A 57,671-nucleotide genomic window follows, 5' to 3' on the forward strand; every position below is an offset into this window, starting at 1 on the left:
CGACTGGGTGAGATCGCCCTCGGCCAGCGCCGAGATGACCCGTCGGGTTTCGGCGACGCCGCGGTCGACCGAGGTCACCAGTTCGTTGACCTGGGCGGCGAAGCGGTTGAGGTCGGCATTGTCATAGTCCTTGCTGATGCGCCGGGTGAAGTCGCCGGCGACCGCCGCCTGGACCACCTCGCCGATGCTCGACTGCAGGTCGGCGCTTTTTGCCTGCAGCGCCGCTTCCTGGGCGTTGAGCTCGCGCACCTTGATGCCGTTCTGCTTGAACACCTCGACGGCCCGGGCCATCTCGCCGATCTCGTTCGTCCGCTCGGTGAACGGGATCTCGACCGCGAGATCGCCGTCGGCGAGCCGGCGCATGACCTCGGTCGTCCGGTTGATCGGCCGCGACACGCCAACGATCGCAAAGGCTATGGCGCCGAGGCCCGCGACGCAGGCGATCCCGAGCAGCGCGAAGGTGGTGATCCGGGCGCTCGCGTAATCGGCCGAGCTATCCGCATAGCTCTGCTTGGCGCCGGCGATATTGAGGTCTCGGAAGGCGTCAGCGAGATTGTCCATTTCGTTGTAGGACTGACGCATGGCGCCTGTCAGGAAATCGGCGGCCTCGTCCTTCTTGCCGGCACGGGAGAGCGCGATCAGGTCGTCGTGCTGCTTCATATAGGTGGCGAGCACATCCTTGAATTTGCCGTAGAGAGCGCGTTCCTCGGAGCTGGAGATAAGTCCGTCGTAAGTCTTCATTCGTTCGGCGAGCTTATCGAGATCGGCGGCGATGGCTTCATCGGCCCGCTTCATGCCCGCTTCGGTGCGATTGACGATGTGCCGGTTTTCAGAGCCTCTGAAATCGGCGAGGGCCGTATTGATCTTGTTGGTGACGTCGACGCTCGGCACCCAGGCGGTGGCCAAGGTCTCGACATCCTGATAGATCCCGCCCATCAGGGAGAGAGCAAAAATCCCCTGGCCGGCGAGCAGCACCAGCAGCAAGCCGAAGGCGCCGATCAGCGAAGCCTTCAAGGAAAGAGAAATGCGTTTCAATTGACACTCCTGTGCAAGGGGGTTGTACAGGACGTCGTCATGGCTCCTGTTCGGTCGCTTCTTGAAAATGAACCGATCGAGTCATTCTTTCGGTAATGGCCGCGCAGCCGCGGGTGAGCGCCACCCGTCGAGAGGTGCAACCATCAGATGTGCACAGAAGCACTTATCTGTCGTAAAGGTTACTAATTTATTCTCTGCTGTTACAATGACGACAGCTTCTGCGGAAATCGGATAACGGCTGCGGTTATCGGATCGCCGCCGCCCCGTTTTGGCACCGCATCGTCAATGCGTCACCTGCGAGGCCGCCGACATGACCTCTTCCGGCGCCGGTGCGCGGAACATGTTGCTGCCGTCCGGTGTCGCCTCGGTGAAGCACCAGCGTACGACCCCGTCGCGATCGAGCAGGAACTGGCCGACGAGCTGGCCCATGCCGGTGGCGGCCATGCGGCTGTCGTCATCCGTCATCTCGTAGCCATCCGTCTTGTCCAGATATTCGGAGGCGGCGATCGGATTCATCGGCTCCGGCAGTTCCCCGGGCAGGTCGACGCGCATCGACATCATCGTCCGCATGCTCAGCCGATGCGGCCACTCGTCCTCGTCCTCGGTGAATTCGGGATTCGGCAGGCCGAAGGCGCGGTGCGATATCCGTTCCGGATCGGCGGCGGCGAGAAGGTTCGGCAAGGGGTGGTAGCGGAAATAGAGACGCGCCCGCTCGATCGGCGTATTGACCACCGTCAGGCTTTCGACGCCCTTCTCGTTGAGAGCACCCTTGAGTTGCGCCATGGCGGCGATATGCCGGCGGCAGAACGGGCAATGCAGGCCCCTGAACAGGCCGACGAGAAGCGCCTTGCGCCCGCGAAAATCGTCGATGGCGATCTTGCCCTCGCGGGTGATCGCGTCGAGCACGACATTCGGCGCTCGGTCACCCGGCTGCAACGGCCCGGGGCTGCGATATTCCGCCATGGCTGTCTCCTTCCCTCACGTTCGGCGCTCCGCGATTGCTTCCTTCAGTCGAGGAACGGCAATATCACCAGGGCTTCCGGGTCGAGCTCGAAACGGGCGCAGACGTCGCGGGCCAGGCCGAAATAGCGCTCGGCCTCGGCAAGATCGCCTTCGTCGAGGCTGAGTGTCGCCAGGCCATCATAGCACGGAAACAGCACCTGCGCCTCGCCCGTTTCGCCTGCGAGATCGAGCGATTCGCGGTAAAGCCGGCGGGCTTCCTCCGCATGTTCATGGCATTGATAGATCTGGCCGAGCACCAGCAGCGACACCGGCAGATGTTCGCGCTGGTCGAGCGCCCGATCGAGCTCGACCGCTTCTTGCGCTGCCGGGACACCGTCTGCGGCGCAACGGTCGGTGAAGGTGCAATGGGCGACGGCGAGGTTTGAGAGCAGCCGCGCCTGAAAGCCGAGATCGCCGATGCGCCGGGCCATGTCGAGGCCGCGCTGGCAGACGTCGACGGCGAGCTTCGGGTCGACGATCGAGTAGAGCACGCCGAGATTGGTGTATCCGCGGCAGGCCGCATGCAGGAGGCCGGCCGCCTCGGCGACCTTGACGCTCTCTTCCACCGCGTCGATCGCGGCCCGCGTGCTGCCGCGGCGGGCAAGCGCCACGCCCTTGGTGTTCAGCGCCTCGGCGGTGACCTGCGCCGCCTCGCGCCGCATTTCCTCGCTTGCCGAGGGAGCGAGCGCCTCGACCCGGGCAAGCGCCTCGTCCGCCCATTCGGAGGCGGCGGGATAATCGCCCATGCGGAAGGCGAGATGCCCCCGCTCCTGCAGCAGCGACGCGCTCTCGACGGGTGCATCCGCGCGTTCGAGCCGCGCCCGCCTCGGTGAAGGTTGCCTGCGCCTCGCTGCGATTGCCGGCTTCCCAGAGGACATGGCCGAGCTTGCGCAGGATCCGGGCGGAAGCGACCGGATCCGTCGCAAGGCGCTCGCTTGCAAGCAGGGCGCGGTAATGCTCCTCCGCCTCCGCCCGTTGGCCGCTCGGCACCAGGAGATCAGCGATGCGCTCGCGCGCCATGAACCATTCCGGGGTCTCCTCGCCGAGGGCGGCGAGGGCCGCCATGGCCTGCCGGTAGAAGCGGATCGCGTCCTCGTTGGCGTAGAGCTGGCGCGCCCGGTCCCCGGCCGCCGTCAGGTAGCGCGCGCCCCGGGCCCGATCCGCCGATTGGCTGAAATGATGGCCGAGAAGCGCCAGTTCCTCGAACCGTTCCGGATTGTCGCCATAGCGCCGCTCGAGCGCCTCGGCGATCGCCGCATGGATCTCGGTACGGCGCCTGACGAGAAGGTTGTTGTAGACCACCTCGTGGAGCAACGATTGCACGAAGCGGTAGGCCTGGGACGGCCGCGCGCCGCCCGCCGCCGTCTCCTCGATGATCTCCGCGTCGCAAAGTCGCTCGAGGCCGGCTTCGACCCCGGCCGGATCGGCGGAAATGGCGGCAAGCAGGTCCGCATCGAAACGCGGCCCGATGACGGCGGCGCGATGGACGAGGCGCCGCACCTCCTGCGGCAGCCGATCGATGCGCGCGAGCACCATCGCCTCGATGCCGACGGGAATGTCGACGCTCGCCTCGCCCTCGCCCACCTGCCAGCGCGCCTCCTCGCGCCTGAGGATATCGAGATCGATGAGGCCGCGGATGATCTCCTCGATGAAGAGCGGATTGCCGCCGGCGCGTGCGAGGATCCGGTCGCAGAGGTGCTTCGGCAGGCATCCCTCGCCGAAGAGGGCAGAAAGGAGGCGCTCGCCATCGGCGGAAGAGAGCGGCCCGAGCCGAAGCGCGGTGATGCTGGTGCGCGCCGGTGCCAGGCGCTCGGGGCCGCTATCGGGGCGCTGCGTGGTGACGAGCATCAACGGCGTCCGCTCCAGCCGGTCGAGCACGAAGCGCAATGCCTCGAGCGAGGCCGAGTCCGCCCAATGCAGATCCTCGATGACAAGGAGGAGCGGCGCCCGCTCGAGGCGGCGCTCGAATATGATGCGGATGAGCGAGAAGAGCTGGCGGCGGAGCTGCTCGGGCTCGATGTGCCGCAACGCCCCTTCGCGATCGCCGAGGCCGAGGATGTGGAACAGGAGCGGCATCCGTTCCTCCACCTCGGGCGCAGCAAAGCCGATCTCCACAAGACCCGCCGCGAGACATTCCTGCGTCGTCTCCGCCGTGTCGCTCGTCGATATGCCGTAGGCGCTGCGCAGCACGGTGGCGAGCGTCCCATAGGACGGCTCGCCGAGCGGAGAGCAGGCGGCGCGCCGTACGGCCACGTGCTGGAAGCGCGGATCCTCGGCGATAGCGGCGAGGAATTCGCCGACGAGGCGCGACTTGCCGATGCCGGCATCGCCGATGAGCTTGATGAGCTGCGCCGCGCCGCCGCAGGCGAGCGCCAGGCAGTCCCGCATGCGGCCGATTTCCCTGTCGCGTCCGATCAGCGGCGCGCTGAGGCCGAGGGCGTCGAGCCCCCTGGCGGTCCGCGGCGCTTCCAGCGCTCCCACCATGCGATGAACCTGCAGGCTGCCGGCCTTGCCGCGGAGCGTGATGGCGCCGAGCGTCTCATAGGCGAAGGCATGCCGCGTGAGCTTATGGGTGACCGGCCCGACGAGTATCTCCTCCGGACCGGCCATCGACTGCAACCGTTGCGCCGTGTTCACGGTATCGCCGGTGACCGAATAGGATTTGGTGTCGCCGGCGCCGAAGGCCCCAGCCACCACCGTACCGGTATTGACGCCGATATGGAGGCTCAGCGGCAGGCCGATCCGCTGGCGCCAGCGCTCGCTCACCCGTCCCGCCCGGCCGACCATCTCCAGCGATGCGCGAAGCGCCCTTTCCGGGGCGTCCTCATGGGCGACCGGCGCGCCGAAAAGGGCGAGCAGCGCGTCGCCGATGAACTTGTCGACGAAGCCGCCGAAGGCCTCGACGGCTTCGGTCAGTTCCTCGAAGAGCTCGTTCTGCAGCGCCTGCAGGATTTCCGGGTCGACCCGCTCGCTGAGGCCGGTGAAGCCGCAGAGGTCCGCGAAGACGACGGTGACCGTGCGGCGGTCGGCGCCGGAGTCGGCGCCCGGTAGGCCCGATGCGGCGGGGGCCGGTGCGGGCGGCGCCGGCGACGCCGACGGTCTGGGCACGGATGGCTGGCCCACCTGCGTGCCGCATTGCGGGCAGAAGGCGAAGTGCTGGGGACAGGGATAGCCGCAGGCAGGGCATGGAACGGGCTGTTTCGCACCGCATCGCGGGCAAAAGGCAAAGCCGCTTTCGATCTCGAACCCGCATTCGTGACAGTTCATCCCGGATGAACCTCGAAATGCGCCTGCGGGCCGGAAGGCCCGGCTCGCGGGCGTGAATGCCAACGAAAACAATGGACGTGTTGCATCGGCTTGGCAAGCATGGGAAGCCCGGGGCACGGCTGCCGACCCATGCCCGCGCCTGAAATTATCTGGCGCAGAAGATGACGTGCGCGCAATTTTGCGCTACTACCCTGCGCTGGCGCTCGAGGAGAGCGCTATCCGTCTAGTGACATTTCGTTCGTGAAGGACCGCTTTCATGCCTGCCTATCGCTCCCGCACCACCACCCACGGCCGCAACATGGCCGGCGCCCGCGGCCTCTGGCGCGCGACGGGCATGAAGGACAGCGACTTCGGCAAGCCGATCATCGCGGTGGTGAACTCCTTCACGCAGTTCGTGCCGGGGCACGTGCACCTCAAGGACCTCGGCCAGCTCGTCGCCCGCGAGATCGAGGCGGCCGGCGGCGTCGCCAAGGAATTCAACACGATCGCCGTCGACGACGGCATCGCCATGGGCCATGACGGCATGCTCTACTCGCTGCCCTCGCGCGAGATCATCGCCGACAGCGTCGAATACATGGTCAACGCCCATTGCGCCGACGCGATGGTCTGCATTTCCAACTGCGACAAGATCACCCCCGGCATGCTGATGGCGGCGCTGCGCCTCAACATCCCGGCCGTCTTCGTCTCCGGCGGCCCGATGGAGGCCGGCAAGGTCGTGCTGCACGGCAAAAAGCACGCGCTCGACCTCGTCGACGCCATGGTCGCCGCCGCCGACGACAATGTCTCCGACGAGGACGTCAAGGTGATCGAGCGCTCCGCCTGCCCGACCTGCGGCTCCTGCTCCGGCATGTTCACGGCCAATTCGATGAACTGTCTGACCGAGGCGCTGGGCCTGTCGCTGCCCGGCAACGGCTCGACGCTCGCCACCCATGCCGACCGCAAGCGCCTCTTCGTCGAGGCCGGCCATCTCGTCGTCGACCTGGCGCGCCGCTATTACGAGCAGGGGGACGAGCGCGTCCTGCCGCGCTCGGTCGCGTCGAAGAAGGCCTTCGAGAACGCCATGGCGCTCGACATCGCCATGGGCGGCTCGACCAATACGGTGCTGCACATCCTCGCCGCCGCCTATGAAGGCGAGGTCGACTTCACCATGGACGATATCGACCGGCTGTCGCGCAAGGTGCCGTGCCTGTCGAAGGTGGCGCCGGCCAAGGCCGACGTGCACATGGAAGACGTGCACCGCGCCGGCGGCATCATGTCGATCCTCGGCGAACTCGACAAGGGCGGCCTCATCAACCGCGACTGCCCGACCGTGCACAGCGAAACGATCGGCGACGCCATAGACCGCTGGGACATCACCCGCACGTCGAGCGAGACGGTGCGCAACTTCTACCGCGCCGCCCCCGGCGGCATCCCGACCCAGGTCGCCTTCAGCCAGGAGGCGCGCTGGGAGGACCTCGACACCGACCGCGAAAAGGGCGTGATCCGCTCGGTCGAGCATCCCTTCTCCAAGGACGGCGGCCTCGCCGTATTGAAGGGCAACGTCGCGCTCGACGGCTGCATCGTGAAGACCGCCGGCGTCGACGAGAGCATTTTGAAATTCTCCGGTCCCGCCCGGGTCTTCGAGAGCCAGGACGCTGCCGTCAAGGCGATCCTCGGCAACGAGATCAAGGCCGGCGACGTGGTCGTCATCCGCTATGAGGGACCGAAGGGCGGACCGGGCATGCAGGAAATGCTCTATCCGACCAGCTATCTGAAGTCGAAGGGCCTCGGCAAGGCCTGTGCGCTCATCACCGACGGCCGCTTCTCCGGCGGCACCTCCGGCCTCTCGATCGGCCACGTCTCGCCCGAGGCGGCCAATGGCGGGGCGATCGGACTGGTGCGCGACGGCGACATGATCGACATCGACATCCCCAACCGCACCATCGGCCTCCGGGTCGACGAGGCGGAACTGTCCTCCCGCCGCAGCGAGCAGGACGCCAAGGGCTGGAAGCCGGTCGAGCCGCGCAAGCGCCGGGTGACGACCGCGCTGAAGGCCTATGCCGCCTTCGCGACCTCCGCCGACCGCGGCGCCGTCCGCGACCTGGGCGACAAGTAGAAACGGGCCTCGATCGTCATGCGGAGGGGGACCGCCAGGCACCCTCTGCCCTGCCGGGCAGAGGGTGGTTTTACAACACCCGCTTCCAACGCTCCCGGCGCGCCGTGAATCACATGTATCGCGTCTCCGCCGGCGCGTTCCACCAGTTGTTGTGCAGCCCGTCCATGTACTGGATCGGCAGGGCCGCAAGGACGGCAGGGTCGACATCGTCAAGGCAGGCGATGTTGACCGAGACGAAGGCGCCGCCGATCTCCTCTATATAACCGTGGCCGTAGGGCGAGGCACCGCAGGTCGTGCAGAACCGGTGATGGCCGCTCTTCGTGGCGAACTGATAGTCGCCGATGCCTTCCTCCTCGCACATCAGCCGGAAATCCTCCGGCTTCACGGTCGCGCCCCAGTAGCGCAGCTTCGAGCAGTACGAGCAATTGCAGCGGCTCGTGCCCGCCTCGAGGTCGACATCGACCTCGTAGCGGATCCGTCCGCAATGGCAGCTGCCCCTGTAGGTCATCTTCATCGTCTCTCCTCCCTCGTAAAAGTCGGCCGCGCTCACCTCATGACGCAACGGCACCGCGAGATCAGCACGATCTTCGGCGTGACGCCATCCTGATTATCAATGGTTTGCGCGGGGGGAAGGGACGATACCTCGCCGAGGTTCACGTAAGCGCGAGGAGATCGGCGCGCAGGCGGTCGGCACCGCTCTCGCCGAGGCGGCTGTCGAGCGCTTCGTGCGTCGCCTTCCAGATCGGCACCGCTCTGGCGAGCAGCCGCCCGCCATCGGCCGTCAGCCGCAGGCGCCGCAATCGCCTGTCGGCGGGATCGACGAAGACCTCGACGAGACCGCGGCGCTCGAGCGGCTTCAGCGCCGCCGTCAGCGTGGTGCGGTCCATGGCAAGCACGGACGCCACCGCGCTCATGCCCGGCGGTTCCGGCCGGTTGAGCGACATCATCAGCGAGAACTGGCCGTTCGTGACGTCGAGCGGCCTCAGCGCCTCGTCGAAACGACGCGCCAGTGCCCGGGCGGCACGCTGGACATGCAGGCACAGGCAGGTATCCCGCACGAAAAGAGTGGTCGAAAAGGGTATCGGCGGCGACTTTGACATGTTACAGTAATGTTGATATCAACATAATTAGTCAAGCGCTACATTGCCGCGCTACCTTTGCGCGAAAAGCGCGAAAGCCCGCTGGAATACTTTTAGTTGCTGCATCGTGTCCGTGAAGTCCTGCGATTTCGCGGATCCCTGCAGCAGGAAGGAGTACCGGCATGACACCGAACCACGCAGTCGTATCGCCGAAAGAGTGGCTCGAGGCGCGCAAGAAGCTGCTCGCGCTGGAGAAGGAACTCACGCATCTCCGCGACAGGATCAATGCGGAGCGCAAGGCCCTGCCGTGGGTGAAGGTCGAGAAGGACTACGTCTTCGACACCACGGGCGGCAAGAAGACCCTGGCCGACCTCTTCGACGGGCGCAGCCAGCTTCTCCTCTATCATTTCATGCTCGGCGCCAATTGGGAGGCCGGCTGCAAGAGCTGCTCCTTCCTCGTCGATCATTTCGACGGCGCGCTCGTCCATCTCAACCATCACGACGTTACGCTGATTGCCGCCTCCAACGCGCCGCTCGCGAAGATCGAGGCCTATCGCAAGCGCATGGGGTGGCGCTTCCCCTGGGTCTCGGCCTTCGGCAGCGATTTCAACGGCGACTTCCACGTTTCCTTCTCGCCTGCCGAGCTCGGCGGCAAGGTCGTCTACAACTTCACCGAGATCGACGGCAGTGACGCCTATGACGAACTTCCGGGCCTCAGCGCCTTCTACAAGGACGAGGACGGTACCGTCTATCACACCTATTCCACCTACGCCCGCGGGCTCGAGGAACTGGTCGGTACCTTGATGCTGCTCGACCGCGCACCCAAGGGGCGCAACGAGGGTACGACCATGGATTTCGTCCGCCGGCACGACGAATACGAGGACGCGCCGCGGCGGCGGGCGTAAGGAGAATTCGCAACCGGCAGACGTCCCGGCCGGGGAACCATCGACCGCTCCGCACGTTGTCGGTTGCGCGCGGCGGTTCCGCCGATCGCGCGTTTCAGCATGGGAGGGAACCAGTGAAGGCAGAGCCACAGGAAGAGCACCGCTGGCTGGAACAGCTGCTCGGGGAATGGACGGTCACGTCCGAAGATCCGACGGCGAGCCAGCCGTCAAGTGCGCCATGGGTGGAGAAAGTCCGCTCGATGCAGGGCCTCTGGGTCGTCTGCGAGGCACAGGGCACGATGCCGGACGGCAATTTCGGCCAGAGCATGATGACGCTCGGCTTCAATCCTCAGACGAAGCGCTATGTCGGCACATGGGTCGGCTCCATGATGACCCACATGTGGGTCTATGACGGCGTCATCGAAGACGACGGCAGGACGCTCGCGCTCAATTGCGAAGGCCCGGACTTCGAGAATCCGGGCAGGTCGGCCCGGTATCAGGACAGGATGACGTTCATCGATCAGAACCATCGGCGGCTGACCGCCCGCGTCCAGACCGAAAGCGGAGCCTGGAAAGACCTCATGACCGCGGACTACCGCCGCCAGTGAGCCGTCGCCCGACGGCTCGCCTCAGAGCATTTTGCAGTCAGGTGGGTTCACCTGACGTCGCGCAAATGCGGCAAAAACAAACCGATAGAGCGGTGCGCGAACGAAATGTGAACGCATCCAGCTACAGCAGCTTCCACCGCGGCAACCGCAGCACGCAAACAAGAGACGGGAGGACCGGCAATGCACGGAAAATTCGTGTGGTACGAACTGATGACGACGGACACGAAGGCGGCGGAAGCCTTCTACAAGGACGTGGTGGGCTGGAGCGTCCGCGACGCCGGCATGCCCGGCATGGACTACACCCTTTTTTCCGCCGGCGAGCACCAGGTGGCCGGCCTGATGACCATGCCCGAGGGTGCGCTCGAGATGAAGGTGCCGCCGGCATGGCTCGGCTATGTGGGGGTCGACGACGTCGATGCCGCGGCAGAGAAGCTCAGAGCCGGGGGCGGCACGGTTCACCGCTCGCCCGAGGACATACCGAACATCGGCCGCTTCGCGATCGTCACCGACCCGCACGGTGCGGCCTTCGCCCTCTTCAAGGGCCAGGGCGAACCGCCGCCGCCCATGGACCAGATGGCTCCGGGCAATGTCGGCTGGCACGAACTGATGGCCGGCGACCTCGACACCGCCTTCGACTTCTATTCGAGCCTCTTCGGCTGGACCAAGGACCAGGCGATGGATATGGGCGAGATGGGCGTCTATCAGATCTTCGCCCATAACGGCCAGCCGATCGGCGGCATGATGACGAGGCCGGCCGAGGTCCCCAATCCCTACTGGCTCTATTACTTCAACGTCGAGGCGCTCGACGCGGCGATCGACCGCGCAAAATCAGGCGGCGCAAAGATGCTGATGGAGCCGATGGAAGTACCCGGCGGCGCCTGGATCGTCCAGGCCACCGACCCCCAGGGCGCCCTCTTCGCGCTGGTCGCGCCGAAGCGCTGAGCTTTTCCGAGGCGTCGCTTTCGCCCCTCATCCCGCTGCCGCGACCTTCTCCCCGTTCTGACGGGGAGAAGGGGTATGCCGCGCGTTCAGTCCTCGGGTTAACCCAAGGAGAGGGGAAAATCTCGCGCCTCGGCGACACACGAGACCCGGAGGACCATCCGCTTCCGCCCGAACGCTCCATGCTTGCTTTCTGTCTTCGCATTGCACAAAGTCCTCCCGAATGGCGGGCGACGGACCCGTCGTCGAGGGGAACAACGCTGCATGTCGATCAAGGCCAGTATCTATCACCTGACCCACTACAAATATGACCGGCCGGTAAGGCTCTCACCGCAGATCATCAGGTTGAAACCGGCCGCGCACTCGAAGACAAAGGTCATCAGCCACGCGCTGAAGGTCTCGCCGGAAAATCAATTCGTCAACCTGCAGCAGGATCCCTACGGCAACTACCTCGCCCGCTACGTCTTTCCCGATCCGGTGACGGAACTGAAGATCGAGGTCGATCTCGTCGCCGACATGACGGTCTACAATCCCTTCGACTTCTTCGTCGAGGAAGAGGCCGAGCACTGGCCGTTCCGCTACCCGGAGGACTTGAGCGAAGACCTGAAGATCTACATGACGCCGGAGCCGATGGAGCCGAGGCTCGCGGCCTTCATGGAGACGATCGACCGCTCGCGTCAGCGTACCGTCGACATGATCGTCGGCCTCAATGCGCGGCTGCAGAAGGAGATCGGCTATGTGATCCGCATGGAGCCGGGCGTGCAGGCGCCGGAAGAGACGCTCGGTCTCGCCCGCGGCTCGTGCCGCGATTCGAGCTGGCTGCTCGTGCAGGTCCTGCGCAATCTCGGCTTCGCCGCCCGCTTCGTCTCAGGCTACCTCATCCAGCTGACGCCGGACCTGAAGGCGCTCGACGGCCCCTCGGGCACCGATCACGATTTCACCGACCTGCACGCCTGGGCGGAGGTCTATATTCCGGGCGCCGGCTGGATCGGGCTCGACCCGACCTCCGGGCTCCTGACCGGCGAAAGCCACATCCCGCTCGCCGCCACCCCGCATTACCGCAATGCCGCGCCGATCTCCGGCGGCTTCTTCGGCGACCCGGACACGAGAACGGACTTCGCCTTCGACATGAAGGTCGCCCGCGTCGCCGAACATCCGCGCATCACCAAGCCCTTTTCCGACGAAAGCTGGGAGGCGCTGAACGCGCTTGGCGACGAGGTCGACCGGGTGCTTGAGGAAAGCGACGTGCGCCTGACGATGGGCGGCGAGCCGACCTTCGTCTCGATCGACGATTTCGAATCGGACGAATGGAACACCGCGGCCGTCGGCCCGACCAAGCGCGAGAAGGCCGACACGCTCATTCGGCGGCTGCGCGAGCGCTTCGCGCCCGGCGGCTTCCTGCATTACGGCCAGGGCAAATGGTATCCGGGCGAGAGCCTGCCGCGCTGGACCTTCTCGCTCTACTGGCGCCGCGACGGCCTGCCGATCTGGCAGCGGCCCGACCTCATCGCCGAGGAGCGCGGCAGGCAGGACGTAACCGAGCGAGACGCAGAGCGGCTGCTCGTCGCCGTCGCCGGCGAACTCGGCATCGCGGCCGACATGGTCGTTCCGGCCTATGAGGACCCGGCCGAATGGATCGTCAAGGAAGCGAACCTCCCGGACAATGTCGACCCGTCGAACTCGAAGCTCAAGGACCCGGAGGAGCGCAGCCGCATCGCCCGCGTCTTCGAACGCGGCCTGACCGAGCCGACCGGCCACGTGCTGCCGGTGCAGGCCTGGAATTCGCGCGCCTCCGGCCGGAAATGGATGAGCGAGAAATGGAACACCCGGCGCGGCCGCATCTTCCTCGTGCCGGGCGACAGTCCGGTCGGCTATCGCCTGCCGCTCGGCTCGCTGCCCTATATAGCCCCCTCGTCCTATCCCTATATCAATCCCGTCGACCCGACCGTTGCGCGTGCGGACCTGCCTGATTTCACGGAGGCGAAGGGCCGCGCCCAGCACGCGCGCTTCCAGCCGTCAGCGGAACCGCAGACGCCGCTCCCCCCTCCCCGCGACGAGATCGGCGGCGAGGTGCGCACCGCGCTGACCGTCGAGCCGCGGGACGGCCGGCTCTGCGTCTTCATGCCGCCGACGACCGCCGTCGAGGACTATCTCGACCTCATCGCCTCGACCGAGCGGGCCGCCGCCGAGCTCGGCCTCCCCGTCCACATCGAAGGCTATCCGCCGCCTGAGGACGAGCGCATCAACGTCATCCGCGGCGCCCCCGACCCCGGCGTTATCGAGGTCAACATCCACCCGGCTTCGACCTGGCGCGAATGCGTCGACATCACCACGGCGATCTACGAGGAGGCGCGCCAGAGCCGGCTCGGCGCCGACAAGTTCATGATCGACGGCCGCCACACCGGGACCGGCGGCGGCAACCACGTGGTGGTCGGCGGCCGCAGCCCCAATGACAGCCCCTTCCTGCGCCGGCCGGACCTGTTGAAGAGCATCGTGCTGCACTGGCAGCGCCATCCGGCGCTCTCCTATCTCTTCTCCGGCCTCTTCATCGGCCCGACCAGCCAGGCGCCGCGCATCGATGAGGCGCGCCACGATTCCCTCTACGAGCTGGAGATCGCGCTCGCCCAGGTGCCGGCGCCGGGCTCCGGCCGCGTGCCGCCGCTGCCCTGGCTCGTCGACCGGCTCTTCCGCAACCTGCTCGTCGACGTCACCGGCAACACGCACCGCTCGGAAATCTGCATCGACAAGCTGTTCTCGCCGGACGGCCCCACCGGCCGGCTCGGGCTGATCGAGTTCCGCGGCTTCGAGATGCCGCCGAATGCGAGGATGTCGCTCGCCCAGCAATTGCTGGTGCGCGCCCTCATCGCCCGCTTCTGGAAGAGCCCCGCCGAAGGCCGCTTCGTGCGCTGGGGCACCATGCTCCACGACCGCTTCATGCTGCCGCATTACGTCTGGCAGGATTTCCTCGACGTTCTCGCCGACCTTGCCGCCCACGGCTTCGATCTGCGGCCGGAATGGTTCGCGGCCCAGCTCGAATTCCGCTTCCCCTTCTGCGGCGAGGTCGAATACGAGGAGGCGAAGCTCGAAATCCGCCAGGCGCTCGAACCCTGGCACGTGATGGGCGAACAGGGCGCGATCGGCGGCACCGTGCGCTATGTCGATTCCTCGGTCGAACGCCTGCAGGTGAAGCTCGAGACCGCGAACCCGGACCGCTACACGGTCGCCTGCAACGGTCGTCCGGTGCCGCTGGCGCGAACCGGAACCAGCGGCCTTGCCGTCGCCGGCGTCCGCTACAAGGCCTGGCAGCCGGCATCCGGGCTGCATCCGGTGTTGCCGGTGAACACTCCCCTCACATTCGACATTTATGATACATGGTCGAATCGGGCGATCGGCGGCTGCGTCTATCATGTTGCGCATCCGGGCGGGCGTAACTATGAGACCTTCCCGGTCAACGGCAACGAGGCCGAAGCGCGCCGGCTGGCGCGCTTCGAACCCTGGGGTCATACGACGGGCACATATCGGCTGCAGCCGGAAACCCCGCCGGCGGAATTTCCCCTGACGCTCGACCTGAGGCGTCCGGCAGGAGCGTAAATGGCAAAGAAGCAGGCGGCAGAGGCAAGAAATGCGAGCCGGCCCGCGGGCGACCCGGTCTTCGGCTATCGCGCGCTGCCGGGCGTCGCCGACGAGATGCTCGACTCGCAAGGCAAGGTCCGGCCGGTCTGGCAGCGCCTGCTCGCGACGCTCGGCCGCATGGACGAGACCGAGCTTGCCAACCGCTTCGCGCGCGCCGACCGCTATCTCCGCGATGCCGGCGTCTTCTACCGCGCCTACGGCAAGGAGGGTTCCGAACGGAGCTGGCCGCTCTCGCACGTCCCCGTGCTGATCGACGAGGCGGAATGGGCGGCCGTTTCCGAGGGCCTCGTCCAGCGGGCCGAGCTTCTGGAGCGGGTCGTCGCCGATATCTACGGCGAGGCGAAGTTGGTGCGGCAGGGGCTGCTGCCGCCGGGCCTGATTGCCTCCAATCCGCAGTTCCTGCGTCCGCTCGTCGGCGTCAGGCCGGCGGACGGGCACTTCCTGCACTTCTGCTCCTTCGAGATCGGCCGCGGGCCCGACGGCAACTGGTGGGTGCTTTCCGATCGCACCGAGGCGCCCTCCGGCGCCGGCTTCGCGCTCGAGAACCGGGTGGCGACGACGCGCGCCTTCTCCGACCTCTACGCCGAAACCCATGTCCATCGGCTGGCGGGATTCTTCGGTGCCTTCCGCGACACGCTGCAGGCGCACAAACGGCATCCGGACGACCGCATCGCGGTCCTCTCGCCGGGGATCGCCAACGAGACCTATTTCGAGCACGCCTATATCGCCCGCTATCTCGGCTTCATGCTGCTCGAGGGCGAGGACCTGACGGTCGTCGGCGGCCGGGTAATGGTGCGCACCGTCGCCGGCCTGAAGCCGATCGGCGTGCTCTGGCGCCGGCTCGACGCCTCCTTCGCCGATCCTCTCGAACTCAACCAGTCCTCCCATATCGGCACGCCCGGCATCGTCGAGGCACTGAGGGCCGGCTCGGTCTCGATCGTCAATGCGCTCGGTTCCGGCATTCTGGAGACGCGCGCGCTTCTCGCCTTCATGCCGGCGATCTGTCGCCATGTCCTCGGCGAGGAGCAGAAGCTGCCGTCGATCGCCACCTGGTGGTGCGGGCAGGAATCCGAACGCGAACATGTCGCGAGCCATGTCGGGGACATGGTGATCGGCCCGGCCTATTCGACGCGCCCCTTCTTCGACGACAACGGCCAGTCGGTGCTCGGCGCTTCGCTGCGCGCGGCGGCCAAGACCTCGGTCACCGATTGGCTGGCGACCGATGGGCGCAAGCTGGTGGGCCAGGAGGTGGTCACGCTCTCGACGACGCCCGCCTGGGTGCACGGCCGGCTGACGCCCCGGCCGATGAGCCTGCGGGTCTTTGCCGCGCGCACGCGCGACGGCTGGCAGATCATGCCGGGCGGCTTCGCCCGCATCGGCTCGGGCGACGACGTGGCGGCGATCGCGATGCAGGCCGGCGGCACCGCCGCCGACGTCTGGATCGTCAGCGACCGGCCGGTCGAGCGCACGACGCTCCTGCCGGCGGAGGAGAGCTTCACCCGCAACATGCCGGGGAGCCTGCCCAGCCGCTCGGCGGACAACCTCTTCTGGCTCGGCCGGTATATCGAGCGGGCGGAAGGGGCGCTCAGGATCCTGCGCGCCTGGCACGGGCGCTTCGCCGAGGCCGCCGACCCGCAAATGCCGCTGCTCAAGGACGTCAGCGATTACCTCGCCGCCCTCGACATCAACACGCGCCAGCCGGTGCCCGAGAGCCTGCTCGCCAATATCGACAGCGCCCTTTTCAGCGCCGGCAATATTCGCGACCGGTTCTCGCCGGACGGCTGGCTCGCCCTCAACGACCTGTCGAAAACGGCGCGCAAGTTTCATTCGACCGTGCAGGCCGGCGACGATGCCACGCACGCGATGACGATCCTCCTGCGCAAGCTCGCCGGCTTCGCGGGTCTCGTCCACGAAAACATGTACCGCTTCACCGGCTGGCGGTTCCTGTCGATCGGCCGCTATCTCGAACGCGGCCTGCACATGACGAGGCTCCTCGGCCATATGTCCGGACCGGACGCCCCCGACGGCGCCTATGACATGCTGCTCGAGATCGGCGACAGCGTCATGACCCATCGCCGCCGCTACAACGTCAACACCGCCGCCTTGACCGTCACCGACCTCCTGGCCCTCGATCCTCTCAATCCGCGCTCGGTCCTCTATCAGTTGAACGAGATCAAGACGGAGGTCGAGCTCCTGCCGAACGCCTTCGTCAACGGCCAGATGTCGCCCTTCTACCGGGAAACGATGCGGCTCCATTCCGGCCTCGCCGTGATGACGCCGGAAGCGCTGAATGCAACCGTCTACAAGCGGCTCGAACAGGACCTCGAAAGACTGTCGGACCTGCTCGGGCAAACCTATCTGGGATAGAGCGGATGAGGCGAAAGAGCATGGCGCGCGAAGACTGCCCCTCCCCAACCCCTCCCCACAAGGGGGAGGGGCTATCTCGGCCGCCCCCTCTCGGATCAACTCGACCTTTGCGCGCGATGCGATCATCGGAGGTGGCATGGCGATCGCCGCGGGCGCCTGGCCCCTCCCCCTTGTGGGGAGGGGTTGGGGAGGGGTTCTGCCGACGAAACATGCCTGCACCGCGATCCACGAACGGCATTCCCTCCAATGCTCTATGACATCAGCCTGAAGATCACCTACGGCTATGAGGTACCGGTCAGCGGCGGGCGGCATCTCGTGCGCGTCCTGCCCGTCTCGATCCCCGGCCGCCAGCGCCTCGTCGCCGGCTCGGTCACTTGCCAGCCGACACCCTTCGAGCGCGCGGAAAGCGTCGACTTCTTCGCCAATCCCACCACCTCCATCCTGTTCCGCTCGGTCCATGACCATCTCGTGATCCGCATGCAGGCGCGTGTCCAGGCGGAGGCACCGGCGCTCACCGCCGATCTGTCGCCGCCGCTTGCCGCCTTGCCGGCGGAGCTTTCCGCCTGCTGGTCGATCGACGCCGAATCCCCGCACCATTTCGTCGGTCCGAGCCCGCTGCTTGCGGAGGTGCCGGAGATCGCCGCCTATGCGCGCGCAATCGCCCGCGAGGACATGACGGTGCAGGAGATCGGCACCGCCATCTGCAACCGCATCCATGGCGACTTCACCTACGACACCGAGGCGACGACCGTGAGCACGACGCCGGCAGAGGCCTTCAAGCTGAAACGCGGCGTCTGCCAGGATTTCGCCCATGTGATGATCGTGGCGCTGCGCAGCCTCGGCATCCCCGCCGGCTATGTCAGCGGCTTCCTCAGAACCTTGCCGCCGCCGGGCAAGGAGCGGCTGGAAGGCGCCGATGCCATGCATGCCTGGGTACGCTTCTGGTGCGGTGCGACGGCCGGCTGGATGGAACTCGACCCGACCAACAATATTCCGGCCGGCACCGACCACATCGTCGTCGGGCACGGCCGCGATTATGGCGACGTGGCCCCGGTCATCGGCGTGCTAAAGAGCTACGGCAGTCACACGACGGAACAGGCGGTCGACGTCATCCCCGTCGGCTGACCCGAAACGACACAGCCGTGCCGTTTCCGCACGGCCGCACGCGTGGCAATCCCGGCAGAAATCACGGGGCCTCTGACGATTCACTAAAATTGAACCAACCGCCTGAACCGGTCGGTAATGTATCACTGCTAGATCTCGCTCACTGATTGTATTTGCTTTGGGGGGCTGAGATGGGAAGACGATTGGCCGTAGGCCGATCCTTGGCGGCGATGCTGCGGGACCGGAGCGGTAATTTCGCAATGATGACGGCGCTCACCGCGCCGCTGCTGCTGGCGGTCGGCGGTGTCTCCATCGACATGGCCAACATGCTGATGACCAAGAACCAGCTGCAGGACGCAACCGACGCGGCTGCCCTCGCGGCGGCCTCCGCGCTGGTGTCAGAATCGCAGCCGGACATCGAGGCGGCCAAGACCCTCGCGCGAAAATTCCTGAAGACGCAGGCGGCCTCGGGAAGCGCTGCCGACACGCCGGCCGATGGCCAGGATGGAACGCCCACCGACCAGACATCGGACGGCGCAACGTCAGAGGCGCCGGAATGGGACGAGACCAACACGACGCAGGTGAGCATCACCGAAACGCCCAACGGGGCGAAGGGCAAGTCGTTCCAGGTGACCGTCGTCAACAAGCACCTGCTGCGGTTCAACGCGATGACGCGGCTGCTCGGCCAGGATTCGATCGAGCTTGAAACCCAGGCGACGGCGGAGAGCGCGACGGAGAGCAAGAACGCCCTGTCGATGTATCTCGTACTCGACCGGTCCGGCTCGATGGCGTGGAAGACGAATACCGTCAACACGGCGAAGAAGAGCTGCCCCAATTACACCGAATCCAACTGGAGCAGATACCCCAACCTGAGGTCGACCAGTCCCTGCTACATCACCAAGATCGACGCGCTGAAGACCGCCGTCAACGACCTGCTGGCACAGCTTCTGGTCGCGGATCCGGAACAGATCTATGTCCGCACCGCCGCAATCTCCTACAATGCTTCCCAGGACACGCCGGGAACGCTCGCCTGGGGCACCACCGGTACCGCGAGCTACGTCAATGCGTTGGTTGCAACCGGTGGCACCGCGTCAGGCAACGCCTTCAAGACGGCCTACGGCAAGGTGACCGACGGCGCCGAAAACACCGCGCATGCCGCCAGGAACGGTCAAGAGCCGACGAAATACATCGTCTTCATGACCGATGGCGAGAACAATGCGGCCTATGACGACACCATGACCAAGCAATGGTGCGACACGGCCAAGGCCAACAAGGTCCAGATCTACAGCGTCGCCTTCATGGCGCCGGACCGGGGCCAGGACCTCCTGAAATATTGCGCGTCTTCCGCCTCGCATTATTTCGAGGCCGAGGAAGCCGCCGACCTCGTTGCCGCCTTCAAGGCGATCGGCGAACGGGCCTCCGCAATGGTCTCCCGCCTGACGAGATAGCGCGGGTCTCATCCCGGGCCTTTCCATGCCGTCCGGCATCGCCGGGCGGCACTTTTCCCCTGAGAGCCGCACGCCTCATTCAGGCGCGCAAGGTCGCTGCAGCACTTCGCGTTGCTGTATTTCCGCGTCCTCAAATCGAGGTCGATTCGAGGAGACATGCAGTGGGCAATTCTTGAAACTGCCTCGCGGGCAAGCCGCCCCAACAAGCGGTTGCTATTTTAATCCTTTTAAAAACACCTGTTGCAAGCGCTTCGGATCGATGCATAAATTGCCCTGATCCCGGCCGGTTCCGGCCTGCGGCCTCCTGAAATGAAATGCATAAGGTAAGACAGTTCTCATGATGAATCGGCTCTCCACCACCGAACTGCCGCACCCGGCTCCCAGATCGTCCGAGCCCGGCCAGCTGGCGGTGGAGATTCTCGAGCGCCTGAAGTACCGCATCGGCAAGGACCCGAAGGTGGCGAAGCCGCATGATTGGCTGACCGCCGCCATTCTGGTCGCTCGCGATCGCATCACCGACAAGTGGATGGATTCGACGCGCAAGACCTATGCGACCGGCGCCAAGCGCGTCTATTACATGTCGCTCGAATTCCTGATCGGCCGGCTGATGCGCGACGCCATGACGAATCTCGGCCTGATGGACGAGATGCGCGACGCGCTCGCCTCGCTCGGCGTCGACATCGACGAGGTCGCCCTGCTCGAGCCCGATGCCGCGCTCGGCAATGGCGGCCTCGGGCGGCTCGCCGCCTGTTTCATGGAATCGATGGCGACCGTCGACGTGCCCGCCTACGGCTACGGCATCCGCTACATGCACGGCCTGTTCCGCCAGCAGATGGCCGACGGCTGGCAGGTCGAACTGCCCGAGACCTGGCTGGCGCACGGCAACCCCTGGGAATTCGAACGGCGCGAAAGCTCCTACGAGATCGGCTTCGGCGGCAGCGTCGAAACCGTCAATATCGACGAGGAGGTGCAGCGCTACGTCTGGAAGCCGGCCGAGCGCGTCATCGCCACGGCCTTCGACACGCCGGCCGTCGGCTGGCGGGCGACCCGTGTCAACACGCTGCGCCTCTGGGCCGCGCAGCCGATCGACCCGATCCTGCTCGACGCCTTCAATGCCGGCGACCATATCGGGGCGCTCCGCGAGAGCAACAAGGCCGAGAGCCTGACGCGCGTGCTCTATCCGGCCGACGCGACGCCGGCCGGCCAGGAACTGAGGCTGCGCCAGGAATACTTCTTCTCCTCCGCCTCGCTGCAGGACATCCTGCGCCGGCACCTGCAGCAGTATCCGGACTTCACGTCGCTGCCGGACGCGGTGGCGATCCAGCTCAACGACACTCATCCGGCCGTCTCCGTCGCCGAGCTCGCGCGTCTCCTGACCGACGTCCACGGGCTCGACTTCGAACAGGCCTGGGACATCACGCGGCGGACCTTCGCCTACACCAACCACACGCTTCTGCCGGAGGCGCTGGAAAGCTGGCCGGTTCCGCTCTTCGAGCGGCTCCTGCCCCGCCATATGCAGATCGTCTACGCCATCAACGCCAAGATCCTGATCGAGGCGCGCAGGCAGAAACAGGCGACGGACGAGGAAGTCCGCAACATCTCGCTGATCGACGAGACCGGCGAGCGGCGCGTGCGCATGGGCAATCTCGCCTTCGTCGGCTCGCATTCGATCAACGGCGTCTCGGCCCTGCACACGGAACTGATGAAGGAAACGGTCTTTGCCGACCTGCACCGCATCTATCCCGACCGCATCAACAACAAGACCAACGGGATCACGCCGCGCCGCTGGCTGATGCAGTGCAACCCGGGCCTTTTCGCCCTTGTCCGCGAGGCGATCGGCGACGCGTTCATGGACAATACCGAGGCGCTGCAGGCGCTCGACGCCTTCGCCGACAAGACGGATTTCCAGGAACACTTCGCCGCCGTCAAGCGCGCCAACAAGGTGCGGCTGGCGAAGCTGGTGCAGACGACGCTGGGCGTCAGGCTCGACCCGTCGGCGATGTTCGACATCCAGATCAAGCGCATCCACGAATACAAGCGCCAGCTCCTGAACATCATCGAGGCGGTGGCCCTCTACGACCAGATCCGCTCGCATCCGGAGCTCGACTGGGTGCCTCGCGTCAAGCTCTTCGCCGGCAAGGCGGCGCCGAGCTATCACAACGCCAAGCTGATCATCAAGCTCGCCAACGACGTCTCGCGCGTCATCAACAACGACCCGGCCGTCCGCGGCCTCCTGAAGATCGTCTTCGTTCCCAACTACAACGTGTCGCTGGCGGAGGTGATGGTGCCGGCGGCCGACCTGTCGGAGCAGATCTCGACAGCCGGCATGGAGGCGTCCGGCACCGGCAACATGAAGTTCGCCTTGAACGGCGCGCTGACCATCGGCACGCTCGACGGCGCCAATGTCGAAATGCGCGACTGGGTCGGCGAGGAGAACATCAAGATCTTCGGCATGACCGCCGACGAGGTGGCGAAGGCACGCGCCGAGGGACACAATCCCCGCGCCATCATCGAGGGTTCGCGCGAGCTGTCGCAGGCGCTCGCGGCGATCGCCTCCGGCGTCTTCTCGCCCGACGACCGCAACCGTTTCTCCGGGCTCGTCGAGGGTCTCTACAACCATGACTGGTTCATGGTCGCCGCCGATTTCGAGGCCTATGCCAAGGCGCAGCGCGAGATCGACCAGCTCTGGATGACGCCCACCGCCTGGTATTCCAAGGCAATCCGCAACACAGCCCGCATGGGCTGGTTCTCGTCCGATCGCACGATCCGGCAATATGCCGGCGAAATCTGGAGAGCCGGATGACGGTTTCGCGCGGCAAGGACTCGAGCCCCGCCCCTTCAGGCTTGCTGCCAGCGCCGGCCATTGCGGCAATACTTTCCGGTACCCACAACGATCCGTTCTCGGTTCTCGGCGTGCATGCCGCGGGCAAGGGCTTTGTCGCCCGGTGCTTCATCCCCGGCGCCGAAACGGTGGTGGCGGAGACCCTTTCCGGCACCGAAATCGGCGCGCTCGAGCGGCGCGACGACGCCGGCTTCTTCGAGGGGCCGGTTTCGGTGCGCAAGGAGCAGCCGGTCCGTTACCGCGCCCGCAACGCCGGCGGCGAGTGGATCGTTGTCGATCCCTACAGCTTCGGCCCGGTGCTCGGGCCGATGGATGACTACTACATCCGCGAAGGCTCGCACCTGAGGCTGTTCGACAAGATGGGCGCCCACCAGATCTGGCACGACGGCGCCGAGGGCTTCCATTTCGCCGTCTGGGCGCCGAATGCCCGCCGCGTCTCCGTCGTCGGCAGCTTCAACGACTGGGACGGTCGCCGCCACGTCATGCGGCTGCGTGCCGACACCGGGATCTGGGAGATCTTCATTCCCGCCGTGCCGCCGGGCGCCCCCTACAAATACGAGATTCTCGATTCGGAAGGCGTGCTGCAGCCGCTGAAGGCGGATCCCTTCGCCCGCCGTTCGGAACTGCGTCCCGACACCGCTTCGGTGACGACGGGCGAGATCGAGCAGGCCTGGGAGGACGAGGCGCATCGGCGCCACTGGGCCGAGGTCGATCAGCGCCGGCAGCCGATTTCCATCTACGAGGTCCATGCCGCCTCGTGGCAGCGCCGCGACGACGGCGGGATGCTCACCTGGGACGAGCTTGCGAGCCGCCTCATCCCCTATTGCGTCGACATGGGCTTCACCCACATCGAGTTCCTGCCGATCTCCGAATACCCCTATGATCCGTCCTGGGGCTACCAGACGACCGGCCTCTACGCGCCGACCGCGCGTTTCGGCGAGCCGGAGGGCTTCGCCCGCTTCGTCAACGGCTGCCACAAGGTCGGCATCGGCGTCATCCTCGACTGGGTGCCGGCGCATTTCCCGACCGACGAGCATGGGCTTCGCTGGTTCGACGGCACCGCGCTCTACGAGCATGCGGATCCGCGCAAGGGGTTCCATCCCGACTGGAACACGGCCATCTACAATTTCGGCCGCGACGAGGTCGCCGCCTATCTCATCAACAACGCCCTCTACTGGGCCGAGAAGTTCCATGTCGACGGCCTGCGCGTCGATGCGGTCGCGTCGATGCTCTATCTCGATTATTCGCGCAAGCACGGCGAATGGGTGCCGAACGAATATGGCGGCAACGAGAATCTCGAGGCGGTGCGCTTCCTGCAGACGATGAACACCCGCCTCTACGGCATCCACCAGGGCGTGCTGACGATCGCCGAGGAATCGACCTCCTGGCCGAAGGTCTCGCATCCGGTCCACACCGGCGGGTTGGGTTTCGGCTTCAAGTGGAACATGGGCTTCATGCACGACACGCTGCAATACCTGTCGCGCGAGCCGGTGCACCGCAAGTTCCACCACAACGACATGACGTTCGGGCTGCTCTATGCCTTCAGCGAGAACTTCGTGCTGCCGCTGTCGCATGACGAGGTGGTGCACGGCAAGGGATCGCTGATCGCCAAGATGGCCGGCGACGACTGGCAGAAGTTCGCCAATCTCAGGGCCTATTACGGCTTCATGTGGGGTTACCCCGGCAAGAAGCTTCTCTTCATGGGGCAGGAGTTCGCCCAATGGCGCGAATGGTCGGAGGAGCGCCCGCTCGACTGGAACCTGCTCGAATACCATCCGCATGAGGGCATGCGGCGGCTGATACGCGATCTCAACGGCACCTATCGTTCGAAGCCGGCGCTGCATGCGCGCGACTGCGAGGGCGACGGCTTCGAGTGGCTGATCGCCGACGACCGCGACAATTCCGTCTTCGCCTGGCTGAGGAAGGCGCCCGGCGAGAAGCTCGTCGCCGTCGTCACCAATTTCACCCCGGTCTATCGTGAGCATTATGACATACCCCTTCCGGTTGCGGGACGCTGGAGGGAAATCCTCAATACCGATGCGGAAATCTATGGAGGGAGTGGCAAGGGCAACGGCGGAGCCGCCTATGCCGAGAAGAGGTCGAACGGAGGGATAGTCGCCACCATCACGCTGCCGCCTCTGGCGACGCTGATGCTGGAGCAGGATTAGAGCCGGATCGCGGAAAGCCTCGCGCGGTTTTCCCGCCTGAGATCCCGCTCTGACCTGTCACAATCGATCACGCTCATGATTTTCGGCCGCTCCGGCCGAAAGTCATCGTGATCCGCCACAGTGTCCCAGCCCCGCAGGATTTCCGACGGGGCGGGCGGGAAGAGAATCGGGTGGGCCGCGAGGCGTCGCAGAATGCCGTCAAGCAGTCCCCGGAACCGACTTTGGGGAGGACCAATGGTGGAAAGACGTACGCAACCCCTGGCCCGCGATGCCATGGCCTATGTTCTCGCCGGCGGGCGCGGCAGCCGGCTGAAGGAACTGACCGACCGGCGCGCGAAACCGGCCGTCTATTTCGGCGGCAAGGCCCGCATCATCGATTTCGCGCTTTCGAACGCGCTGAATTCCGGCATCCGCCGCATCGGCGTCGCCACCCAGTACAAGGCGCATTCGCTCATACGGCATCTGCAGCGCGGCTGGAACTTCTTCCGCCCGGAGCGCAACGAGAGCTTCGACATCCTGCCGGCGAGCCAGCGCGTCTCGGAGACGCAATGGTATGAAGGCACCGCCGACGCGGTCTTCCAGAACATCGACATCATCGAGGATCACGGCGTCGAATACATGGTGATCCTCGCCGGCGATCACATCTACAAGATGGATTACGAGGTGATGCTGCAGCAGCACGTCGATTCCGGCGCCGACGTGACGATCGGCTGCCTGGAGGTGCCGCGCATGGAGGCGACCGGCTTCGGCGTCATGCATGTCGACAACGACGACCGCATCATCGCCTTCGTCGAGAAGCCGGCCGATCCGCCCGGCATCCCGGGCAACCCGGAGATGGCGCTCGCCTCCATGGGCATCTACGTCTTCCACACGAAGTTCCTGATGGACATGCTGCGCCGGGATGCGGCCGATCCGAAGTCCAGCCGCGACTTCGGCAAGGACATCATTCCCTATATCGTCGAGCACGGCAAAGCGGTTGCCCATCGCTTCACCCACTCCTGCGTCCGCTCCGACTTCGAGCGCGAGGCCTATTGGCGCGATGTCGGGACGATCGATGCCTACTGGCAGGCGAACATCGACCTGACCCACGTGACGCCGGAGCTCGACATCTACGACAGCACCTGGCCGATCTGGACCTTTGCCGAGATCAAGCCGCCGGCGAAATTCGTCCACGACGACGAGGACCGCCGCGGCTCGGCCACCTCCTCGCTCGTCTCGGGCGATTGCATCATCTCCGGCGCGACGCTCAACAAGAGCCTTCTCTTCACCGGCGTCAGGGTGAATTCCTATTCCAGACTCGAAAACGCCGTAGTTCTCCCCGACGTGACGGTCGGCCGGCATTCGATTCTGCGCAACGTCGTTATCGACAGCCGGGTCGTCATTCCGGAGGGCCTGGTCGTCGGCGACGATCCGGAACTCGACGCCAAACGCTTCCGCCGAACCGAGAACGGCGTTTGCCTGATCACCCAAACGATGATCGACAAGCTGGGAATGTAGGTCTGGATCCCAATGAACATCCTGTCCGTTGCGTCTGAAGTCTACCCGCTGGTCAAGACGGGGGGGCTTGCCGATGTCGTCGGCGCGCTCCCCTCGGCCCTTCTCCCGCATGGTGTCAAGACGCGCACGCTGGTCCCGGGCTATCCGGCCGTAATGCACAAGCTGAAGAAGAAGAAGGCGGTCGGGCGTTTCGAGAACCTGTTCGGACACCCGGCGACGGTGCACTCGGCCGAGATAAACGGCCTTGATCTGCTCGTGCTCGACCAGCCGGCACTCTATCACCGCGACGGCGGACCCTACCTCGATACGACCGGACGCGACTATCCCGACAATTTCCGGCGTTTCGCCGCACTCTCGCTGGCGGCGGCGGAAATCGCCGGCGACAACGTCATTCCCGGCTGGAAGCCGGACATCGTCCATGTCCATGACTGGCAGACGGCGCTGGCGCCGGTCTACATGCGCTTCGGCTCGGCGCGCGACATCCCGACGGTGATGACGATCCACAACATCGCCTTCCAGGGACAGTTCGGCGCCTCGGTGTTTCCCGAGCTCTCGCTGCCGCCGGAGGCCTTCTCCGTGCAGTTCCTCGAATATTACGGCGACGTCGGCTTCCTGAAGGGCGGCCTGCAGACGGCGACGTCAATCACCACGGTGAGCCCGTCCTACGCGCAGGAGATCCTGACGCCGGAGTTCGGCATGGGCCTCGACGGCCTTCTCGCAAGCCGCGTCGACAGCCTGACGGGCATCGCCAACGGCATCGACGCCGAAGCCTGGAACCCTCAGACGGACCCGCATATCGTCGAGCATTACGGCGCTAGCACGCTCAAGCGGCGTGCCGCCAACCGCAAGGCGCTGGAGGATCGCTTCGGTCTGGACCACAGCCCGGGCCCGATCTTCTGCGTCATCAGCCGGCTCACCTGGCAGAAGGGCATGGACCTCGTCGCTGAGGTGACGGACGATATCGTCGCCCTCGGCGGCAAGCTCGTGGTGCTCGGCTCCGGCGACGCCGCACTCGAGGGCGCGCTGCTGGCGGCCGCCTCGCGTCATCGCGGCCGGATCGGCATGGTCACAGGCTATGACGAGCCGCTGTCGCATCTGATGCAGGCGGGCGCCGACGCGATCCTCATCCCGTCGCGCTTCGAGCCCTGCGGCCTCACTCAGCTCTACGGCCTGCGTTATGGTTGCGTGCCGGTCGTCGCCCGCACCGGCGGGCTCGCCGATACGATCATCGACGCCAACGAGGCGGCGCTTTCGGCGAAGTGCGCCACGGGCTTCCAGTTCCTGCCGGTGACCGCCGACGGGCTCAGGCTTGCGATCCGGCGCGTGATGCGTGCATACAGCGAGCCGAAATTGTGGGCGCGCATGCAGAACCAGGGCATGAAATCCGACGTTTCCTGGGCCAAGAGCGCGGAACGCTATGTCTCGCTTTACTCCGGTCTTCTCGCGAAAGGCTAAGACAATGATAAGAACCGTCTCCACCAACCCCTATGGCGACCAGAAACCCGGCACGTCGGGCCTGCGCAAGAAAGTCCCGGTCTTCCAGCAGAAGAACTATGCCGAGAACTTCATCCAGTCGATCTTCGATTCGCTCGAAGGTTTCGAGGGTCAGACGCTGGTGATCGGCGGCGACGGGCGCTACTACAACCGCGAGGTCATCCAGAAGGCGATCAAGATGGCGGCGGCGAACGGCTTTGGCCGTGTGCTCGTCGGCCGCGGCGGCATCCTGTCGACCCCCGCCGCCTCCAACGTCATCCGCAAATACGAGGCCTTCGGCGGCATCGTGCTGTCGGCGAGCCACAACCCGGGCGGCCCGACAGAGGATTTCGGCATCAAGTACAATGTCGGCAATGGCGGCCCGGCACCGGAGAAGGTGACGGACGCGATCTTTGCCCGCACCAAGGCGATCGACAGCTACAATATCTCCGACGGGCCGGACGTCAATCTCGACGTGGAAGGCAGCCAGCAGGTCGAGAACATGACGGTGACCGTCATCGATCCGGTCGCCGACTACGCCGAGTTGATGGAAAGCCTGTTCGACTTCGATGCGATCCGCAAGCTGATCGCCGGCGGCTTCCGTGTCGTGTTCGACGCGATGAGCGCCGTTACCGGCCCCTACGCAAAGGAGATCCTCGAGAGGCGGCTCGGCGCACCGAAGGGCTCGGTCATGAACTTCATCCCGTTGCCCGACTTCGGCGGCCATCATCCGGACCCGAACCTCGTTCACGCCCGCGCGCTCTACGAGACGATGATGGCGCCCGATGCGCCCGATTTCGGCGCCGCCTCGGACGGCGACGGCGACCGCAACCTGATCATCGGCAAGGGCATCTTCGTCACGCCGTCGGACAGCCTGGCAATGCTCGCCGCCAATGCGCACCTGGCGCCGGGCTACGCCAACGGCCTCGCGGGGATCGCGCGCTCCATGCCGACGAGCGGTGCGGCCGACCGCGTCGCCGCCAAGCTCGGCATCGGCCTCTACGAGACCCCGACCGGCTGGAAGTTCTTCGGCAACCTGCTCGACGAGGGCCTGGCGACGATCTGCGGCGAGGAGAGCGCCGGAACCGGATCCAACCACGTGCGCGAGAAGGACGGGCTCTGGGCCGTGCTGCTCTGGCTCAACATCCTCGCCGTGCGGAAGGAAAGCGCGCTCGAGATCGCCCGCAAGCACTGGGCGACCTACGGCCGCAACTATTATTCACGCCACGACTACGAGGCGGTCGACACGGATGCCGCAAACGGCCTGATCGCCGCGCTGCGCGACAAGCTCGCGACCCTGCCCGGCAAGAGCTTCGGCGCCCTGGCGGTCGAGACCGCAGACGATTTCTCCTACAACGATCCGGTCGACAAATCGGTCAGCAAGAACCAGGGCATCCGCATCCTCTTCGAGGGCGGATCGCGCGTCGTCTATAGGCTTTCCGGCACCGGCACGTCGGGTGCGACGTTGCGCGTCTATATCGAGCGCTACGAGCCCGACCCGGCCCGCCATGACCTCGACACCCAGGAAGCGCTCGCAGACCTGATCGCCGTCGCCGACGAGATTGCCGAGATCAAGGCCCGCACCGGCCGCGACCAGCCGAGCGTCATCACCTGAAGCCCAAGATCAAAGGGGCCGTCGATGTACGGCCCTCTTATCCAATCCACCGTCCTTCGCGCGTGACCTTGCTAACCCCCTCTGGCCTGCCGGCCATCTCCCCCACAAGGGGGCAGACGACTCGTGGCACGCTCTCCGCCTCGATCCAGGGATTCCGCCTGCAGAAGCTGTCGAGTGAAGCAAGGAGCAAGCCGCGCATATTCTCCCCCCTTGTGGGGGAGATGGCCGGCAGGCCAGAGGGGGTGGAGAGAGGTATCAAACTCAACCCGAGACCAACACCGACAAAGGGGTCCGCCTCCATGCCGCAGACCGGAATTCCACCTCTCGGCGTGACGCACACGGCCGGCGGAACGCGCTTTGCCGTCTGGTCCCACAATGCCGCCCGCATCGACCTCTGCCTGTTCGATGAGGCGGGCGCCACGGAACTCGGCCGCCTGCCGATGCAGCGCGAGGGCGATGTCCATAGCATCACCCTTGCCGATCTGCCGCCCGGCAGCCGCTACGGCCTGCGCGCCGATGGCGTCTACTCGCCCGAGCACGGCCTCTGGTTCGATCCGTCGAAACTGCTCGTCGACCCCTATGCGACGGAGCTCGACCGGCCCTTTCGTCACGGCACCAGGCTGACCGTCTTCGGCGAAGAGACCGCCGACCTGGTGCCGAAGGCGATCGTGACGGAAGCGAAGACTGTGAAGCCGAAGCCGCCGCTGTGGCAGCCGGGCGGGCTGATCTACGAGGTCGCGGTCAAGCCGTTCACCATCCTTCACCCGGACGTTCCGAAAAGGAAGCGCGGCACCGTGGCGGCGCTCGCCGAGCCGGTCGTCCTCGATCACCTGAAACGCATCGGCGCCTCCGCCGTCGAGCTGATGCCCATCGTCGCCTGGATCGACGAGCGGCACCTGCCGCCCCTCGGGCTCCACAACGGCTGGGGCTACAATCCGATCGCGCCGATGGCGCTCGATCCACGCCTGGTGCCCGGCGGCGTCAGCGAACTGCGCAGGACCGTGGACGCGCTGCACAAGGCCGGCATCGGCGTCATCCTCGATCTCGTCTTCAACCATTCCGGCGAAAGCGACCGGCTCGGCGCCACGCTTTCGATGCGCGGCATCGACAATCTCGCCTATTATCGCCACGCGACCGACCGGCCCGGCGAGCTCATCAACGACACCGGCTGCGGCAACACCATCGCCTGCGACCATCCGGTGGTGCAGCGGCTGATCCTCGACAGCCTGCGCCATTTCGTGCTTGCCGCCGGCGTCGACGGCTTCCGCTTCGATCTCGCCTCGATCCTCGGCCGCGACATGAGCGGCTTCCACCGCGATGCCGCTCTCTTTGCCGCCATAGCCGCCGACCCGGTGCTTGCCGACCGCGTGCTGATCGCCGAGCCCTGGGACACGGGGCCCGGCGGCTACCAGCTCGGCAATTTCCCCGCCCCCTTCCTCGAATGGAACGACCGGGCGCGCGACGACATCCGCCGCTACTGGCGCGGCGACCGGCACGCGGTCGGCGCGCTCGCAACCGCGCTTGCCGGCGCGTCCGACACCTTCTCGCGCTGGGGCGAAACGAAGACGCGCAGCGTCAACTTCATCGCCGCCCATGACGGCTTCACGCTGATGGACCTCGTCTCCTACGCGCGCAAGCACAACGAGGCGAACGGCGAAGCCAATCGCGACGGCCACGACGAGAATTATTCGTGGAACAACGGCGCCGAGGGACCGATCGACGATCCGGAAATCGCCGTGGCCCGGCGGCACGACGTCATGGCGCTGCTCGGCACTCTTTTCGCCTCGCGTGGCGCAATCATGCTCACCGCGGGCGACGAAGGCGGCCGCAGCCAGGCCGGCAACAACAATGCCTATGCGCAGGACAATGCGGTGACCTGGCTCGATTGGAGCAAGCTCGATCCGCAGCTCTTCGACCACACGGCCCGGCTCGCCGCCATGCGCCGGCGCTTCGGCGTCTTTGGCGAAACCGGCTTCTTCACCGGCAACGGCGATGTCGCCTGGCTGCGTTTCGACGGCCATCCGATGACGGTCGACGACTGGGAACACCCCGCGACCGACAATCTCGTGATGATCCTTCCGACCGAAGACAGCGAAGAGAAGCGACGGATGCGGCTTGCCGTCGTCGTCAATCGCAGCCATGCACCGCATCCCTTCCGGCTGCCGGCAAGCCTCGACGGCGAGTGGCGCGACGCTCTGTCGGGCACGGGCCTGCCGGCATTGGCGCCGGCCCGCTCGGTCAGCTTTTTCGTCGAGGTTTTTTAAAGTTTTACCAGCACTTGCTAGATCTTGGCCGACCGGCCTATAGATCATGGCCGGGAGGCCTTCTTCAGGATAATCAAATGCCGCAAGACATTTCACTTTCCGATGTCAAGGATCTGATCGGCAAGGAGCTCGGCGTCTCCGAGTGGATCACCGTGACCCAGAAGACCATCGACAGTTTTGCCGAGGCTACGGACGATTTCCAGTTCATCCACACCGACCCGGTGCGCGCCGCCGCGGAAACGCCCTTCGGCGGCACCATAGCGCATGGCTTCCTGTCGCTCTCGCTGCTTTCGGCCATGAACTACAATTGCCTGCCGAAGATCCGCGAGCAGACGATGGGCATCAATTACGGCTTCGACAAGGTGCGCTTCATGGCGCCGGTCAAGAGCGGCGCGCGCGTGCGCGGCCGCTTCACCATGGCCGATGCCCGCTTCCGCGGCGCCGGCATGCTGATGATCACCTATGATGCGACCGTCGAGATCGAGGGCGAAAGAAAGCCCGCACTGACGGCGACCTGGCTGACGATCACCCAGTTCGACCCCAAGGACCGGCCGGCGGATGCGTGACGGCGGACCCCGCTGCGACTGTCCATAAGGCATCTCGAAGCAAACTGCGCCGTCATGTTCGAGAAAAGAGAAGAACGGAAAGGCATTTTGCCCCTCACCCTGACCCTCACCCCGGCGGCGCGGCACATCCCTTCTCCCCGCGTTGCGGTGAGAAGGTGGCGGCAGCCGGATGAGGGGCGAAGGCCTGGCGCTGGCAATCTCTAAATAGCGAAGAAGCGGCAGATCACTCCGCCGCTTCTGATGCCTGATGGCACAGTTTTTCAGTATGCCGCGTCTTCCGCACCTTCGGACAGCAGGCCGAAGACGAAGGGCGAGAAGGACCGCCAGCATTCGACGCGGAACGTATCCTCGGCGGTGCGGAAGAGGACGATTTCCGCCTTGCCGAAGATCGTGCGCGAGCAGGCGCCGACCGGGAAGATCGCCAGCGACAGGTCCTGCGGGCAGCCGCTGTTAATCGCGACTTCGGCGCCCGGTCCGCTGACGATCACCGCCGTGTTGCGGTGTGAGACGTCGACGGCCGAATGCACGACGCCGCTCGACGCGGCCGCCGCCATCAGGTCGGCATTGTCCTCGTCGATCACCAGCCACTCGTCCGGCCCGAGCCACAGCGCGTGGCGCCTGCCGGTGGAGGCCGAAGTCTTCGGCCGGACGGGCAAGGTCACGCCGAGCGCGGCCGAGAGAGCGGAGACCGCCTCCGCTCCGGCGCGCAGCGCGATCCGCGAGGCGGGATCGGCCGGCGTGAGGATCGCGGCCGGCGAGCCGCCACGGCGGCCGGCGAGCGGGACGTTTCGGGTAGCAATTGCCTGGTCAGCCATGGAGGCGACCTCCTTCCTTGTCAAAGAACACCATGTCGCTCACCTCGACGGCGATCGTCCGGTCGGCCATCGGCACGTAGAGCGTCTGCCCAAGGCGCGCCTGGCCGCCGGCGACGAGCGCCAAGGCGATCGAGCGGCCGCAGTTCGACGACCAGTAGGACGAGGTCACGTGGCCGAGCATGGTCATGGGTTTGGGTTCGTTCGGGTCCGCGACGATCTGCGCGCCCTCCTCAAGCACCACCTTCGGATCCTTGGTGAGGAGGCCGACGAGCTGTTTGCGGCCCTCCTTGACGAGGTCGGGCCGCGTCAGGCCGCGAATGCCGACGAAGTCCGGCTTCTTCTTCGAGACCGCCCAGGAGAGGCCGGCATCGTGCGGCGTGACGGTGCCGTCCGTGTCCTGGCCGACGATGATGTAGCCCTTCTCGGCGCGCAACACGTGCATCGTCTCGGTGCCATAGGCGCAGGCGCCCATCGGCTCGGCCCGCGCCCAGATCGCTTCCCATACGGCCTGGCCGTAATCGGCCGGCACGTTGACCTCGAAGCCGAGCTCGCCGGTGAAGGACATGCGGAAGAGCCGGGTCGGCACGCCGCAGATCTTCCCTTCGGCGACGCTCATATGCGGGAAGGCCCCGTTGGAGAGGTCGATGCCTTCGACGAGCGGCGCGATGATCTCCCGCGCCTTCGGCCCCTGCACGGCGATGACGGCCCACTGCTCGGTGGTCGAGGTGAGCCAGACCTTGAGATGCGGGAACTCCGTCTGGAGGTAGTCCTCCATGTGCTGCAGGACGCGCGGCGCGCCGCCCGTCGTCGTCGTCACATGGAACCGGTCCTCGGCCATCCGGCCGACGACGCCGTCGTCATAGATGAAGCCGTCTTCGCGCAGCATGATGCCGTAGCGGCAGCGGCCGGGCTTCAGGTTGTCCCAGGCATTGGTGTACATGAGGTTCAGGAACTTCGCCGCGTCCGGGCCGACCACCTCGATCTTGCCGAGCGTCGACGCGTCGAAGACGCCGGCCACGTCACGAACGGTCTTGCATTCGCGGGCGACCGCCTCATGCATGTCCTCGCCCGCCTGCGGATAGAACCAGGCGCGCTTCCAGTTTCCGACATCCTCGAACTCGGCGCCATGCGCCTCCTCCCAGGCATGCATCGGCGTCTTGCGCGCCGGATCGAAAAGCGACCCGCGCGAGTGGCTGACGATCGTGCCGAAGGTCACCGGCGTGTAGGGCTGGCGGAAGGTCGTGAGCCCCACGGCCGGTATTTCCTTGCCGAGCGCTTCCGCCGCGATCGCGAGACCGTGCATGTTGGAAAGCTTGCCCTGGTCGGAAGCCATGCCGTTGGTGGTGAAGCGCTTGATGTGCTCGATCGAGTGCATGCCCTCGCGCACGGCAAGGCGGATGTCCTTGGCGCAGACGTCGTGCTGGAAGTCGATGAAGGCCTTGACGGTCGTGTCCGCCCCCGCGCCTTCGGCCGCCCCGTGCATGCCGCCCGTCCATTCGAAGGCGTTGCGGCCGGTGAGCGTCACCTGCGCGCCGCCTTCCGCCCCCGCCGCGCGGGCCGCCAGCTCGCCGGCGGCAAGCGCCTCGTCGATCGTCGCCTGCAGGTCGTCCGTGCCGTTGCAGGCGCCGACGGAGAGGCACTCCTGCGCGTAGGTGCCGGGCAGGAACCGCTCGGTCGAGGCGTCGAACTTCACCTTGCCGCGCGACTGCGAGAAGAGGTGCACCGACGGCGTCCAGCCGGCCGAGACCAGCAGCGCATCGACGGCGATCTTGCGAGAGGCGCCGCCGCCATTGCGGGCGACGTTGATCGAGGCGATGCGGAGCTTGCCGGTCGTGTTGACGACCGAGTGACCGGCAAGGACCTCGATGCCGAGCTCGCGCGCCTTCGCCAGCACCGCCTCGCCCGGCTTCTCGCGGCAATCGACGATCGCCGCCACCGTGACGCCGGCCTTCTTGAGATCGAAGGCGGCCTCGTAGGCGGAATCATGCGCCGTATAGACGCCGACCCGCTTGCCGACGGCGACGCCGAAGTGGTTGAGGTAGGTGCGCCCGGCCGATGCCAGCATGATGCCGGGCCGGTCGTTGTTGGCGAAGACCATGTGGCGCTCGATCGCGCCATTGGCGAGGATGACCTTCTTCGCGCGCACCTGCCAGAGCCGCTCGCGCGGGAGCGACTTCTCCGGTGAAGCAAGGTGGTCGGTTACGCGCTCGACGAGGCCGACGAAATTGTGGTTGTAGTAACCGAAGGCGGTCGTGCGGGTGAGCAGCGTCACGTTGTCCATGGCGGCAAGCGCCTTGCCGGTCGCCTGCGCCCAGTCGTAACCCGGCTTGCCGTCGATGACGGTGCCGCTGTCGTAATGCAGCGCACCGCCGACGCCCGGCTGCTCGTCGCAGAGGATCACCTTTGCGCCGGCCTTCGCCGCCGCAAGCGCGGCGGCAAGACCGGCGATGCCGGCGCCGACCACCAGCACGTCGCAATGGACGTAGCGGCTCGAATAGTGATCCGGATCGGCCTCCGTCGGCGCGACGCCGAGACCGGCGGCGCGGCGGATGAAGGGCTCGTAGAGCTTGTGCCAGGCGGCCTTCGGCCACATGAAGGTCTTGTAGTAGAAGCCGGCCGCGAAGAAGGGCGAGAGCAGATCGTTGAAGCCGCCGATGTCGAAGGCGAGCGACGGCCAGCGGTTCTGCGACGAGACTTTCATTCCGTCGAAGACCTCCTGCACCGTGGCACGCACGTTCGGCTGCCGGCGGGCCGCGTCGCGAGCGACGTCGAGGAGCGCGTTCGGCTCTTCGGCACCCGCCGAAAGAATGCCGCGCGGGCGGTGGTACTTGAACGAACGTCCGACGAGATGGATGTCGTTGGCGATCAGCGCCGAGGCCACCGTGTCGCCCTCGAGCGCCGTCAGCGTCCGGCCGTCGAAGGTGAAGCGGGCACTGCGCGCGGGCGTCAGGCGTCCGGCACCCGAAATGCGATTGACCCCGCTCATTGTGCTGCTCCTTCAAGGGCCTCGTAGGTTTCGACCTCGGCGCCCGTCTTCGGTTTTTCGTTGAGATCGGGCTTCGGCTCGCCGGCCTTGTAGGTCGTCAGGAACCGGTCGCTGATCGTGTCGCGAGCGGCATTGAAGAACCGTCCGCAGCCGTGGACGTGCCGCCACCGCTCGAAGATCACGCCCTTCGGGTTGTCGCGCAGGAAGAAATAGGCTTCGAATTCTTCATCGCTGATCTCGGCCATGTTGGTGGGACGGGCGATATGGGCATCGCCGCCGTTGCGGAATTCGAGCTCGGAGCGCTCTTCCTCGCAATAGGGGCAGTAAATCAGAAGCATCTGGAATGTCCTCGCATCAGAGCGCCGCGTCTTTCATGAAAGCGCAAGGGCCGCTCTATCCTTCAACTCTAGTGCGCAACGGCGGCGGCGGCCGCCTCGTCGATGAGCCGCCCCGTGCGGAAGCGCTCGAGCGTCAGCCCCGCGGCAAGCCGATGCGGTTCCCCGCGCGCGATGAGATGGGCAAAGAGGTTGGCCGAGCCCGGCGTCGCCTTGAAGCCGCCCGTTCCCCAGCCGGCGTTGAGGTAGAGCCCCGGCACCGGCGTCACGCCCTGGATCGGCGAGCGGTCCTGCGTCACGTCGACGATGCCGCCCCATTGCCGCATCATCTTGACGCGGCGGAACATCGGGAAGAGCTCGCAGATCGCGTCGAGCGTATGGGTGATGATCTGCAGGCCGCCGGTCTGCGAATAGGAATTGTACTGGTCGGTACCGGCGCCGATGACGAATTCGCCCTTGTCGGACTGCGAAATATAGGCGTGCACCGAATTCGACATCACCACGCAGGGGAAGATCGGCTTCAACGGCTCGGAGACGAGCGCCTGCAGCGGCTGGCTCTGCAGCGGCACGCGCACGTCGACCATCTGCATCAGCGTGGACGTGTGACCGGCGGCGGAAATGCCGATCTTCTTCGCCCCGATGAAGCCGCGATTGGTGTCGACGCCGGTGACGCGGCCGGTCTCGTCGCGGCGGATGCCGGTCACTTCGCAGTTCTGGATGATATGGACGCCGCGATCGGAGGCGGCGCGCGCATAGCCCCAGGCGACGGCGTCGTGGCGCGCCGTGCCGCCGCGGCGCTGGAGTGCGGCGCCGTTGACCGGGTAGCGGGCGGTCTTGGCGATGTCGAGCGGCGGACAATAGGCCTTCGCCTGTTCCGGCGTCAGCCACTCGTTGTCGATGCCGTAGAGCCGGTTGGCGTTGATGTGCCGCTTGAACGACTGCTGGTCATGGATGTTGTGCGACAGCATCATCACGCCGCGCGGCGAATACATGACGTTGTAGTTCAGGTCCTGCGACAGGTTTTCCCAGAGCTTCAGCGAATGCTCGTAGATGTCCATGCTCTCTTCATAGAGATAGTTGGACCGGATGATCGTGGTGTTCCGGCCGGTATTGCCGCCGCCGATCCATCCCTTTTCGAGCACGGCGACATTGGTGATGCCGTGTTCCTTGGCGAGGTAATAGGCGGCGCCGAGGCCATGGCCGCCGCCGCCGATGATGATCACATCGTATTGCTTGCGCGGCTCCGGCGAGGCCCAGTGCGGCCCCCAACCCTTGTGGCCGCGCAACGCTTCGCGCGCCACGGCAAAAACAGAATATTTGCGCATCCGCCTGCTACTCCATGAACCGGGAAAACGTTCAGTCGAGGTTAGAAATCGCAAATCTCAGGGCGGCGCAACGTTTCTTTTGCGACGCGATCCGGCGGACTTGCGCGGACTTGCGACATCGGCGACGCTTCATCGCCTACGAGGCCGCGCCAAGCGTCCTTTGCGGGCCCTTTCCGGCGCTTTTTTGACCCTTCGGGCGCTCTCGGCGCTGGACTTCGGCGGCACGATCTGGTATCCGCTCATCTAATCGCAGAGCTCTCGGCTCAGCGAACGTAATTTTGTTGCCTACCAGACCTGATGGTGAGGCGAGCCACTCGAAACAAAGGAACGGGATTCACGTGCAGGTACTTGTCCGCGATAACAATGTCGACCAGGCGCTCCGCGCTCTCAAGAAGAAGATGCAGCGCGAAGGCATTTTCCGCGAAATGAAGATGCGTGACTTCTACGAAAAGCCGTCCCAGAAGCGTGCGCGCGAAAAGGCCGAAGCCGTCCGCCGCGTCCGCAAGCTGGCCCGCAAGCGCGCACAGCGTGAAGGCCTCCTGGCCCGCTGATCGGTCGTTTTTTCGACGCTTTGCAATATGAAAGGCGGGGGCGAGGGATCGCCGCCGCTTTTTTCCTTTGGATGCCCTGCCCGGCGGCGCTCCAGTAGCGTCGGATCCCCATCAAGGAGCAAACGTGGCTGTGGCATTTTGAAGTGCTGCATGGTTCTGCCTTAATTCGGTTCCGATTTAAGGTTCATGCAGGAGGCTGACTGTATCAGCTCGACGGTCAACCGCCCGGAGGGGACTCACCGGTCGGATCACATGGAGGCACTGATGCCCCCGGCCGGAGCCCCGCACCTTCGCTGGTCTCCGTAAATGGAAAGCCACTGGCTTTCGGGACCTTGTCGCATTGAGGGATCGACTTTGACACTTGCTGCCATGACTGCGGACGTCTCCGCCATGAACGAGGCGAACCGCCGCCACCAGCGCAAGCCGAAGCTTGCCGCCTTTCTCATGCTCGGCTCTGCCTTGCTTCTCGCCGGCTGCCAGACCGACAACTCCTCCGAATCGATGTTTCGCGTCGAACGGGCCCAGGGCTCGGAGGAGAACATCGCCTCGCTGTCGAGCGTCATCGCCTCCAATCCGAGCGATCCGGAAGGCTACAATGTCCGTGGCTCCGCCTATGGCCGCGCCGGCGAGTTCCGCCGCGCGCTTGCGGATTTCGACGAGGCGATCCGGCTCAACCCGCGCTTCTACCAGGCCTATGCCAACCGGGCGCTCGTCCAGCGCAACATGGGCAACCAGCAGGCCGCGCTCTCCGACTACAATGCGGCGCTGCAAGTCAATCCGAGCTATGACGTCGCCTATATCGGCCGCGGTAACCTCTATCGCCAGGGCGGGCAGCTCGATGCCGCCTTCAACGATTTCAACAAGGCGATCGAGTTCGACACCACCGATCCCCGTGCCTACCACAATCGCGGCCTGATCTACCAGGCGCGCAATCAGCATGGGCAGGCGATCGAGGATTTCTCGAAGGCCATTTCGCTGTCGCCGCGTTCGCCCGAACCCTATAACGGCCGCGGCATCTCCTATGTCGCACAGGGCGACGACGACAACGCCTTCGCCGATTTCAACACCGCGATCAACCTCAACGGCAAGCTGGCCGAGTCCTGGGCAAACCAGGCACTGATCTACGAGCGTCGCGGCGAGAAGGCCAAGGCCTCGAAATCCTATTCGCATGCGCTGTCGCTCGACCCGAAATACGAGCCGGCGCGCGCGGGGCTTGCCCGCGTCAAGGCAATGTCCTGACGTCCCTTCCCCGCTTCGATTTTATGGACGCCCGCGACCACCTCGCGGGCGTTTTCATTTCCGAGATCAGTGCGGCGCCGCGCCTCGCTACTTTCGGGCGACACCCCATTCGCGGAACCAACCTTGCTCCCGTCCGTTTGACCGATGGCCTAAACAACGGAGAATGAGCCATGATCAAGCGAAGCCTCATCGCGGCCGTCACGCCGGCGGCCCTGTCCGGCACCGCGTCCGCCCAAGACTACGTGGCGCTCGGCCGCCTCACCTGCGGCTCCGAAGGCGGCACGGGGCTTATCGTCACTTCCACCAAGAACCTGATGTGCACCTTCAAGCCGGCCGATGGCTCGCCCGGAGCCGTCTATGCCGGCAGGATCACCAAGATCGGCATAGATATAGGATCGACCGGCAAGACCGTGATGATCTGGGATGTACTGGCGAAAACCGGCACGCCGTTCACCGAGCATGCGCTGGCCGGCGAATATGCCGGTGTCGGTGCTGACGCCAGCTTCGCCGTCGGCGGCGGAGCGAAAGTCATCGCTGGCGGCACCAACAGGGCCTTCATGCTGCAGCCGATCAACGTCCAGGTCCAGGAAGGCCTGAACGTCGCCCTCGGCATAGATCACCTGGTTCTGGCGCCGGCCGGTTGACCGGATAGAATTGTGGAGACCCCGCCGGGGGTCTCGCTCGGGTCCCCTCACCGGCAGTCCGCTTGTTCCTCGTATTGCAGCGACTTGCGCGCCGCGGCAAGGCGCGCCACTCTTGCCGTTGGTCGCTACGGACCGCGCGGCCCTTTCCGGCGCGCAGGTCGCTGTAAAACTTGAAATTGCTGCATGTCTTCGTCCTCAGATCGAGGTAGATTTCGACTGAGGAGACATGCAGTGTTGAACCGGCGCGACAGCCGACGGGATATGGGATGAAGGACCAGGCAATCCGCGACATCGTTCTCTGGATGTCGGACGAGGGAATTCGCGGCCTCAAGGAGCAGGACCTTCTCGCGGGCTTCTGTGACCGGTGCCACGCCGCCGGCCTTCATATCGACCGCGCCCTCGGGCTCATCGACACCCTCCATCCGGAGTTCGAGGGCCGCGCCTTTCAGTGGAACACCGAAAGCGACGACGTGCCGGACGTCGTGCATTACGGCTCGACGAGCGGCGGCGAGGCGCAGGAAAACTGGCGGCGCTCCGTCTTCTTCCACATGCTCCAGGATAACGAAACCGAGCGCCGCATCCGTCTTGCAGACGAGCCGCATATTCCCTTCACCATGCTCGACAAGCTGAAATCCGAAGGGCACACCGACTGCTGCGGCCTGATCTATCATTTCACCGACCGCGGCCGCGTCGGACAGATGGATTGCTTCTACTCCTACTGGACGACGAAGAGGCGCGGAGGCTTCGACGGCGAAGACCTCGATGCGCTGCGAACGCTTGTGCCGACGCTTGCGCTCGCCGTGAAGGCGGCCTCCTGCGTCCGCATCATCGGCACGCTAGCAGATGTCTATCTCGGCCAGGACGCCGGCCGCCGTGTGGTCGAAGGCAGCATCGAACGGGGAGCGGCCGAACGCATAGAGGCGGTCATGTGGTTCTCGGATCTGCGCAACTACACGCGCATCGCCGAGAGTGTCGAGCCAGAGGAGGTCATTCCCTTCCTCAACGACTATTCCGGCACGGTGATTGCCGCGATCGAGGACCATGGAGGCAGCGTGCTGAAGCTGATCGGCGACGGGGTCCTCGCCATCTTCAACGGCCGCAAGCCGGCCGATGCCTGCAACGCGGCGATCGCCGCCGAACGGCAGCTGCGCGTCATGCTCGCCGACCTGAACGAGCGGCGGCTCGAAGAAGGAAAGCCGACCACCGATGTCTATCTCGGGCTGCACATCGGCGAGGTCTTCTATGGAAACATCGGCAGTCAGACCCGGCTCGATTTCACCGTGGTCGGCCCCGCCGTCAACGAAGTGAGCCGCATCGTCTCGATGTGCCGCTCGGTGGAACGGCACGTCATCATGTCTTCGGAATTCGTCGAAGCCGCCCCGGCCGCGCATCGCGCCAATGCCGTTTCGCTCGGACGCTTCGCGCTTCGCGGCGTCGCCAGGGCGAAGGAGCTTTTTACCTGGGATCCGGAGATTGCGGGCGGTTGAGGCTTATTGGTGCTCTGGGCACGTCTCCGAGCGCTGCAGCCCCCCACCCTAACCCCCTCCCCGCAAGCGGGAAGAGGAACTTCAGCGGCGGCCGCGAGTCCCCTTCGCCCCGCCTGCGGGGAGAAGGTGGCCGGCAGGCCGGATGAGGGGCATGCGCAAAGCGCCGTCCGCTCAGTGGTTGATCGCCTTGACGATCTCTTCGGTGACCTTCTTGGCGTCGCCGAGCAGCATCATCGTGCCGTCCTTGTAGAACAGCGTGTTGTCGATGCCGGCATAGCCGGAGCCGAGCGAGCGCTTGACGAAGAGGCAGGTCTTCGCCTTGTCGACGTCGAGGATCGGCATGCCGTAGATCGGCGACGACTTGTCGTCGCGGGCCGCCGGGTTGGTGACGTCGTTGGCGCCGATGACATAGGCGACGTCGGCCTGGGCGAATTCCGAGTTGATGTCCTCGAGCTCGAACACCTCGTCATAGGGCACGTTCGCTTCTGCGAGCAGCACGTTCATGTGCCCGGGCATGCGGCCGGCGACCGGATGAATGGCGTATTTGACCTCGACGCCGGCCTCCTTGAGCTTGTCGGCGAGCTCGCGGAGCGCGTGCTGCGCCTGCGCCACCGCCATGCCGTAGCCCGGCACGATGATCACCTTCGAGGCGTTCTGCATCAGGAAGGCGGCATCGTCGGCCGAGCCCTGCTTGACGGTCTTCTGCACGCCGTCGTCGCTGCCGGCAACCGCGGTCTCGCCGCCGAAGCCGCCGAGGATGACCGAGATGAACGAGCGGTTCATGCCCTTGCACATGATGTAGGAGAGGATCGCACCGGACGAGCCGACCAGCGCCCCGGTGATGATCAGCGCCAGATTGCCGAGGGTGAAGCCGATGCCGGCCGCCGCCCAGCCGGAATAGGAGTTCAGCATCGACACGACGACCGGCATGTCGGCGCCGCCGATCGGCACGATGATCAGCACCCCGAGCGCCAGCGACAGGAGGACGATCGCCCAGAAATTGAAGTGGCTCTCCGTCAGCGCCAGGCCGACGATGAAGAAGACGACGAGCGCGCCGAGCGTCAGATTGATGAGGTGGCGATAGGGCAGGAGGATCGGCTTGCCGGACATGCGGCCGTCGAGCTTCAGGAAGGCGATGATCGAGCCGGTGAAGGTGATCGCGCCGATCGCGACGCCGAGCGCCATTTCGACGAGCGCCTGGGCATGGATCGAGCCCACTTCGCCGATACCGAAGGCGGACGGCGCGTAGAGCGCGCCGGCGGCGACCAGCACCGCGGCGAGACCGACCAGCGAATGGAAGCCGGCGACGAGCTGCGGCATCGCCGTCATCGGGATGCGCTTGGCGATATAGGCGCCGGCGCCGCCGCCGACGGCGAGGCCGACGACGATCAGCAGGAACCCGCCGATCGACGGCTGTGCCAGGAACAGCGTCGTGACGATCGCGATGCCCATCCCTGTCATGCCGTAGGCATTGCCCTTGCGGCTGGTGGTCGGATGCGAAAGACCGCGGAGCGCCATGATGAACAGGACGCCCGAGACGAGATAGAGGAAGGCTGCGAAGTTAGCGTTCATCGGCCCGCCTCACTTGTCTTTTTTCTTGTACATGGCGAGCATGCGCTGGGTCACCAGGAAGCCGCCGAAGATGTTGACCGAGGCAAGCACCAGGGCGACGAAGCCGAAGCCGGTGGCGAGCCCCGAAGCGGAGATTCCGACCGCCAGCAGCGCCCCGACGACGATCACCGAGGAGATCGCGTTGGTCACCGCCATCAGCGGCGTGTGCAGGGCCGGCGTCACCGACCAGACGACATAGTAGCCGACGAAGATCGCCAGCACGAAGATCGCCAGCCGGAAGACGAAGGGATCGATCGCACCGCCGGTCGCGCCGTGCGCGACCGCACCGGCCGCATCCGGGACATATTCGGCAGCGGTCCTGACCGCCTCCACCGCCCGATCGAGGTCGGCCAGTGCCTTGTCCAGAAGTTCGTTCGCCATTTACTTGTCCCCCTCCTTCGCGCCGCCGAAGGCCGGATGCACGATCGTGCCGCCGTGGGTCAGCGCCGTCGCCTTGACGAGTTCATCCTCCATGTTGAGCGCGAGTGCCTTCGTCTCCTTCGAGACCATCGTCTCCAGGAAGGTGACGAGGTTCTTGGCATAGAGCAGCGAGGCCGAGGCGGCGATGCGGCCCGGCACGTTCAGATGGCCGATGACCTTGATGCCGCCGACCTCCGTGACCTTGCCCGCCTCCGCGCCCTCGACATTGCCGCCGCGCTCGACGGCGAGATCGACGACGACCGAGCCCGGTTTCATCGAATCGAGCATCGCGCGGGTGACGAGGCGCGGCGCCGGCCGGCCGGGGATCAGCGCCGTGGTGATGACGATGTCCTGCTTGGCGATATGCTCGGCGACGAGCGCCGCCTGCTTGGCCTGGTAGTCCTTCGACATTTCCTTGGCGTAGCCCCCGGCTGTCTCGGCCGCCTTGAACTCCTCGTCCTCGACGGCGATGAACTTGGCGCCGAGCGAGGCGACCTGCTCCTTGGCGGCGGGGCGCACGTCGGTCGCCGAGACGACGGCACCGAGGCGGCGCGCGGTGGCGATCGCCTGCAGGCCGGCGACGCCGGCGCCCATGACGAAGACCTTGGCTGCCGGCACGGTGCCGGCCGCCGTCATCATCATCGGCAGCGCCCGGTCGTATTCGTAGGCCGCGTCGATCACCGCCTGGTAGCCGGCGAGGTTCGCCTGGCTCGACAGCACGTCCATCGATTGCGCCCGGGTGATGCGCGGCATCAGTTCCATGGCGAAAGCGGTCAGCCCCGCCGCCGCCATGGCGGCGATTGCCTCGTCATTGCCGTAGGGATCCATGATCGCGATGACGACCGCGCCGGACTTGTAGCCGGCGATCTCTTCGCCCGTCGGGCGGCGCACCTTGAGGACGACGTCGGCGCCCTTGGCATCGGCCGCCGTGCCGATCCGGGCGCCCGCCTTCTCGTAATCCGCGTCGAGAATGCGCGACCTGAGCCCGGCGCCGGCTTCGACGACGACGTCGAAACCCAGCGACTTCAGCTTCTTGACGCTTTCGACGGAGCCGGCAACGCGACCCTCGTCCGCATCCGTTTCCCTGGCGATAAAGACGATCTCGCTCAAAAGTCCCCCCTCCTGATCCGCGACCGGGCCGGGGGCCGGGCTGCGGGCATCGTGTTCGCTTGCCGAGGCGGGCTATGCGCCGGACCTCCCCTCCTGCATGGCCCTTCGTCGAAAGAAAAACCCATGCACATCAACTGCTGCATGCAACCCGAGAAGTGCATGGCGCTGCAGCGACAGGCACTCTTCCTCGACGGCGGCACGCCCGCCGTCGAAACAAACACTCCTCACGCGGTGAGGCAAGGCCCGACCGACCCGGCGGCCGCGACAGGGGCCAGGCCGGACAGGTCAGGAGAGCCGGTTAGCGAAGAACGAAGTAACCGGCGACGTTGACAAGGATGAAAACGATGAGCGCGCTGAAGAAGCCCATGGTCGTGAAGAAGCCGGCGGCCATGGCGATCAGCAGCGCCACGCAAAACAGCGTGCCGTACTTCGTTGCATTGAGGAAGAAGTTGTAGGTCTTCTCGTGCTCGGAATAGTCCATCGGGGCACCCGTCTCGACCGGTCCCGAATGATGCTCTGCCATCGTTCATTTCTCCACAATGCCGCGGCACCGCCGATCGGCGGCTCCGCCCTGATCCACCCATGAGCCATTCGCGGCAAGCGCGACCGCTCCGTTAGCTCCGCATACACAATGCGTGCGGCCTTCGCAACGAAAACCCGCCCGCCTCGCCCGGGCCCATCCGAAAGTCTGTGTCGATCATCCTTTCCACGTTCCACCGTGGCATCCGGACAGGGCTCCCATGGAGCGGTCGGGTTCACCGATCGTTGCCGCGTGTCGACTTTGCGGCCGTCGAGCGCATCCGCTCTGGTAGGTGATCGCCGAAGGCTCAGGCGATGCGCTCGCCCGGGACTTCCGGGCCATGCGTCGGCACAGCGCGCTTCAGAGGGCTTCCAGCGCGGACGCAGGCATCGGGGCCGCGAAGACGAAGCCCTGGATCAGGCGCCAGAAGCTCAGCGCGCAGGCTCACACTTTCCGCAGTTGACTTTAAACCGCATCTGGCGCCAAGGCTTTTCCGATCAATAACCGGAGTCCACGATGTCGAAACCTGTCGTTGCCATCCCTTGCGATTTTCGCGAATTCGACGGCAATGTCTGGCACGTTGCCGCCCATCAATATGTCCGCGCCGCCGTCGAAGGTGCCGGCGTCATGACCTTTCTCGTTCCCGCGCTCGAAAGCGGCAACGACGTCGACGAGGTCCTCGACCGGGTCGACGGGGTGCTTGCGAGCGGTGCGCGCTCCAACGTCCATCCGTCGCTTTACGGCCGGGAAGCGACCGAAGCGGACGGCCCCTTCGATCCGGGCCGCGATGCGACCAGCCTGCCGCTCATCCGCCGCGCGCTCGACCGCGGCGTCCCGCTGCTGGCGATCTGCCGCGGCATCCAGGAGCTCAACGTCGCGCTCGGCGGCACGCTCGCGACCGAAATTCAGGAGCAGCCGGGCGTCTGGGACCATCGCAAGCCGGACGTGCCCGAACTCGACGTCGCCTATGGCATCCGCCAGGACGTGACGGTGAAGGAGGGAAGCTGCCTCGCCCCGGTTCTCGGCGCCGGCCGGGTCCGTGTCAATTCGCTGCACCGGCAGGCGATTGCCGCCACCGCGCCGCGCCTTGCGGTCGAGGCCATCGCAGACGACGGGACGATCGAGGCCGTATCGGTGATCGGCGCCAGGGCCTTCGCCGTCGGCGTGCAATGGCATCCGGAATACTGGGTCAGGACCGATGCCCCGTCGGCCGCCCTGTTCCGCGCCTTCGGCGATGCCGTGCGCGCCTACCGGGAGAGCAAGAACCGGTAGGCGCCTTCCCTCACCCGCCCACCGGGTTCCTGCGCCGGAACGGCGTCTCGACGACCGGCGTCAGGGGCTCGCCGGTCGAAAACCAGGCCTTCAGATTGTCGACCACGAGGTCCGCCATGGCGTTGCGGGTGACGACGGACGCGGAGGCGACGTGCGGCAGCAGCGACACGTTCGGAAGGGCGAGCAGCGCTTCGGGCACATGCGGCTCCTGCTCGAACACATCGAGGCCGGCGCCGGCGATCGTGCCGTCCTGAAGCGCCGCGATCAGCGCGGCCTCGTCCACCGTCGAACCGCGACCCACATTGATCACCACGCCGTCCGGCCCGAGCGCGGCGAGAACCTCAGCGTTGACGGCCTTCAGCGTGCTCGCCGTTCCCGGCACGATGACGACCAGCGTGTCGACGGCCGCGGCGAGACCGGCAAGGGTCGGATGGTAGGCGAAGGGGGCGTCCTCGCGCCGGGTCCGCGTGTGATAGGCAATCGAAACGCCGAAGGCCTCGAGCCGCCTTGCGATCGCCAGCCCGATCCTGCCCAGACCGAAAAGCCCGACCCTTCGCCCCCGGAGCGACAGGGGCGAGAGCGGGAAGGCGCCGTCGCGCGCCCAGCGCCCTTGCCTGAGCCATTGCTCCGCCTGCGGCAGCTGGCGCAGCGTGTTGAGGAGCAGGCCGATCGCCGTGTCGGCGACCTCCTCCGTCAAGACGTCCGGCGTGTTGGTGACGACGATGCCACGCGCCGCGGCGCGAGCGACGTCGACACCGTCGTAGCCGACGCCGAAATTGGCGATGATCTCCAGCTTCGGAAACGCGTCCATGAGTTCCGTCGGCAGGCGGCCCGAAACGGCGATGCCGGCGACATCCGCCATATCCGGCGTCACCAGCGCCGCGTCGGCCGCATCGATGCGAACCGTGTCGAACATTTCCGGCAGGCGCTCGAGCACGCGCGGGTTGATCTTGCCGGGCACGAGAATTCTGGGACCGCTCATCGATCTGCCTTTTCTGAAGCATGCTTGGGATGGAATCACCCCATCCTGCCCAGCCGAGGAGGAACGATCAAGCGGCGACGCGAAGCGGGCCGGTCGACTGGCGAATACGCATCTCGGGCTTGATCAGGTGGATGCCGTCCGGCTCGTGGCTTCCGGAGAGCTTGTCGAGGAGCGCGCGCGCGGCGCTGCGTCCGACCTCGGCCTGGCCGTTCCAGACCGTCGTCAAGGCGGGCGTGGCGATCGACGCCTCCTCGAGATCGTCGTAGCCGGTCACCGAGATATCGACGCCGGGGACGAGCCCGGCGCGGGCGATGCCGTTCATCATGCCGATCGCCACGAGGTCGTTCCAGCAGACGACGGCGGTCGGCTTCTGCGGCAGCGACAGGAGGTGCACCGCCGCTTCGAAACCGCCCTGCTTCGAGCGCGGCCCCGGAATGCGCAGGTCCGGATCGACCTCGATATTGGCCTTGCGCAGCGCGTTGACATAGCCCTGGTAGCGGTCGCGCCCGGTCGAGGTCTGGTCGGTGCCGCCGACCATGGCGATACAGCGGTGGCCGAGGCCGATCAGGTGATTGGTCGCAAGCGCAATGCCGTAGGCATCGTCGCCGCGGAAGATCGGCACGTCGAGCCCTTCGATCGAGCGCGCGATCAGGATCGCCGGCATGCCGTTGTCTTCGGCAAGCTGGATATCCTCCGGCGGCGTGCCGATTGCCGGCGACATTATGACGCCGTCGCCGCCGAGCTGCAGCAGCGTCTCGATGAAGTCGCGCTGCTTCTCGACGGAATCGTAATGGTTGGAGAGAATGAAGGTCTGCTTGTCGCGATCGAGCTCCGCCTCGATCGCCTTGAGGATTTCGCCGTAGAACGGGTTCATGATGTCGTGCACGACGACGCCGATGATGCCGGAGCGCGACGTCCTGAGGCTCGCGGCGCGGCGGTTGTAGATGTAGCCGAGCGCGCGCGCCTGCTCCTTGATCTTGTCGCGGGTCACCGTCGCCACCAGCGGGCTGTCGCGCAATGCCAGGGATACAGTCGCCGTCGAAAGGCCGAGTGTTTCTGCGATTGTCGAAAGCTTGACCTTTTGCGCCACCTGCTCCCCCGGATCCCGTCGATGTCCTTCAGCCCGATTTTAAACCCTCTTTAAACTGTTTAAATCGTCGCTGCAATCGGGAAGTGCGTGCCGCGGCCCGTCAATCCGCGGTCCTGGCCGCCTGCAGGTTGCTGTCGACCACACGCAGGAGTTTGAGCAGCGTGCGGACCTGCTTGTCGGTCAGGCCGCGTGTGGCGAGCTTCTCGGAATGGTGGCCGGCCTCGGCGATGGTCTGCAGCCGATCGCGGCCGGGGCCGGTCAGGTAGACCTTGGTCAGCCGCGCGTCATCCTTGTCCGGGCGGCGTTCGAGAAAGCCCTGGGCCTCCATCCGGCCGATGGTGCGCGTCATCGTCGGCGCCTTGACGCCGAGCTTCGCCGCCAGCGCTCCGGCCGTCATGCCGTCTGCCTCCGCGAGCGCCAGCATGACGCCGTCCTGGCCGGCATAAAGGCCGCTTTCGACGAGGTTGCGGGAGAGCACCGTGCGCATCGAACGCGCCGCCTGGACGAGGACCGAGGCGAGGTCGTGATCCTGCACGTCGGCGACGACCTCGTCCTTCCTCTTGCCGTTCTTGCCCTTCTTTTCGGCTTTGTTCTTCTTGCCCATTGGACCTCCGGCCGAATCCCGTACATTGCCTTTATAGCAATACGGCTTGAGATTACGAACTGTATGACTCAAATAACGATTTTACGACAATCGATGCGGAGGGCCGAATGGAAATGTCGCTGCCGAAACGGCGCTGGGAGGACAATTCCGCCGCTCTCGCCTCCTTCGAGCGGCGGGATTGGATCGCTGTGCTGCCGCTCGGTGCGCACGAGCAGCACGGACCGCATCTCCCCTTCGAAACCGACCGGCTGATCGTCGAGGGCATCGTCGAGCGCGTCATCGCCGCCTTGCCCGAGAGCCTGCCCGTGACCTTCCTGCCGGCCGAACCGGTCGGCTATTCTGTCGAGCACATGAACGTGCCGGGCACCCGCACGCTTCGCTATGACGAGGCGATCGCGCGCTGGCTCGGCATCGCCGAAAAGCTCGCCGGGCTCGGCATCCGCAAACTGGTGATGCTGAATGCCCATGGCGGCAACTCGCCGCTGATGACCATCGTCGCGACGGAGGCGCGCCTGCGCTTCAACATGCTTGCGGTGGCGACGAGCTGGACGCGTTTCGGCCAGCCGGAGGGCTGGATCGGCGCCGAGGACAAGGCGCTCGACATCCATGGCGGCGACATCGAGACATCCGTGATGCTGGCGCTCCGCCCGGAAAAGGTGGACATGGCCAAAGCCCGCCGCTTCCCCTCCCGCCAGAGCGAGTTCGCGCGCCGCTTCAAGCATTTGCGTGCCTATGGCCCGCACGCCTTCGGCTGGAAGATGTCGGACTTGAACCCCGAAGGCGTTGCCGGCAATGCCGCTGCCGCAACCGCCGCGCGCGGCGAGGCGCTGATCGCCCATGCGGTGAACGGCATCGTCGAATTGCTCGAGGACGTGAACGCCTTCGACGCCGGCGAGCTTGCGTGAGCGCTTCAAGCGAAATCGCGCTCCCCGCATTTGCGCATCGCCGCTCGATCTCCTATATCAGACGCCAACGCAAGATGCCCGCGGCGCATCGCCAATCCTCGAGGCTCCCATGACCGAAACGACCACGCAGAAGCCGATCCCCGTCACCGTGCTCACGGGCTATCTCGGCGCCGGCAAGACGACGCTGCTCAACCGTATCCTCAGCGAGAACCACGGCCGCAAATATGCGGTGATCGTCAACGAGTTCGGCGAGATCGGCATCGACAACGACCTGATCGTCGAGTCCGACGAGGAAATCTACGAGATGAACAACGGCTGCGTCTGCTGCACGGTGCGCGGCGACCTGATCCGTGTCGTCGAGGGCCTGATGCGCCGCCCGGGCCGCTTCGACGCGATCATCGTCGAGACCACCGGCCTTGCCGATCCGGTGCCGGTCGCGCAGACCTTCTTCATGGACGACGACGTGCGCGCCAGGACCGAGCTCGATGCCGTCGTGGCGCTGGTCGACGCCAAGCACCTGCCGCTGCGGTTGAAGGACAGCCGCGAGGCTGAAGACCAGATCGCCTTCGCCGACGTCGTGCTGCTCAACAAGACCGATCTCGTGACGCCCGAAGAACTCGAGCGCATCGAGGCGACGGTCCGCGTCATCAATCCGTCCGCCCGCATTTACCGGACGCAGCGCTCGGAGATCGACCTCACCAAGGTGCTCGACCAGGGTGCCTTCAACCTCGAGAAGGCGCTGGAAAACGACCCGCACTTCCTCGATCATGACGAGCACGACGACCACGTCTGCGGCCCGGATTGCGATCACGACCACCACCATCATGATCATGATCATCACCACCACGACCATGACCATCATCACGGTCATCACCATCACGATCATGGCCCCTCGCCGATCCACGACGTGACGGTGCAGTCGATCTCGCTGCGCGGCGGCGAGATGAATCCGGACCGCTTCTTCCCCTGGATCCAGAAGATCACCCAGACGGACGGTCCGAACATTCTGCGCCTCAAGGGCATCATCGCCTTTGCCGGCGATGCCGAGCGCTACGTGGTCCAGGGCGTGCACATGATCATCGAGGGCGACCATCAGCGCCCGTGGAAGGACGGCGAAAAACGCGAAACCCGTCTCGTCTTCATCGGCCGCGATCTCGATCGGGAGAAGCTCGAGCGAACCTTCAAGGCCTGCGAGGCGCAGGCATGATCCGCAAGGCCATCTCCGATGGGACCATACCGCAACAAGAGAGCCTGACCGACTGATGCCGACCGTTGCTCCGCTCGATCTCGAAGGCCATGTCGTCGGCGTGGCCTTCCTCAAGGACGTTCCCTTCTTCGCCGGGGCCGCCGGCACGATCCACCGCCTCGACCAAGGCCACAAGGTGACCGAAGCCCATGACGGCCTGCTTTCGCTCGCCTGCGACGAGGCGAGCGAAACGCTGCTCACCGGCGGCGAGGACGGCAAGGTGATGCGCATTTCCGCCGACGGCACCGCACGTCCCGTCGCCGAAACGGCGCGCAAGTGGATCGCCGAGGTCGCCGCCGGACCGCAGGGTGCGGTCGCCTATGCCTACGGCAAGACGACGTTCGTCCGCCTCGCCGACGGCACGACCAGGGAATTCCCGGAGGAGCGCACGGTCGAGGGCATCGCCTTCGCACCGAAGGGGCTCCGCATCGCCGTCGCGCGCTACAACGGCGTGTCGCTGCACTGGGTCGGAATGGCCGGGCAGCCGGTCGACCTCGACTGGAAGGGGGCCCATACGGGCGTCACCTTCTCGCCCGACGGCCGCTTCGTCGTCACCGCCATGCAGGAGAATGCGCTCCATGGCTGGAAGCTCGACACGAAGCCCGGCGCCGAGACCCGGCACATGCGCATGACCGGCTACCCCGCCAAGGTGAAGTCGCTCTCCTGGTCCGCCAAGGGCAAGTGGCTCGCCTCCTCCGGCGCGCCGGCAGCGATCGTCTGGCCCTTCCAGGGCAAGGACGGACCGATGGGCAAGGCGCCGCTCGAACTCGGCACCCGCGGCAACACCATGGTGACGGCCGTCGCCTGCCATCCGGCCGAGGACATCGTCGCGATCGGCTACGAAGACGGCATGATCCTCGCCGCCCGCTTCGCCGACAGCAAGGAAGTGCTTCTGCGCCGCCCCGGCAAGGGCGCGATCACCGCGATGGCCTGGAACAAGACCGGCCGCCAGCTCGCCTTCGGCTCCGCCGCCGGCGACTGCGGCGTGGTGGATATTGCGGGGTAGTCCGCATTTGCGAATGCGATAGCCCCTCACCCTAACCCTCTCCCCGCAAGCGGGGCGAGGGGACGTGCTCCGCGACTGCGTGAGTATCCGGGCTACCTGAGAATTTTCGGACGATCCTATTTCAGTCGCTGCTTCCACCGATCCGGCCCGAAACGCTCGGAGCGCCGCCGCGAGTCCCTTCGCCCCGCTTGCGGGGAGAAGGTGCCGGCAGGCGGATGAGGGGCGATCAGAAACTGTCCAAACCTCACCAGTCAAGCTCCAGATGCGGCCGGCCGTTCGACGTCCTCTCGACCGTGCGTCCGGTCTCGTCGATGGTTGCCGTCACCCTCTGGCGGAAGGCCGAGAAGCTTTCGAAGGTGACCACGTCGACCGGCTCGTCGAATTTGAACGTCAGCCGGTAACGCCCCGGCTGCGCACTCAGCGCCTGCGCGGAAAGGATCTCCGCTTCGAAAGGCTGACCGAGATAATGCCCCTTCACCCGCGCCCCGAGCATCCATGGATTGAAGGGCGGACGGTTGCCGAGGGCGGCGTGGAGCGTGTTCCAGTCGCGGTAGCCATATTGGCAAGCGACGAGCTCCAATGACTTGGAATGGCTGATCGCCTCGCCTTCCGACGCAAGCCGGGAGCGAAGGCGTTTTGCCTGGTCCTTCAGTGCGTCGCGCGAGGGTAGAGGTCGTGGTTCATGCGTCATGACAGGGTCTCCTGCTGCGGCATGCATTTCGTCGGATGGGTGCCCGCATTGCCATCGGTTCGCATGCCTCGCGGCGTGACCGAGTCGAAACAGAGGGACTTCACCAAAGCTGACGCTCGCGGACGGCTGGGGCCCTCGCCCGCCGCCTCCTAGGCGAAGCGGTGCATGCTGTCAAATGCGGTGACGCCGGCACACTGCAGCGTCGCAACTGCTCAATTCCTCGTTGCAGCGCTTTCGAAGATGTGGAACGACTGCGTGAAGCGAGAGGAGATTCCCATGACCGAAATGACCATCCTTGCATTCGCCGCCGTCGCCTTCGTCGGCATCGCCACCCCCGGCCCGACCGTGCTCTTGGCGCTGACGAACGGCTCGCGCCATGGGGTCCGTCGCGCCTGCTACGGCATGATCGGCGCGGTGCTCTCGGATTTCGTGCTGATCGGCGCCGTCGCGCTCGGACTCGGTGCGCTGCTGGCGGCCTCCGAGTTCTGGTTCTCGGTGGTCAAGTGGCTGGGTGCCGCCTATCTCGCCTTCCTCGGCGTCATGCTTCTCCGCTCCCATGGCACGCTGGATATCTCGGGTTCCGCATCGTCGGAGGAGCCGCACGGAGCCGGCACCCCAGGCCCGGTCTTCATGAAGAGCTTCCTCGTCGCCGTCACCAACCCGAAGGGCTATTTGTTCTTTTCCGCCTTCCTGCCGCAGTTCATCGACCCGACGCTGCCACAGGCCCCGCAATATGCCACGCTCGCTTTCGTCTTCGCTTCGATCGATTTCGCGGTGATGTTCGGCTATGCGCTGCTCGGCTCCCAGGCCGTTCGCTTCCTGAAACGCTCCGGCGCCATCTGGCTCGACCGTGTCTGCGGCGGGGCGCTGCTGGCGCTCGCCGGCTCGCTGGCCTTCTATCGCCGCGCCACCACCTGACACGCGGACAGACGGGGTGTGAGGGCGGCAAAGGCCGACGCGGAAAACTGCCTCCTCAAAACGCTACAGCGCTCCCGCCGCCGCTTGGGGGCAGGAGCGCCGTTCGCTGTCCGCCTCCGCAGGGTGAGAGGCGGAAAGATCAGGCGGCGCGCCGGACCGGCGGCAGCGCGAGCTTGCGGCCGCTGGCGACCAGCATGCCGGCCGCCCCTACGAGCCAGCCCTCTTTCAGCTCGAGCGCTAGGAAGCGGTTGCGCTCGAACGGGCCGGGCATGACAAGATGCTGCGCCCGCGCCGCAAAGAAGCCGAAGCGCTCGTAATAGGCCGCGTCGCCGACGAGCAGGATCGCGCCATGACCGCGGTTCCTGGCCTCCTCGATCGCCGCACGCATCAGCATGCCGCCGATCCCCTTGCCCTCATGCGCCGGATCGACGGCAAGCGGGCCGAGGAGCAGCGCCGGCACGGCCCCGCCTTCGCGGTTCACGCCCGCTTCGACGTTCCACAGGCGGACCGTGCCGATGACATGGCCGTCGACGTCGCGGGCGACGAAGGCAAGTCCCTCGGCCGGCAGCTGGCCGCGGCGCAGCTTCTCCGACGACTTCCTGCGGCGGCCCGGGCCCATGGCGCGGTCGAGCAGGCTTTCGCGCGCGACGACGTCGCCCGGGTTTTCGGGAGCGATCACAAAGGTGGACGGCGCGAAGGACGCGCGCGGGGTATCAACAACAGCGGCCATCGGGGCCTCCCGTCATCAAAACCGCTTCAGGCGGATCAAAAGATGATTGTGAAATCGCCGCTCCCGCCTGTGACGGGAGCGAGCAGGTCAGATCACATAGGCCTTCAGCGGCTCGAAGCCATTGAAGGCGACGGCCGAGTAGGTGGTCGTGTAGGCGCCGGTGCCTTCGATCAGAACCTCGTCGCCGATCGTCAGCGAGATCGGCAGCGGGTACATGTTCTTCTCGTAGAGCACGTCGGCCGAATCGCAGGTCGGGCCGGCAAGCACGCAGGGCTCCATCTCGTCGCCATCGCGCGCCGTGCGGATCGGGTAGCGGATCGCCTCGTCCATCGTCTCGGCAAGGCCGCCGAACTTGCCGATGTCGAGGAAGACCCAGCGGTGGCTGTCATTGTCCGACTTCTTCGAGACGAGCACGACTTCCGCCTTGATCACCCCCGCATTGCCGACCATGCCGCGGCCCGGCTCGATGATCGTCTCCGGGATGTTGTTGCCGAAGTGCTTTTTCAGCGCGCCGAAGATCGCCTGGCCGTAGGCTTCCGCCGACGGAACGTCCCGGAGGTACTTCGTCGGGAAGCCGCCGCCCATGTTGACCATCTTGAGCTCGATGCCCTGCTTGGCAAGCTGCACGAACACCCGCTTGGCATCGGCAAGTGCTGCATCCCAGGCGTCGAGCTTCGTCATCTGCGAGCCGACATGGAACGACACGCCGTAGGAGACGAGGCCGAGCTGATGGGCGTAGACGAGCACGTCGACGGCCATCTGCGGCACGCAGCCGAACTTGCGCGACAGCGGCCATTCGGCCCCCTCGCCGTCCGTCAGCACGCGGCAGAACACCCGGGCGCCCGGAGCGGCGCGCGCGACCTTCTCGACCTCTTCGTGGCTGTCGACCGCGAAGAGGTTGATGCCGAGCGCATGGGCGCGGGCAATGTCGCGCTCCTTCTTGATGGTGTTGCCATAGGAGATGCGCTGGGCAGTCGCCCCGGCTTCGAGCGCCATCTCGATTTCGGCGACCGACGCGCAATCGAAGTTGGAGCCGAGACCGGCAAGCAGGCGCAGGATTTCCGGCGCCGGATTGGCCTTGACGGCATAGTAGATCGCGCTGTCCGGCAACGCATGGCGGAAGGCCTTGAAATTGTCGCGCACGATGTCGAGATCGACAACGAGGCAGGGGCCTTCGGGTCGTCGGGTGTTGAGGAATTCGATGATGCGTGCGGTGGTCATGGCCATATTCCCCGATCCATTAAACTCCACGACTGTGGAGGACAAAGGGCATACGCGCGCCTGCACTGGAACCAGCCGGTGGAGACCCCGGAACCATGCATGCGCTCTCTGCGCGTTACGGTGAATCGAAGCCCGCAAAGGCTAAGATTCGGCTTTGTCTGCCATGGATTGGAGGGGATGACCCAACCGCACTTCCGGCAATGAAGGTGTGCCTCTTCAGTAACCCCGGCTGTTGGAGAGCCGGCAGACACCAGAAAGGCCCGCACCGTCGTTGCTTCAAGATGTCCTCGCATTTCCCGGTTGGCCGGAATAGCGACTGGAGGGGTTAGTTCCAGGTACCTTACCGATAACCTCACCTAATCGAGGGTCGGCGGACACCCACAGGCACGTGCGACTTTGGGCAAGGTCGTAGGTAAGAAAATTCGCGGCCCTAATCAAGAGTTTTTTCCGATTGCCACTCAATTTTTTCTGGACCGCGCGACCTTGTCAGTGTTCACTTTCGATGAACAATCGCCGCAGGCGCTCATGGACTCAGCAAGCCTTTGAAACTAAAAGAAGTTTTCAAGAAGGCCCCGCGGCGTGCCCGGCGGACTTCCCCACCGGCCGGAAGCGCCCTCCGCGCTGGCGGCAGGCACAAGGCCGCGCAGCGAATCGGCTCGCCGTGAGCTCACAGGAGAGAGACCGGTCATGGACACCTTGACCCGCATCCGCGCCTTCATCGACGTCGTGGACGCGGAGGGTTTTTCGGCCGCCGCGCGGCGCGTCGGCAAATCCAAGGCGCTGCTGTCGAAATATGTGCGCGAGCTCGAAGACGAGCTCGGCGCGCTGCTCCTCAACCGCACGACGCGCCAGTTCTCGCTGACGGAAGCCGGCCACACCTATTACCGCACCGCATCCGAAATCCTGAAGGAGATCGACAACCTCGCCGATCTCGTCCGCGCCAACAATTCCGATTTGAGGGGCCGGCTGCGCGTGACCGTGCCGCGGACCTTCGTCGATGCGGAGATCGGCCAGTCGCTGATCGACTTCGGCAAGGAGCACCCGGAACTGTCGCTCGAGATCGTCTCCGACGACCGTTTCATCGATCTTGTCGAAGAAGGCTTCGACGTCGCGGTGCGCATCACGCGGCTCGAAGATTCGACGCTGATCGCCCGCAAGCTCGACGACTTCCAGGTGCTGGTCTGCGTATCGCCGCACTTCCTGGCGAAGACCGGGCCGTTCGCGCACCCGACCGACCTCGCGCATGTCCCGTGCATCCTCGACACCAACGGCCGGTCCTATTCGAACTGGCGTTTCATCGAGCCGGACGGTTCGCCCTTCACGGTGCCCGTGAGCGGGCCGATCGAGGTCAACAGCCCGCTGGCCGCGGCGCGCGCCGCCGTGAGCGGCATCGGCGTCGCGATCCTGCCCGACTTCATTGCCCGGCCGAGGATCATCTCCGGCGAACTCGTGACGCTCTTCGAGGAGTTCCTGCCCCGGGATCGCGGGATCTACGCGATCTATCCGCATCGCCGCTACCTTCCGGCCAAGGTCCGCACCTTCGTCGATTTCCTGCACGGCTGGTTCCGCAAGACGCGCTGAAGGGCCGCCTCGCCCGTGGCACGAAGACGGGGGTAGCCAGTCCCAATTCCGTCCCATTTGCAGTACATTCCGAAGACGATTCGCACGGCTTATCTTCAAGGCCGAAAAGGGGATTTCCGCTCCTATGAAACGACAACGCCTCGTCATGGCCGGCCTCGCGACCCTGCTCGCGCCCGCCCTCGCCGTCGCTCATCCGCACATCTTTGCCGAAGCAAGGCTGGAGATCGTTTCCGACGACAAGGGCGGGATCGGCGAGTTGAGGAACGTCTGGCGCTTCGACGAGCTGTTTTCGGCAAGCGTCGTGCTCGACTTCGACAAGAACGCGAACGCGATGCTCGACCCGGATGAATTGAAGGAAGTCGGCCAGACGGTGCTCGAATCGCTGGCGGAGTACAACTACTACACGACCATTTTCGACAACGGCAAATCCGTGAAGGTCAACAGGCCCGACAGCATCACCGTCGACTACAAGGACAATCAGCTCCTGATGATGTTC

The 57,671-nt window shown here is 65.6% G+C and carries 44 protein-coding genes and 1 pseudogene (1 of these 45 running past the window's edge); 26 read left to right on the forward strand and 19 right to left on the reverse strand.

Annotated features, from left to right (window positions below; translation table 11 throughout):
- The 3 genes and pseudogenes from ATB98_RS25170 to ATB98_RS25180 form a co-directional block, all read right to left on the reverse strand.
- The coding region (locus tag ATB98_RS25170; RefSeq protein ID WP_157111078.1) for an MCP four helix bundle domain-containing protein at positions 1-1,035 on the reverse strand (1,035 nt) is incomplete at its 3' end.
- A 282-nt stretch (positions 1,036-1,317) separates the two neighbouring features.
- The gene (locus ATB98_RS25175) at positions 1,318-1,998 is read right to left on the reverse strand and encodes a peroxiredoxin-like family protein (RefSeq protein WP_066878693.1); all 681 of its coding nucleotides are present in this window, start codon (positions 1,996-1,998) and stop codon (positions 1,318-1,320) included.
- Positions 1,999-2,042: 44 nt separating this feature from the next.
- A pseudogene (locus ATB98_RS25180) lies at positions 2,043-5,304 on the reverse strand (adenylate/guanylate cyclase domain-containing protein).
- A 256-nt stretch (positions 5,305-5,560) separates the two neighbouring features.
- Here ATB98_RS25180 and ilvD point away from each other — a divergent pair.
- Entirely contained in the window at positions 5,561-7,399 is a 1,839-nt protein-coding gene (gene ilvD / locus ATB98_RS25185; protein WP_066878695.1) for a dihydroxy-acid dehydratase, read from the forward strand.
- A gap of 109 nt (positions 7,400-7,508) precedes the next feature.
- Here the strand turns inward: ilvD and ATB98_RS25190 are convergent, their stop codons facing one another.
- Complete coding sequence (locus ATB98_RS25190) at positions 7,509-7,913, reverse strand: GFA family protein (protein WP_066878697.1); 405 nt, start codon at positions 7,911-7,913, stop codon at positions 7,509-7,511.
- Positions 7,914-8,052: 139 nt separating this feature from the next.
- On the reverse strand, positions 8,053-8,499 hold the full coding sequence (locus ATB98_RS25195) for a MarR family winged helix-turn-helix transcriptional regulator (protein WP_066878699.1): 447 nt from the start codon (positions 8,497-8,499) through the stop codon (positions 8,053-8,055).
- A gap of 161 nt (positions 8,500-8,660) precedes the next feature.
- Between ATB98_RS25195 and ATB98_RS25200 the strand changes: the two genes are divergently transcribed.
- The 14 genes from ATB98_RS25200 (at position 8,661) to ATB98_RS25270 (ending at position 31,886) form a co-directional block, all read left to right on the forward strand.
- Entirely contained in the window at positions 8,661-9,383 is a 723-nt protein-coding gene (locus tag ATB98_RS25200) for a DUF899 domain-containing protein (protein ID WP_066878701.1), read from the forward strand.
- Between the two features lie 113 nt (positions 9,384-9,496).
- Complete coding sequence (locus ATB98_RS25205; protein ID WP_066878703.1) at positions 9,497-9,970, forward strand: DUF1579 domain-containing protein; 474 nt, start codon at positions 9,497-9,499, stop codon at positions 9,968-9,970.
- 180 nt (positions 9,971-10,150) lie between these two features.
- Entirely contained in the window at positions 10,151-10,912 is a 762-nt protein-coding gene (locus ATB98_RS25210) for a VOC family protein (protein ID WP_066878705.1), read from the forward strand.
- A 261-nt stretch (positions 10,913-11,173) separates the two neighbouring features.
- Positions 11,174-14,500 carry a transglutaminase family protein gene (locus ATB98_RS25215; protein ID WP_066878707.1) on the forward strand — a complete coding sequence of 1,109 codons (3,327 nt, stop codon included), beginning with the start codon at positions 11,174-11,176 and terminating at the stop codon, positions 14,498-14,500.
- Positions 14,501-16,909: a circularly permuted type 2 ATP-grasp protein gene (locus ATB98_RS25220; RefSeq protein ID WP_066878709.1), complete on the forward strand. Its 2,409-nt coding sequence runs from the start codon at positions 14,501-14,503 to the stop codon at positions 16,907-16,909.
- A gap of 246 nt (positions 16,910-17,155) precedes the next feature.
- The gene (locus ATB98_RS25225; protein ID WP_066878711.1) at positions 17,156-18,034 is read left to right on the forward strand and encodes a transglutaminase family protein; all 879 of its coding nucleotides are present in this window, start codon (positions 17,156-17,158) and stop codon (positions 18,032-18,034) included.
- Between the two features lie 170 nt (positions 18,035-18,204).
- A complete protein-coding gene (locus ATB98_RS25230) occupies positions 18,205-19,461 on the forward strand; it encodes a vWA domain-containing protein (protein WP_066878713.1) in 1,257 nt (418 codons plus the stop codon).
- 337 nt (positions 19,462-19,798) lie between these two features.
- Positions 19,799-22,264, forward strand: a complete 2,466-nt coding sequence (locus tag ATB98_RS25235; protein WP_153435682.1) for a glycogen/starch/alpha-glucan phosphorylase — start codon at positions 19,799-19,801, stop codon at positions 22,262-22,264.
- On the forward strand, positions 22,261-24,471 hold the full coding sequence (gene glgB, locus ATB98_RS25240; protein ID WP_066878715.1) for a 1,4-alpha-glucan branching protein GlgB: 2,211 nt from the start codon (positions 22,261-22,263) through the stop codon (positions 24,469-24,471). The genes ATB98_RS25235 and glgB overlap by 4 nt, the downstream gene beginning before the upstream one ends.
- Before the next feature lie 234 nt (positions 24,472-24,705).
- The gene (glgC, locus tag ATB98_RS25245) at positions 24,706-25,968 is read left to right on the forward strand and encodes a glucose-1-phosphate adenylyltransferase (protein ID WP_066878717.1); all 1,263 of its coding nucleotides are present in this window, start codon (positions 24,706-24,708) and stop codon (positions 25,966-25,968) included.
- A 12-nt stretch (positions 25,969-25,980) separates the two neighbouring features.
- A complete protein-coding gene (gene glgA, locus ATB98_RS25250; protein WP_066878719.1) occupies positions 25,981-27,423 on the forward strand; it encodes a glycogen synthase GlgA in 1,443 nt (480 codons plus the stop codon).
- 4 nt (positions 27,424-27,427) lie between these two features.
- The gene (locus ATB98_RS25255; protein ID WP_066878721.1) at positions 27,428-29,056 is read left to right on the forward strand and encodes an alpha-D-glucose phosphate-specific phosphoglucomutase; all 1,629 of its coding nucleotides are present in this window, start codon (positions 27,428-27,430) and stop codon (positions 29,054-29,056) included.
- 299 nt (positions 29,057-29,355) lie between these two features.
- A complete protein-coding gene (gene glgX / locus ATB98_RS25265) occupies positions 29,356-31,320 on the forward strand; it encodes a glycogen debranching protein GlgX (protein WP_066878725.1) in 1,965 nt (654 codons plus the stop codon).
- Between the two features lie 77 nt (positions 31,321-31,397).
- Complete coding sequence (locus ATB98_RS25270) at positions 31,398-31,886, forward strand: MaoC family dehydratase (protein WP_066878727.1); 489 nt, start codon at positions 31,398-31,400, stop codon at positions 31,884-31,886.
- Between the two features lie 260 nt (positions 31,887-32,146).
- On the opposite strand, the gene soxG is transcribed toward ATB98_RS25270, so the two are convergent.
- The 4 genes from soxG to ATB98_RS25290 form a co-directional block, all read right to left on the reverse strand.
- Entirely contained in the window at positions 32,147-32,701 is a 555-nt protein-coding gene (gene soxG, locus ATB98_RS25275; protein WP_066878729.1) for a sarcosine oxidase subunit gamma family protein, read from the reverse strand.
- Positions 32,694-35,687 (reverse strand): sarcosine oxidase subunit alpha, encoded by a 2,994-nt coding sequence (locus tag ATB98_RS25280; protein WP_066878731.1) that lies wholly within the window; start codon positions 35,685-35,687, stop codon positions 32,694-32,696. Before ATB98_RS25280 ends, soxG begins: the two co-directional genes overlap by 8 nt.
- Positions 35,684-36,025 (reverse strand): sarcosine oxidase subunit delta, encoded by a 342-nt coding sequence (locus ATB98_RS25285; RefSeq protein WP_066878733.1) that lies wholly within the window; start codon positions 36,023-36,025, stop codon positions 35,684-35,686. Before ATB98_RS25285 ends, ATB98_RS25280 begins: the two co-directional genes overlap by 4 nt.
- A 68-nt stretch (positions 36,026-36,093) precedes the next feature.
- Positions 36,094-37,347: a sarcosine oxidase subunit beta family protein gene (locus ATB98_RS25290; protein ID WP_066878735.1), complete on the reverse strand. Its 1,254-nt coding sequence runs from the start codon at positions 37,345-37,347 to the stop codon at positions 36,094-36,096.
- 338 nt (positions 37,348-37,685) lie between these two features.
- Between ATB98_RS25290 and rpsU the strand changes: the two genes are divergently transcribed.
- The 4 genes from rpsU to ATB98_RS25310 all read left to right on the forward strand — a co-directional run bounded on the left by rpsU (position 37,686) and on the right by ATB98_RS25310 (position 41,268).
- Positions 37,686-37,898 carry a 30S ribosomal protein S21 gene (rpsU, locus tag ATB98_RS25295; RefSeq protein ID WP_012709405.1) on the forward strand — a complete coding sequence of 71 codons (213 nt, stop codon included), beginning with the start codon at positions 37,686-37,688 and terminating at the stop codon, positions 37,896-37,898.
- A gap of 354 nt (positions 37,899-38,252) precedes the next feature.
- On the forward strand, positions 38,253-39,137 hold the full coding sequence (locus ATB98_RS25300; protein WP_084435804.1) for a tetratricopeptide repeat protein: 885 nt from the start codon (positions 38,253-38,255) through the stop codon (positions 39,135-39,137).
- Positions 39,138-39,307: 170 nt separating this feature from the next.
- Entirely contained in the window at positions 39,308-39,781 is a 474-nt protein-coding gene (locus tag ATB98_RS25305) for a DUF992 domain-containing protein (RefSeq protein WP_066878739.1), read from the forward strand.
- A 266-nt stretch (positions 39,782-40,047) separates the two neighbouring features.
- Positions 40,048-41,268, forward strand: a complete 1,221-nt coding sequence (locus ATB98_RS25310) for an adenylate/guanylate cyclase domain-containing protein (RefSeq protein WP_066878741.1) — start codon at positions 40,048-40,050, stop codon at positions 41,266-41,268.
- A gap of 171 nt (positions 41,269-41,439) precedes the next feature.
- Here ATB98_RS25310 and ATB98_RS25315 read toward each other — a convergent pair whose 3' ends face one another.
- The 4 genes from ATB98_RS25315 to ATB98_RS25330 all read right to left on the reverse strand — a co-directional run bounded on the left by ATB98_RS25315 (position 41,440) and on the right by ATB98_RS25330 (position 44,932).
- Positions 41,440-42,840 (reverse strand): NAD(P)(+) transhydrogenase (Re/Si-specific) subunit beta, encoded by a 1,401-nt coding sequence (locus ATB98_RS25315; RefSeq protein WP_066878743.1) that lies wholly within the window; start codon positions 42,838-42,840, stop codon positions 41,440-41,442.
- Positions 42,841-42,849: 9 nt separating this feature from the next.
- A complete protein-coding gene (locus tag ATB98_RS25320; protein WP_066878745.1) occupies positions 42,850-43,260 on the reverse strand; it encodes an NAD(P) transhydrogenase subunit alpha in 411 nt (136 codons plus the stop codon).
- A complete protein-coding gene (locus tag ATB98_RS25325) occupies positions 43,261-44,409 on the reverse strand; it encodes a Re/Si-specific NAD(P)(+) transhydrogenase subunit alpha (protein ID WP_066878747.1) in 1,149 nt (382 codons plus the stop codon).
- Positions 44,410-44,707: 298 nt separating this feature from the next.
- Positions 44,708-44,932, reverse strand: a complete 225-nt coding sequence (locus ATB98_RS25330) for an aa3-type cytochrome c oxidase subunit IV (protein ID WP_066878749.1) — start codon at positions 44,930-44,932, stop codon at positions 44,708-44,710.
- 513 nt (positions 44,933-45,445) lie between these two features.
- Here ATB98_RS25330 and ATB98_RS25335 point away from each other — a divergent pair.
- Positions 45,446-46,201 (forward strand): gamma-glutamyl-gamma-aminobutyrate hydrolase family protein, encoded by a 756-nt coding sequence (locus ATB98_RS25335; RefSeq protein ID WP_066878751.1) that lies wholly within the window; start codon positions 45,446-45,448, stop codon positions 46,199-46,201.
- Between the two features lie 10 nt (positions 46,202-46,211).
- Here ATB98_RS25335 and ATB98_RS25340 read toward each other — a convergent pair whose 3' ends face one another.
- The 3 genes from ATB98_RS25340 to ATB98_RS25350 all read right to left on the reverse strand — a co-directional run bounded on the left by ATB98_RS25340 (position 46,212) and on the right by ATB98_RS25350 (position 48,877).
- Positions 46,212-47,183 carry a 2-hydroxyacid dehydrogenase gene (locus ATB98_RS25340; RefSeq protein ID WP_066878752.1) on the reverse strand — a complete coding sequence of 324 codons (972 nt, stop codon included), beginning with the start codon at positions 47,181-47,183 and terminating at the stop codon, positions 46,212-46,214.
- 67 nt (positions 47,184-47,250) lie between these two features.
- Positions 47,251-48,273, reverse strand: a complete 1,023-nt coding sequence (locus tag ATB98_RS25345) for a LacI family DNA-binding transcriptional regulator (protein ID WP_066878754.1) — start codon at positions 48,271-48,273, stop codon at positions 47,251-47,253.
- 100 nt (positions 48,274-48,373) lie between these two features.
- The gene (locus ATB98_RS25350) at positions 48,374-48,877 is read right to left on the reverse strand and encodes a MarR family winged helix-turn-helix transcriptional regulator (protein WP_066878756.1); all 504 of its coding nucleotides are present in this window, start codon (positions 48,875-48,877) and stop codon (positions 48,374-48,376) included.
- Between the two features lie 113 nt (positions 48,878-48,990).
- On the opposite strand from ATB98_RS25350, the gene ATB98_RS25355 reads away from it, so the two are divergent.
- The 3 genes from ATB98_RS25355 (at position 48,991) to ATB98_RS25365 (ending at position 52,034) form a co-directional block, all read left to right on the forward strand.
- On the forward strand, positions 48,991-49,782 hold the full coding sequence (locus tag ATB98_RS25355; protein WP_066878869.1) for a creatininase family protein: 792 nt from the start codon (positions 48,991-48,993) through the stop codon (positions 49,780-49,782).
- A gap of 109 nt (positions 49,783-49,891) precedes the next feature.
- A complete protein-coding gene (locus tag ATB98_RS25360; protein WP_066878758.1) occupies positions 49,892-50,989 on the forward strand; it encodes a CobW family GTP-binding protein in 1,098 nt (365 codons plus the stop codon).
- Between the two features lie 55 nt (positions 50,990-51,044).
- Positions 51,045-52,034 carry a WD40 repeat domain-containing protein gene (locus ATB98_RS25365; protein WP_066878760.1) on the forward strand — a complete coding sequence of 330 codons (990 nt, stop codon included), beginning with the start codon at positions 51,045-51,047 and terminating at the stop codon, positions 52,032-52,034.
- 244 nt (positions 52,035-52,278) lie between these two features.
- Here ATB98_RS25365 and ATB98_RS25370 read toward each other — a convergent pair whose 3' ends face one another.
- A complete protein-coding gene (locus ATB98_RS25370; protein ID WP_066878762.1) occupies positions 52,279-52,725 on the reverse strand; it encodes a glyoxalase superfamily protein in 447 nt (148 codons plus the stop codon).
- 276 nt (positions 52,726-53,001) lie between these two features.
- Between ATB98_RS25370 and ATB98_RS25375 the strand changes: the two genes are divergently transcribed.
- Complete coding sequence (locus ATB98_RS25375) at positions 53,002-53,643, forward strand: LysE family translocator (protein ID WP_066878764.1); 642 nt, start codon at positions 53,002-53,004, stop codon at positions 53,641-53,643.
- 139 nt (positions 53,644-53,782) lie between these two features.
- Here the strand turns inward: ATB98_RS25375 and ATB98_RS25380 are convergent, their stop codons facing one another.
- Both ATB98_RS25380 and odc2 read right to left on the reverse strand, forming a co-directional pair.
- Positions 53,783-54,373 carry a GNAT family N-acetyltransferase gene (locus ATB98_RS25380; RefSeq protein ID WP_066878766.1) on the reverse strand — a complete coding sequence of 197 codons (591 nt, stop codon included), beginning with the start codon at positions 54,371-54,373 and terminating at the stop codon, positions 53,783-53,785.
- An 87-nt stretch (positions 54,374-54,460) separates the two neighbouring features.
- Positions 54,461-55,600, reverse strand: a complete 1,140-nt coding sequence (gene odc2 / locus ATB98_RS25385; protein WP_234782024.1) for an ornithine/lysine decarboxylase — start codon at positions 55,598-55,600, stop codon at positions 54,461-54,463.
- Between the two features lie 681 nt (positions 55,601-56,281).
- On the opposite strand from odc2, the gene ATB98_RS25390 reads away from it, so the two are divergent.
- Together ATB98_RS25390 and ATB98_RS25395 are read left to right on the forward strand one after the other, a co-directional pair.
- A complete protein-coding gene (locus ATB98_RS25390) occupies positions 56,282-57,175 on the forward strand; it encodes a LysR family transcriptional regulator (RefSeq protein ID WP_066878768.1) in 894 nt (297 codons plus the stop codon).
- A gap of 124 nt (positions 57,176-57,299) precedes the next feature.
- Positions 57,300-57,671 carry the 5' portion of a DUF1007 family protein gene (locus ATB98_RS25395; protein ID WP_066878770.1) on the forward strand. The gene runs 273 nt beyond the window's last position, so only the first 372 of its 645 coding nucleotides appear in the window; its start codon is at positions 57,300-57,302; its stop codon lies beyond the right edge, outside the window.

The organism is Sinorhizobium saheli (assembly GCF_001651875.1).
Classification (GTDB): domain Bacteria; phylum Pseudomonadota; class Alphaproteobacteria; order Rhizobiales; family Rhizobiaceae; genus Sinorhizobium; species Sinorhizobium saheli.

Coding starts and splice junctions, on each gene's coding strand:
- ATB98_RS25175 (WP_066878693.1), bottom strand. CDS start 1,998: ATGGCGGAATATCGCAGCCCCGGGCCGTTGCAGCCGGGTGACCGAGCG.
- ilvD (WP_066878695.1), top strand. CDS start 5,561: ATGCCTGCCTATCGCTCCCGCACCACCACCCACGGCCGCAACATGGCC.
- ATB98_RS25190 (WP_066878697.1), bottom strand. CDS start 7,913: ATGAAGATGACCTACAGGGGCAGCTGCCATTGCGGACGGATCCGCTAC.
- ATB98_RS25195 (WP_066878699.1), bottom strand. CDS start 8,499: ATGTCAAAGTCGCCGCCGATACCCTTTTCGACCACTCTTTTCGTGCGG.
- ATB98_RS25200 (WP_066878701.1), top strand. CDS start 8,661: ATGACACCGAACCACGCAGTCGTATCGCCGAAAGAGTGGCTCGAGGCG.
- ATB98_RS25210 (WP_066878705.1), top strand. CDS start 10,151: ATGCACGGAAAATTCGTGTGGTACGAACTGATGACGACGGACACGAAG.
- ATB98_RS25215 (WP_066878707.1), top strand. CDS start 11,174: ATGTCGATCAAGGCCAGTATCTATCACCTGACCCACTACAAATATGAC.
- ATB98_RS25220 (WP_066878709.1), top strand. CDS start 14,501: ATGGCAAAGAAGCAGGCGGCAGAGGCAAGAAATGCGAGCCGGCCCGCG.
- ATB98_RS25225 (WP_066878711.1), top strand. CDS start 17,156: ATGCTCTATGACATCAGCCTGAAGATCACCTACGGCTATGAGGTACCG.
- ATB98_RS25230 (WP_066878713.1), top strand. CDS start 18,205: ATGGGAAGACGATTGGCCGTAGGCCGATCCTTGGCGGCGATGCTGCGG.
- ATB98_RS25235 (WP_153435682.1), top strand. CDS start 19,799: ATGATGAATCGGCTCTCCACCACCGAACTGCCGCACCCGGCTCCCAGA.
- glgB (WP_066878715.1), top strand. CDS start 22,261: ATGACGGTTTCGCGCGGCAAGGACTCGAGCCCCGCCCCTTCAGGCTTG.
- glgC (WP_066878717.1), top strand. CDS start 24,706: ATGGTGGAAAGACGTACGCAACCCCTGGCCCGCGATGCCATGGCCTAT.
- glgA (WP_066878719.1), top strand. CDS start 25,981: ATGAACATCCTGTCCGTTGCGTCTGAAGTCTACCCGCTGGTCAAGACG.
- ATB98_RS25255 (WP_066878721.1), top strand. CDS start 27,428: ATGATAAGAACCGTCTCCACCAACCCCTATGGCGACCAGAAACCCGGC.
- glgX (WP_066878725.1), top strand. CDS start 29,356: ATGCCGCAGACCGGAATTCCACCTCTCGGCGTGACGCACACGGCCGGC.
- ATB98_RS25270 (WP_066878727.1), top strand. CDS start 31,398: ATGCCGCAAGACATTTCACTTTCCGATGTCAAGGATCTGATCGGCAAG.
- soxG (WP_066878729.1), bottom strand. CDS start 32,701: ATGGCTGACCAGGCAATTGCTACCCGAAACGTCCCGCTCGCCGGCCGC.
- ATB98_RS25280 (WP_066878731.1), bottom strand. CDS start 35,687: ATGAGCGGGGTCAATCGCATTTCGGGTGCCGGACGCCTGACGCCCGCG.
- ATB98_RS25285 (WP_066878733.1), bottom strand. CDS start 36,025: ATGCTTCTGATTTACTGCCCCTATTGCGAGGAAGAGCGCTCCGAGCTC.
- ATB98_RS25290 (WP_066878735.1), bottom strand. CDS start 37,347: ATGCGCAAATATTCTGTTTTTGCCGTGGCGCGCGAAGCGTTGCGCGGC.
- ATB98_RS25305 (WP_066878739.1), top strand. CDS start 39,308: ATGATCAAGCGAAGCCTCATCGCGGCCGTCACGCCGGCGGCCCTGTCC.
- ATB98_RS25310 (WP_066878741.1), top strand. CDS start 40,048: ATGAAGGACCAGGCAATCCGCGACATCGTTCTCTGGATGTCGGACGAG.
- ATB98_RS25315 (WP_066878743.1), bottom strand. CDS start 42,840: ATGAACGCTAACTTCGCAGCCTTCCTCTATCTCGTCTCGGGCGTCCTG.
- ATB98_RS25320 (WP_066878745.1), bottom strand. CDS start 43,260: ATGGCGAACGAACTTCTGGACAAGGCACTGGCCGACCTCGATCGGGCG.
- ATB98_RS25330 (WP_066878749.1), bottom strand. CDS start 44,932: ATGGCAGAGCATCATTCGGGACCGGTCGAGACGGGTGCCCCGATGGAC.
- ATB98_RS25335 (WP_066878751.1), top strand. CDS start 45,446: ATGTCGAAACCTGTCGTTGCCATCCCTTGCGATTTTCGCGAATTCGAC.
- ATB98_RS25340 (WP_066878752.1), bottom strand. CDS start 47,183: ATGAGCGGTCCCAGAATTCTCGTGCCCGGCAAGATCAACCCGCGCGTG.
- ATB98_RS25350 (WP_066878756.1), bottom strand. CDS start 48,877: ATGGGCAAGAAGAACAAAGCCGAAAAGAAGGGCAAGAACGGCAAGAGG.
- ATB98_RS25355 (WP_066878869.1), top strand. CDS start 48,991: ATGTCGCTGCCGAAACGGCGCTGGGAGGACAATTCCGCCGCTCTCGCC.
- ATB98_RS25360 (WP_066878758.1), top strand. CDS start 49,892: ATGACCGAAACGACCACGCAGAAGCCGATCCCCGTCACCGTGCTCACG.
- ATB98_RS25365 (WP_066878760.1), top strand. CDS start 51,045: ATGCCGACCGTTGCTCCGCTCGATCTCGAAGGCCATGTCGTCGGCGTG.
- ATB98_RS25370 (WP_066878762.1), bottom strand. CDS start 52,725: ATGACGCATGAACCACGACCTCTACCCTCGCGCGACGCACTGAAGGAC.
- ATB98_RS25375 (WP_066878764.1), top strand. CDS start 53,002: ATGACCGAAATGACCATCCTTGCATTCGCCGCCGTCGCCTTCGTCGGC.
- ATB98_RS25380 (WP_066878766.1), bottom strand. CDS start 54,373: ATGGCCGCTGTTGTTGATACCCCGCGCGCGTCCTTCGCGCCGTCCACC.
- odc2 (WP_234782024.1), bottom strand. CDS start 55,600: ATGGCCATGACCACCGCACGCATCATCGAATTCCTCAACACCCGACGA.
- ATB98_RS25390 (WP_066878768.1), top strand. CDS start 56,282: ATGGACACCTTGACCCGCATCCGCGCCTTCATCGACGTCGTGGACGCG.